Below are 55233 nucleotides of genomic sequence, written 5' to 3'. Positions count from 1 at the left end.
CGGTGTAGCCCATAAGGCGCACAAGCGCTGTGATAATAACGGCTTTTACCGTTAACAAACCCGCCAGCATGGCCAGAATGAGCCATGTCTGTGTGGCCAGTGCACCGAAATTTATCCCCATGCCGACCGCCATAAAAAAGAGGCCAAGCAACAGCCCGCGGAACGGCATGATATCCACTTCTACCTGATGACGGAATTCGCTTTCCGACATCAAAAGCCCGGCGATAAAGGCACCCATCGCCATCGACAGGCCGATGCTCTCCATGAACCAGCCAAAGCCAAGGACGAGAAGCAGGGCAAAGCCGGTAAAGACCTCAGGCGTTTTGTTGGCTGCTACCATGCGAAAAAGCGGGTTAATCGCCAGTCTTCCGGCAATAACGACGCCCGCGAGGATGGCCATTGTCTCAAGGATCGCGAGGCCGAGCGATGCCCCGACCGTGGCTTCCCCCTTTGCCAGCAAGGGGACCAGCGCCAGCAATGGGACGACGGCCAGATCCTGCAGCAACAGAATGGAGAAACCCGCGCGGCCCCATTGGCTGGAAAGCTGGTTTTTAGCTGCAAGCAACTGGATGCCGAATGCCGTGCTGGAAAGCGCAAGCCCCAAACCGACCAGCGCAGCGGTGGCGGGCTCAAGTGGCAGGGCGGCGTAAGCGATGAAAGAGAGCACAGCGCCGGTGAGCAGTAATTGTGCAGAGCCAAGGCCAAATACCTGTCGCCGCATCACCCACAGCCGGGCGGGTTTCAGTTCAATACCGATCAGGAACAGCAGGAACACCACACCAAATTCGCCAAGATGGGCGATCTGGGTCGGGTCGTGAATGAGGCCAAGCCCCCATGGGCCAATGAGCATGCCGCCCACCAGATAGCCAAGGATGGCGCCGAAGCCAAGGCGGGCAAAAATCGTTGCAGACAACACGGCGACGGCCATAAGGGCAAGGATTTCAATGAGCATGGCATCTTGGTGCATGGCGGTGAAAACCCTTTTTACCAGCGTGAGTTAGCAGGGTGACTTAGCGGATGGGTATAGTCTAGTGCCTGCCTGCTCGCAGGTAAACAGGGATGTTGTGGTTAGCTCACGCTATCTTTTGCTGTGCTTTGAGCTCACTTGGGTTTTGCCCGGTCCAGCGTTTGAACGCGCGGGAGAAGCTGCTGGCTTCAGAAAAACCCACAAGATAGGCGGTTTCGTTCACGGATACCTGCTCCCCGTTCAGATAATGTAGGGCCATGGTGTGGCGAAGCTCATCCAGAAGCGTCTCAAAGTTGATGCCTTCCGCACGCAGCTTGCGGTACAGCGTCTGGCGGCTCATGTTCAGCTGTACCGCAATGTCATCCATGCTCACTTCGCCGGTGTGAAGGAGCGGTAGCAGCGTATTTTCTACCCGGCCGCGCACGCTCGAAGCGCCTTCCAGCTTTTTCATCAGGGCGTCGGCCATATTGCTCAACACGCCAAACATATAGCGGTTGGTGGGCTGGATTTCGACACCGAGCCATGTGGGGTCAATGCGGATGGCGTTACGGTCAGCGCCAAAATGCACCGGCACGCGGTAAATGCGGTCATAGGCTTCTACATGGTCGGGGCGCGGGTGTGTGACATGAATTTCCTGCGCGAAGGGTGCATCACCAAAATGGCGGCGGTAATCACACACAAAGCGGGCGAAGGTGCTTTCGCTCAACTCCGGGAACTCATTGGGTTCAGGCCGGTTGTCCTCGATCCACACACCGCTTTCAAGCTGAGCGAGGTTGAAGCGTGCCTTGCCGCCGCTTTCCACATCAATCACCAGCCGGGCATAGCGGCTCATTTGCATGAACGCTTCGCCCATGGTTGCAGCAGAGTGGCATATCAGCCCAACAACAGAATGCCGCTCGATCGGCTCTGCGGCGCCGAACTCAAGCGCAAGCGCAGGGTCGCCGCACATGTGCTTCGCGGTGCGCATAAGGGTGCGGTAATTATCAAGTGGTACCCGGTTGTCAGGGTTGAGCAAGAGCGCAGGGGCTATATCTGCTGCCGCCAGAAGTGCATCTTTATCAGCCCCTTTTGAAATTGCGAAACTCAGGAGCGACTGCGCAAGCCCTGCAGAAACTGTCCCTATCATCTGTTTTCCCTCGCTATGCATATGCGCCTCTCTCGTGCGCTTGGACCGCTACCTTAGCCGTGCATGATACCAAAAGCCAAATTTTTGATCCTTGCAGTCATGGGCTGGGATGCATATCTCTGGTTATATCGAAAAGATATAATAAAGTGCCGGCGCAGACCGGCAAAGACGCGAGGAAACAACATGACAGATTACGCTTCCGCACAGCCTGTCGCGGCACCGCCAAAACGCGCCCGCAACTGGCTCTCCCTTTCCGCCAAAACATGGTTTGTGGTCACGGCCATCGGCCAGTGGCTGTTCGTATTATACATCATGGGCTTTTACGGCACCCGCTTTGTGAACGGCGGTGTGGCCGGTTTCGCCGATACCCACCTGCCCAATGGTTATGTTGAGGGAGATACGGTGGGCAATATTGCCATCGTGACCCATATTTTGGTGGCCGGGCTTATTATTGCCGCCGGGCAGCTACAGCTTATTCCCGCTATTCGCGCAAAAGCCCCGCGCCTGCACCGATGGGCGGGTCGGTTCTACATGGTGGCGTCCGTGGCAGTCAGCATTGCGGGGGCTTACCTCGTGTGGTCGCGCGAGCGGGTTATCGGCTCGTTTATTCAGGATGTCGCGCTCACGCTCGATGGTGTGTTGGTGGTGGTGTTCGCCTATCTCGCCTACAAGTATGCTCGTCAGCGCGATTTTGCCGCGCACCGGCGCTGGGCGCTCAGGCTTTTCATGGTGGTGAGTGCCGTGTGGTTCCTGCGGCTCATGATCTTCGGCTGGTTTGCCGCCACCGGCGGTATCGGGATCGACGCGGAGACCTTCTCCGGTCCGTTCCTCTATATCACCGCTTTTGCGCAGTATCTGCTGCCGCTTCTGGTGCTTGAGGTGTATTTCCGTGCCGAACGCCCCCAGAACAAAGCCATGCGGCCGCATGTGGCCGGGCTTGTCTTTGTGATGACCGGTTTGATGGCCTTTGGCATCGCTGTTGTCAGCGCGGGGTTATGGATACCGCGTATATTCTAGCGCTTATGACGCGGCGCGGCGGCTTGCGGCGGTGAGGATACCCGCACCAATCAAAAAGCTGCCGCCAACGCGGTCCACAGTCGCGCGGAAACCGGGTCTTTCAAACCGGGCCCGCAGGCTGCCCGCTGTCATGGCCCACATCACGGTATTCAGCCCGGCAAGGCCGATGAAGGTAGCCTCAAGCAGGGCAAACTGAGGCAGCAGCGCGGCGGTGGGGTCGATAAACTGTGGCAGGAAGGCAGTGAAAAACACCATCCCCTTGGGGTTTAGCGCGGTGACGATGTAGCAGCGCCAGAATACGTGCCGGTCCCGCCCAAGGGTTTTTGAAGCCTCCGGCAGCGCCTCACCCGCCTTGGCGCCACGCCACATCTTGAGACCAAGCCACACAAGGTATGCCGCCCCGATATATTTGATGAGCGTGAACAAGGTGGCGCTTGCGGCCAATATGGCACCAGCCCCCAGAAGCGACACGGTCATGGCGGTAAAGTCACCGGCCATCACGCCGGTGGTGGAGGCCGGAATGCTGCGTTTGCCCTGGCTTAGCGCAAAGCTCACCACCATCATTACTGTGGGGCCGGGGATCGCCACCAATATGGCGCTGGTGACAGCAAATGATAACCAAAGTTCAAATGACACGTCTGCCTCGCTTGTTTATTGCCTTCCTGCTGCCATCAGGCCATGTTTGTCTTTAAGGCGCAAGACTGAAAGCCTGAATTGGGGGAGGGTAAATTGGCAACTGACGCACCCATGAGCTGTAGTTGCGGCAAGGTCACCGGCATGATCCGTGGCCTGTCGCCTGCTTCCACAAACCACGTGCGCTGCCCGTGCGATGCCTGTCAGGCTTATGCGCATTATCTGGGCCGGGCAGATGACATGCTGGACGAGGGCGGATATTCCAACATCTTCCAGATGAACCCGCGTGATTTTGAGATACATCAGGGGCATGAGCATCTCGCAGCCGTGCGCATCACAGATACCGGCCCGGTCAGGTGGTATGCAGACTGCTGCAAAACCCCGCTTGGCAACACTTTCCCCCGTGGGGGCATGCCTTTCCTTGGGGTGCTGCCCATATGTATCGGGCACAAGGGCACCTCAAGTGCGGTGGTGGATCTGGTTGGCCCCGTGCGTGCGGTGGGATTTGAGAAACCGCCCATCCCGCTCGGCTCACGCCTGCGCACCATGGGCATGATCATGCGGCTGTTCACCAAAATGGCGATCTGGCGCATCCGCTTCGGGAAAAGCTGGAAACCGTTTTTTGACGAGCACACCCTGCGCCCGATCAGGAAACCCATCAAGCTGACCGACGCTGAACGCGAGGCCCTCGCAGCTAAGGTGATCTAATTCAATGGTCACTCCCGGCGAGCCGCGACAGCGGTGAGGGAAGGGAGTCCAGTCTGATGCTGTATGATCGCCAGATTACATGGATTCCCGCCTTCGCGGGAATGACCGGTTGTATATTTCGTTCATACCTCTCTCATGCTCACAGCCATGGCCTGGATTCCCGCCTTCGCGGGAATGACGCTGCGGGCGGCATTTTCTTGACATCTGCACGCCCTCACCGTACGCCCAAATCCATGTTCTGGAATAGTTCAAAAGATGTGGTGAAAACCGCTGATGCGGTGGAAGGCAGCTTTGTCTATCGGCAGGCGCCTGCGGCCATGCGGCCCTACCTGAAGCTGGCCCGGCTTGACCGGCCCGTGGGTGCGTGGCTTCTGTTGTGGCCGTGCTGGTGGTCGCTGGTGCTGGCGGCGGATGCGGGTTTCACGCTCATGCACGCCTATCTGCTTCTTTTGTTCGCCATTGGTGCGCTGGCCATGCGCGGCGCGGGCTGCACCTACAATGATATTGTAGACCGGGATTTTGACGGCGCTGTTGAACGCACCAAATCCCGGCCCATTCCTGCGGGCGAAGTAAGCCTGAAAGGCGCGTGGGTGTTTCTTGTGTTCCAGTGCCTTATCGGCCTTGCTGTTCTGCTGCAACTCGGACCTTTCGCCATTTTAGTGGGCCTTGGTTCCCTTGTCATGGTGGCCATTTACCCGTTTATGAAGCGTATCACAGGCTGGCCGCAGGCATGGCTTGGCCTGACCTTCAACTGGGGTGCGCTTATGGGGTGGGCTACGATCCGGGGCGAATTGTCGGCGGCGCCGCTGTTGCTATACTTTGGTGCGCTGTTCTGGACCTTGGGTTACGACACCATATATGCCCATCAGGACAAGGAAGATGATGCGCTTATCGGCGTTAAATCTTCAGCGCTCACGCTGGGGCGGAAAACCAAACCGGCGCTCGCTGTATTTTACAGTCTTTTTATAATTGGCCTGATTGTCGCGGGAAGCCTTGCCAATCTTGGATTTATCTATTACATCGGCATCGCGCTTGCGGGTATTCACCTCGGTGCACAGGTGGTGCGGGTCGATATTGATGATGCTGGCCTCTGTTTAAAAGTTTTCCGCTCGAACATCGCATTCGGCTGGATCGTCTTTGTGGCGCTCATTCTTGGGCAGCTCACAGCCTGACCCGGCGGGTGTGGTGCGACGGCATCTCCCCAACCATTAGGCCAAGGACCAACATCCATGGATATCAAGAAAATCTCCGTTGGCGAAAACGCTCCCTGGGACGTGAATGTCATCATCGAAGTACCCGCCGGTACCGAACCGGTGAAATATGAGCTGGATAAAGAATCGGGCGCGCTGTTTGTCGACCGTATCATGCACACCAGCATGCGCTACCCCTGTAACTATGGTTTTATCCCGCATACGCTTGCAGATGATGGCGACCCGGTCGACGTGCTGCTTGCCAACCGTACGCCGATTATGCCCGGGGCTGTTGTGCGCTGCCGTCCGCTTGGTGTTCTGATTATGGAAGACGAGGCAGGCATGGACGAGAAGCTTCTCATGGTACCCGTCGATAAGCTGCACCCGTTCTATAGTAACGTGAAAAGCTATGAGGAACTGCCCGAGATTTTCCTTCAGCAGATTTCCCACTTTTTCGAGCATTATAAAGATCTCGAAAAAGGCAAGTGGGTGAAGATCAAAGGCTGGGAAGGTCCGGAAGTGGCCGCCGACCTGATCCGTCAGGGTATTGAGGCCGAGAAAAACGCGTAAGGTGCTTTCCCGCAACAGAATTTGAAAAGCCCGGCCAATTCGGTCGGGCTTTTTGCGTTTTTGCTGAATATTCCTCGTTATTCATCTTGTATGCACGGCATGACTTGCCAAGACTTTACCTCTCAGGCGACAGGAGGAAGTTTTGAAAAGCATAAAAAAAATGATCACTGGTGCGGCCTTGATGAGCCTTTCGATAGGCGCTGGCGCGAGCGCATTGCCAGAGCAAACAGAAGCGCTGATTGAAGATCTGATGACCGAGCACTCGGTGCCTGGCCTTGCCCTAGCAATCATTGAAGACGGTGGCGTGCGTGTGCGCAAGACCTTTGGTTACGCCAAGGTGGAGGAAACGCAAGAACTGGATGAAGACACGGTGATGTATGCGGCGTCCCTTACCAAGCTGGTGTTCGCCGTTTATGTGCTTCAACTCGTGGACGAGGGTGTGCTGGACCTTGATCGTCCGATAAGTGAATATTTGTCGAAGCCCTTGCCTGAATACACTGGGGAATCAGTTCTTGAAGATTATTCCGACCTGCAGGGCGATCCGCGCTGGGAAAAGCTGACGCTTCGCATGTTGCTGTCACATACAACCGGCTTGCCGAATTACAGGTTTTTCACGCAGGAAGGGGAGTTTGACCGCGATGGGAAACTGCAGTTCTACTTCGAGCCTGATGAGCGCTACGGTTATTCGGGCGAAGGCTATTATATCGCGCAGCGGGTGGTGGAAGAGGCGACAGGCTTCGACACTGCAGCAGAACTCAGTGCAAGATTTTTTACCCCCCTTGGCATGACACGAACGAGTTTGATCTGGCGGAATGACTTCAAGCCCAATTTCGCCCATGGCTATAATGTGGAGGGCGACAATTTGCGGCATAATATGCAATCCAACGTGCGGGCGGCCGGGTCAATGGATACAACGTTGCATGATCTTTCAAGCTGGGTTGCGGCCCTGACAGGCGGCAAGCTACTTTCCAGAAACGTGTTTACTCAGTTGACCGGTGCTGGTTTCCCCATCGCGTCCCGCCATCAATTCCCGACGCTGGACCCGGCCCCTTATGCCGCGAACCGTGATATCAACCTTTCTGCCGGGGTTGGTACAGTTAATTGGGTTGGACCTCAAGGACGTGCTTTTGTTAAAGGTGGGCATAATGAAAAAACAGACAATCTGATCGTTTGCCTGATTGAGAAGGCGCACTGTGTTCTGTTGATGTCGAACACAGCAAAAGGCGATCTGATTTTCCCTCAAATCGTAGAAGCCGTGCTAGGGTCAACGGGGCTACCCTGGACATGGGAATATACTTCACTGGCCGGGGCAGAGTGATCCGGATGGAGGGGGCTGCAGCAGTCGTGGATCACACCGCTGAGGGATGCCTTCCTGCCTGCTATCGCCACAGCATCAAGGGCATCATGTCCCAGTACCAAAGCACCAGACAAAACTGAAAAACCGCGATCGCGGCTATCCCATGCAGGGTCTCAATGCGGCTGCGATTTTTGGTATGGATAATCTTTGTGTGTGCCGCCAGCATGGACACGGGCAAAGCAATACTGACTGCAGCCAGGGCCACGCTGGCGAGGGTCATGTCGCCAAGCGCTGTAAACGGTTGCAGGAAAAAAAACGGTATGGGAAGCAGCAGGCTGACGATACCTGTGAAGGCCATGCCTTCGGCGCGGATAAATGCCGCCGCTTTGTGCTGGATAAAAGCAACCGCGCCAAAACCGGCAAACCACAGAATTCCCACGCTACACAGCGCTGCACTGGCCCACAGGCCGAAGATAAGCGAGGGGTTGACCTTTTTATAAGTGCGGAAACCGTCGCTGATAAGTGGGTTGTCCTCTTCGTCCAACATCAGCACGTGTGAGGTGACGTTTCGGTTTCGGGCTGAAAGCAAGCGTTCGCCGACAGGGCGCAAGACACGGGGGTCACCGCTCCACGGGCGCATAAGCAGGTTGCCGGATCGCCACTCAAGTTTCTGGTAGGAAAACATCACATCAAGTAGGCGAAAACTGTCAAACCTGTTTGGTGCCAATATATAATGTCCGTTCCAGTCGCTGGCGTCCGCCGTTGGCAGGTCATCTGCAGGGGCTGCGGGAGCTTCAAGGTTGAGAGACGCGGCAATGCGGCCATAAACGCGCGCGTAATCTGCTGTCTCGCTGTCGGTGTTGATGCTCACAAAGAAAGCTTTCTGCTCTCTTGGGTATATACAGAGTATGCTGGCGTAGCCGATTATATTGCCTGAATGGCATTTACCAAGGGCACCAAAACGGTCGTATGTGCTCATGCCCAAGCCATAGCCTGCCATAAGGCCGTTCCAGCGTGCCTCGGTTGTGTGGGGCACGCCGCGCGCGGCCATAAGCTCAGGCGTGATGAACGTCTTGCTACCGAGTGTACCGTCAGACATAAGGAATTTTGCATAGGTTGCCATGTCGGCCGCCGTTGTGGAGAACTGGCCCGCCGGGCGCAGCATGACTGGCTGTGCTGCGACGGGTTTGCCGCCATCCGTGTGGCCCCATGCCAGCGCCATGTCGGCAGTGGCACCGAGCTGTGTGGTAAAATGGAAGGTGCTGGAATTCATGCCGAGCGGTTTCAGCAGCTTGTCATCCAGATAATTCTCATATCGCTCACCGGTTACCGTCTCAATCAGTAGACCAAGCAGCGCATATCCGCTGTTGGAATAGGAGAACCGCGTGCCGGGGCGGGTGTGGGCCTTCAATACCTCCGGGCTGCGTTCAAACGCGTATATAAGCGGCGTATCGGGTGATATGTCGTTGCTGAACATCTGCCAAAGCCGGGCGTCGTCAAACCCTGACGTGTGATCGAGAAGGTGGCGTACCGTCACCCGCGATTGTGGTGCCCACTGGTTTTGTATATTGAGGGCGGGCATATAGTGCGTCACTGGTCTATCAATATCCAGGTGGCCGGTGCTGGCGAGGTGCAAGATGCCCGTTGCAAGGAGACTTTTGGTCACCGAACCTACGTGGATGCGGGATTCGTCGTCCATGGGCGTATGGTCGGCCATGTTGGCGTAGCCGGCGGCTGAGGTCGTTACCTTGTCGTGCTCAAGGGTGGCCCACACCATGCCAGACAGTCCCTCGGCTTCCAACTCATGCGCGACATCAGCTTCGAGCCTTGCCGCATTGGTGGCTGAGGAGACAAAAACCAAAACGGATGTAATAGCTATAAAAAGCCACGACAGGGGTCCCTGTTGGCCACCAGATAATCTTGTCATTTCCTCGCCCTCAGTCCTGCACATTTTGTAGTGCACGCATTATATTTATATCGATTTGATATAGGGGCGAAGGTGAATATGCGCAAGGGGAAAACAAAAGGCACCTGCAAGGATGCCATTTGTTGCGAGTGTTCAGTCTGATGCAGACCTTAGCTTTGCGCAGTAATGAGGGTACCACTTCTGCATGCCGCGCATAACATAGTACTCCAGGTTGGGGAACTCATGCACAAGGGCATTTGCCCAGGTTTTGATGGGGGAAGCGCAAAGGTTTGCCAGCAATGCAAAGACGCAGGCGTCAATGTAGGTTGGACTGTCGCTGAAGAACCAATCTTCTTCACCGAGCATGATGGAAAGGGCCTCCAAGTCGGAATGGAGAAAAGCTTTTATCTCAGCCTCGCTGTGGCGGCTGAAGCCATTCAGATGCAAGGTTTGACGCACCTGGCTGCGCACTGTCTCTGCTACTTCGCTCGGAGCGTTGGCAAAGAAAATGGCGCGAGTCTGTGCCCAGCCTGCATCGGTGTGCCAGCGAAAATACAACAGCCCATAGCGGGTGCGTTCCTCAACCATACGGCACAGCGCGTGCCCCATTGCCTGTTCTGTCGTGCTAAGGGTACCGTTCAGATTTACACCGAACTTGTTTTCCAGATGTTGCCGGATCATTTCGCTGTCTTCAATGATCGTGCTGCTGTCTTCCAATACCGGGAGTTTGGCTTTTGAGAATTTTGTGAAATCTTCCGGTACGGCAGGCTCGTACTCCATATCGGCAATTTTGAACAGGATGTCGGCTTTACAACAAAATGGACTCATATTGAACATGCCGTCACCAGTTGGAAAGGCATGGAGTTTCAGTGTTGTCTTCATTGTTTTGTCCCTCACTAATCGTGACTGGTTTCAGTGGGGGAACTGTATTGGCTGTATCCTGCCAAATAATGTCAGTGTATTTGGTGCCTTTTAAAAAGGCCGGCCCTTGTGCTGCCCGGTAGCCGAAGTTGCTGGATGTTACCAATCGAAGCTATCGATTTCCGTACGGCGAAGAACCCGCCTGTAGGGCGCGGGAGCGGCGCGTGTGGCAGTGTGCATAACCCGGTCAAAAAGCCCACTGCGGCCGCGCGCGCTGCGCACAAGCCGGGCGACAGACGGGGTCGTGGGGATCAGGAACAGAAGGCCGATCACAAAAAATATCAATCCAAAGGGAATTGGCGTCAGCATGCCAATTATACCTATGAAGCAGAATGCACTGCCGACAAGGCGGCATAAAATGCGTATCATGCTTGGGTCTCCAATCGCTGTCTAAGGCGCTATAGCGCTCGTCTATTTATAACATAAAGATAATGTAGCTTAACAAAGGCATCAAGATGTCCCAGAAAGATATCGCGATATACTCACATTGTTGCAAATGAAACTATTTGGGGATATGTGACTCAGTTATGATTTTTCCGCTGTGTTCCCGGTGCTTTGGCCTTGTTGGTCGACGTCGGATATCAGGTTTTATGTTCGGGAGGTATACATGAAAAAAGTATATGAGACAGCCGGATCAGCGCTTGACGGGCTGCTGTTTGACGGAATGACGATGATGGCGGGGGGCTTCGGCCTTTGCGGTATTCCAGAGAATTTGATCTCAGCAGTCCATGCCGCAGGGGTAAAAGACCTGACTGTTATTTCCAATAACTGCGGCGTGGACGGCTTTGGTCTCGGTGTTCTCCTGGATGCCAAACAGATAAAAAAAATGATCTCGTCCTACGTAGGGGAGAACAAAGAATTTGAACGCCAGTATCTTGAAGGCGAGCTTGAGTTGGAATTTAACCCACAGGGCACTATGGCCGAGCGCATTCGCGCGGGCGGGGCAGGCATTCCGGGGTTTTATACCAAAACCGGTGTTGGTACGCTGATCGCCAAAGGCAAGGAGCATAAGGATTTTGCTGGCGAGACATATATTATGGAAACCGGCCTGACCGCAGATATTTCCTTAGTGAAGGCGTGGAAGGGCGACACAGAGGGTAATCTGGTATTCCGTAAAACGGCGCGCAACTTCAACCCGATGATGGCAACGGCCGGCAAGGTGACGGTAGCGGAAGTCGAAGAGTTGGTTGAGCCAGGTGAGCTGGATCCGGATAATATCCATACACCGGGTATCTTTGTGCAACGCATTGTCAAAGGCACCTTCGAGAAGCGTATTGAACAGCGCACAGTTCGTAGCCGGGGAGACGCATAATGACTGACGAAAACAAAGGCTGGAATCGCAACCAGATGGCCGCCCGCGCTGCCCGTGAGCTTGAGGATGGGTTTTATGTCAACCTGGGTATTGGTATCCCCACCCTTGTCGCGAATTATATCCCCGACGGAATGCAGGTGACGCTGCAAAGCGAAAACGGCATGCTTGGTATGGGGCCGTTCCCTTATGAAGATGAAGTGGACCCGGACCTTATCAATGCTGGCAAGCAGACTATTACTGAACTGCCGACCTCAAGCTATTTCTCAAGCGCGGACAGCTTCGGCATGATTCGGGGCGGTCATATTGACCTGTCAATCCTTGGGGCTATGGAAGTGGCGGAGAATGGTGATCTCGCCAACTGGATGATTCCTGGCAAGATGGTCAAGGGTATGGGTGGCGCGATGGATCTGGTCGCTGGCGTGAAGCGCGTGGTGGTGATAATGGATCACACCAATAAAGCTGGGGCATCAAAGCTGCTCAAGGCCTGCTCACTCCCTCTGACCGGCGCTGCGGTGGTTGACCGCATCATCACCGGGCTGGGTGTGTTTGATGTGGTTGAAGGTGGCCTCAAGGTCGTCGAACTTGCAGACGGTGTCACAATCGATGACGTGACGGCTGCAACCGAGGCTACTCTCCTGGCGTAGTTGCCCGTTTTTTTCTCCGGTCTGGAATTCAGGCCGGAGAGGCTTCAGTCGTTGGTGAGGCTGTTATCCACCAGCGGTCTATAAACAAACCCAAGCTTGCCCATCGCGTTGGAAAGTGCGTCAAGCGTGGTTTGTGGCAGATGGCGGCTGCAGGCAATATATATTGGCAGTGCGGGCAGTGCGGTGATGCTGTTGATAGGTACAAGCTTCTCAATATCAGGATTTTCGTTTTTCGCGAAATGCCATTGGTCTTCCGGGACAATGGTATAGTGCGCACGGCCTGCAAGCAGCATGTTTAATAATTGAAGGTCTGTCTTCCCCGTGCGCAGTATCCACGGCGAGGTCTGCGTGGCCAGTATGGCATCGACCTCGTCACCGTATACACCGCTCTCCAGTAGCGAACCAATAAGCGACTTATCCTGAACCAGATTGGCAAGTGAACCATGGGCCCGGATTTTAGTCGCCTCCTGAGGTACCGCTACTACGAGGTCACCGGGTACTATATCAAAAATATAGGGTAGGAAGCTCCACTGGGCAGCGCGATCCGGGGTGCGCAAGCGGCCTGTAGTACAGATCAGACGCCTACCATCGTTGAGCATGCGCGCCTCTTCGTCGATACTGGAGGGGTACCATGCAACCTTAAAGCCGGCGAGGCTGACGATCTTTTCTATCTGATCGGCATAGAGACCTGCAGGTTGGCCGTCAACGATGCGTAAGTGAGGAGGGTAGTTATAATAGGTCACGACAAGAGGTGCCCGCTCCTCGGCAAGGACGGGAGCGCTCAGCGTCAGAAGTAATCCAGCAATCCATAACAGAGATTTCATATATTATTTTCAACCGCCCCACACGGAAAAGAAGGCGAACACTTAATGATTTTTCCCACCGGATCAAGCATCAATTCAAAAACCTTGCAGGGTACCGTTCGTTGCATCATTGTTATACACTGTCTGAAAGTACGATAATCTAAATCGGTTAACATCTTATGAGTGTCGGTCAAAAAGATTTCCGTCCAAGCTTACCGGCATTCGCCCAGCAGAAGACGTTGATGGACTTTCTGCGCTCCTGGCATCGCTGGCGCGGCCAGAGCCTTGTGCCGAAGCGTTCCCAGATAAAACTCCATGATATGCCGGATCTGATGCGGGGTATGATGTTGCTCGATGCTCATGGGCCGGACACGTTTATTTTCCGTTATGCAGGGAGCATATTTCAGGAAGCATATGATTATGATTTCACCGGATTAAACTACCTTGATATAACCTCTCCGGGTGACAAAAGCATACGGGCGCGGCGGCTTTGGGCACAGGCATCGCATCCCGTCGCGTCGGTTTGGATGACGCCGTCCGTGCGCGATATCAATTTTATCGGCGTTAGTGTGCCTATATGGCCGGATGCGCCGGACACCTATACTAAAATAATGCAGGTGCTTATCCCCGTTCGGGACCCGCATCATCTGGCCTCTGAGCGGCGGCAACGTGGCCAGGGGAAGGTCGAACGCTCAACCTCTTTCCGATACCTCGATATTGGGGCGGGGATCCCGGAGGACGATTTGCAGGCTTAACTCGCTGTGCCGCCGACAGTTAGCCCATCCACCCGCAATGTTGGTTGCCCGACGCCCGCGGGGACGGTTTGTCCACCCTTACCACATGTACCAACGCCGCGATCCAGTTTCAGATCGTTGCCAATCATCGACACGCGCTTGAGCACATCCGGACCGTTGCCGATCAGGGTTGCGCCCTTGACCGGTTCCATAACCTTGCCACCCCGGACGCGGTAAGCTTCGGTGCAGGAAAAAACAAACTTTCCCGACGTAATGTCCACTTGGCCGCCACCAAAGTTCACCGCATATAAACCGTCATTGACACTTGCCAGAATTTCACCAGGGTCTTTGTCACCTGCAAGCATGAATGTATTGGTCATGCGCGGCATGGGTTGGTGCGCGAAGCTTTGGCGGCGGCCATTACCGGTGGGGGCCATGCCCATCAGGCGGGCGTTCAGGCGGTCCTGCATGTACCCTTTGAGGATGCCATCTTCGATCAGTACTGTACGTTCGGTTGGGGTGCCTTCGTCATCTACAGTCAGGCTGCCACGTTTGTCTTCAATCGTGCCGTCATCGACCACCGTAATGCCTTTTGCAGCAACCTGCTCGCCCATAAGGCCTGCGAATGCGGATGTTTTTTTACGGTTGAAATCGCCCTCAAGGCCGTGACCGATCGCTTCATGCAACAGCACGCCCGGCCAGCCAGGGCCCAGAACGACTGTCATTTCGCCTGCTGGCGCATCAACACTATCAAGGTTCACTCTAGCCTGGCGAATAGCTTCCTGCACCTGTGCCTGCCAGCGCGCTTCATCAAACAGGAAATCATAGGCCTGCCTGCCACCCAAGCCTTCATATCCCGTTTCCTGCCGCTCGCCGTCGCCCATGACGACCGAGACGTTCAGCCTTACAAGTGGGCGGATGTCGCGTACACGGTGGCCGTCGGCACGGATGATCTCAACCGCTTGCCAACTACCGAGGAGACTGGCGCTAACCTGCCGGACGCGCTCATCCTGCGCGCGGGTGTATGCGTCAATTTCCTCCAGTAGCTTGACTTTGCGCCCGAACTCGATCCCGCCTAGTGGATTGGCGTCAGAATATAGCTGCTTGTTGGTGCGGGTCGGGGCAAGGCTCATGGAGCCGCCATCGCCGGTCCTGATGGCGCGTACAGTTTCTCCGGCCCGTCGAATTGCTGCTTCCGAGAGTTCGTTCGAATGCGCATAACCGGTTGATTCGCCCAACACTGCACGCAGGCCGAAGCCCTGGCTTGAATCAAAACTGGCGGATTTCAGCCGACCGTCATCAAAAGTGAAGGACTCGGATTGTGTCGCTTCGAGGTAAAGTTCGCCATCCTCCATACCGGAAAGGGTTTCACCCACCAGCGTCTCCGTGCGCGATTCATCCAGATCGGACTCTTTGAAAAAGAAATTCAGCGACGCGGGGGCATCGGACATGGAGGTACTCCTCACTTGAGTTTTTGGCGGAATATTGCGTCGAATTGCCGCATTTTCTACCCTAAGATCAGGTTTAACATGATATCCTAGCCCGCAAAACGCAAGACGGCGGGGTGAAAAATTAACGATTTTCGGCAGAAAAATGGCTGTAAGGCATCTCTCGGGCTTGAGCCTGAGAAAACGTCTGGTATAACGTGCCCGCATTCAAGTCGACTGCTTTGATGCTCAGGAGGGTCAAAGCGCTGTCGAACCACCGGTCGGTTATTGCCATAACCAGCTGGTTGCCCGGGTAGGGTAGGAACAAAAGGAAAGCAGAACTATGAACGTCAAAAGGCTTACCGCCGGAGTTATGGCCGCTCTTGTGGCATTTTTCGGTTCTACGGTTGGCGCGATGGCTCAGGACCGTGTAGGGGCGCCCAAGGATAAGGGTTTGTGGCTTCAGGAAGCCGCCTCGGAACAGGCTGCCAAAATTGCCGATTTTAATGAGCTTCTTCTGTGGGTCATTACCGTCATCACAATCTTCGTATTCATTCTTATGTTTTACGTGATGTGGCGGTACCGTGAGAAGGCGAACCCTGAACCATCAAAGACCAGCCATAATACGCTGATCGAATTTATCTGGACGGTTGTGCCTATCGGCATTCTCGTGGTGATCGGCTTTGTTTCGATCCCGCTGCTGTATTATCAAGATGTGGTGCCAGAGACGGAGTTTGCGGTTAATGTGACCGGGAACCAGTGGAACTGGACCTATGCATACCCAGACCATGACGGTATTGAGTTTACTGCTTCTGTAGTGCCTGACGGTGATCACGTCGAAGGTTCGGCTGAGCGTGCTGCTGCTGAGCAGTTGCTGTCAACTTTCCTCGGTCGCCCGGCAAAGCTGAATGCACGCCTGCTCGATACGGATGTGCGCCTCGTTATACCTGTGGATACCAAGGTGAAAGTGCAGCTCACTGCATCTGATGTGATCCACTCGTGGACGGTTCCGTCTCTTGGTGTGAAGCTTGACGCTGTGCCCGGTCGTCTTAATGAGACATGGTTCGAAGCGAACGAGATTGGCACCTACTATGGCCAATGTTCCGAGCTTTGTGGTAAGGATCATGCCTTTATGCCGATAGCGGTAGAGGTGGTCTCCAAAGAAGAATTCGCCAAGTGGCTGGAGTACGCGAAAGCAGAATATGCTGACGCGGGCACTACAGCTTTTGGTCGCTAGTAGCGTAGGGAAAGGAAGAGCAATGGCTCACGAAAACCCGACTGGTTGGAAACGCTGGGTCTATTCGACCAACCATAAAGATATCGGCGTTATGTATCTCTGGTTCGCTTTCATCGCGGGCATGATCGGCTTTACCATGTCCGGTCTGATGCGCATGGAGCTTATGGAACCGGGCGTTAACTTCCTGCCAGACCTTCTCGGTATGACGGAAGATCAGGCGCGGCACATGTTTAACGTACTGACCACCGGCCACGGCCTTATCATGGTATTCTTCATGGTGATGCCTGCATTGATTGGTGGCTTTGGTAACTATTTTGTGCCGCTCATGATCGGTGCGCCTGATATGGCGTTCCCGCGCATGAACAATATCTCCTTTTGGCTGATGCCTCCTGCCTTCATCTTGCTCCTGCTGTCCACTTTTGTGGAAGGCACAAGCGGCATGGCCGGCTTCGGTGGCGGCTGGACAGCCTATGCACCGCTGTCGACATATGGCCACACGGGGCCGTCGATGGATTTGGCGATCCTGTCGCTTCACGTGGCAGGGGCTTCCTCGATCATGGGTGCAATCAACTACATCACCACTATCTTCAATATGCGTGCCCCGGGCATGACAATTCACAAGATGCCGCTTTTCGCTTGGTCGATCCTGATCACGGCGTTCCTTCTTGTGTTGTCGCTGCCGGTGCTCGCTGGTGCCATCACCATGCTGCTGACGGACCGGAACTTCGGTACCACCTTCTTTGACCCAGCTGGCGGTGGGGACCCTATCCTGTACCAGCACCTGTTCTGGTTCTTCGGTCACCCTGAAGTATACATCATGATTCTGCCGGCCTTCGGGATTGTCAGCCACATTGTGTCGACCTTCTCCAGAAAGCCGGTGTTCGGCTACCTCGGCATGGCATACGCGATGGCGGCGATTGGCTTTATCGGCTTTGTTGTGTGGGCTCACCATATGTATACGGTTGGTCTTGATGTTGACACGAAGGCTTACTTCGTTGCGGCAACCATGGTTATTGCGGTGCCGACCGGGGTGAAAATCTTCTCCTGGATCGCAACGATGTGGGGCGGTTCCATCCGTTTTGAAGTGCCGATGATGTATGCGATTGCTTTCATCCTTCTGTTCACTTTGGGTGGTGTTACGGGTGTTGTGCTTTCCAATGCTGGGGCTGACGTGCCGCTTCATGACACCTATTATGTGGTCGCACACTTCCATTATGTGCTGTCGCTTGGTGCCGTGTTTGGTATCTTTGCCGGTCTTTACTACTGGATCGGCAAGATGAGTGGTAAGCAGTATCCGAATGGCTTGGCGAAACTTCAGTTCTGGATCACCTTTATTGGTGTGAACATGATCTTCTTCCCGCAGCACTTCCTTGGCCTTCAAGGTATGCCGCGCCGCTATGTGGATTACCCGGACGCGTTCGCTTACTGGAACAAGATCTCCAGCTATGGCTATTTGCTGACATTGGTTGGCGTGCTTTTCTTCATCCTTGTGATGGCTATGACCATCTTCAAGAAGAAGAAAGACTGTCCGGACAATCAGTGGGGTGAAGGTGCAACCACTCTTGAGTGGACGCTAAGCTCACCTCCGCCGTTCCACCAGTTCAACGAACTGCCGCGCATCAAGTAAGATCGCAAGTTCAAGAAGGAACAATGTTTTGGCAGATAGCCTGACATCCTACAGTGACAGCTCTCAGCCTTCCGCAATGCGGGAGGCTGAGGCACGTGATTTCTTCGCGCTTCTCAAGCCGCGGGTGATGTCACTTGTTATTTTTACGGCCTTTGTGGGCCTTGTGGCGGCACCGGGTGAAATGAACCCCGTGCTGGCGTTTGCCGCGATCGTGCTGATTGCAGTGGGTGCCGGGGCCAGCGGTGCCCTTAATATGTGGTATGACGCCGACATCGATGCCATTATGTCGCGCACGGCCTCCCGGCCTATCCCGGCAGGCAAGGTAACGCCGGGCGATGCGCTGGGGTTTGGCACCACCCTTAGCATTGCAGCTGTGGTGCTGCTTGGGCTGATTGTGAATATCACATCGGCCGCGTTGTTGGCGCTGACGATTTTCTTTTATGTGGTGATATACTCCATGTGGCTCAAGCGCCGCACGCCGCAAAATATTGTCATTGGTGGTGCTGCAGGCGCCTTTCCGCCCATGATCGGCTGGGCTGCGGTGACGGACAGTGTCACGATTGAGAGCATGGTGCTGTTCGGCATCATCTTTCTATGGACACCACCGCATTTCTGGGCGTTGTCGCTTTTCATATCCAAGGATTATGAAAAAGTAGGTGTACCCATGCTGCCCGTAGTAGCTGGTGAAGCCGAAACACGGCGGCAGATATTGCTTTATAGCCTTCTTGTCGTGCCGTGCGGCATTGCGCCCTATTTTATGGGATTTGCGGGTCCAGTATACGGTATTGTATCAAGCCTTCTGGGCGCTTGGTTTCTTGTGCTTGCCTTCATGGTGTGGCGCGGAGCAGAGAAGGCTGACCGGAAGCTGTTTGCGTTTTCTATTCTGTATCTGTTTGCTGTGTTTGCCACGTTGGCGGCAGAGCGTCTTATCGCGGGAGTAATCGCATGAACGACCAGTCTGAAGTGCACGCTCGCATGAAAAAACGGAACCGCGTTCTGGGGCTTTCGCTCGCGGCTTTTGTCATCCTGATCGCGGTTATCAGCTTCTTTAAAATCAAGGCTTTGGCACCGTGACTGACGCGAGCAAAAAAAATAGCCGTATGGCGCTTGTGGTTGGCGGTGTCGCTGTCGGCATGGTGGGCATGGCATATGCCGCTGTGCCGCTTTATGACCTGTTCTGCAAGGTAACCGGTTATGGCGGGACCACGCAGCAAGTGGACATCGGCAGCGATGTGGTGCTGGACCGTCCAATGCGGGTGCGTTTCAACGCGGCTGTTCACCGGGATATGCCTTGGCAGTTCAAACCGGTGCAGATCAGCCAGAAAATGCATGTGGGCGAACAAAAGCTTGCCTATTTTGAGGCGTATAATCCAACCGATAAAACAATTGTAGGTACAGCGACCTATAATGTCACGCCGCACAAGGCGGGTGAATATTTTGCAAAGATTGAATGTTTCTGCTTTACAGAGCAGGAGTTGAAACCGGGCGAGCGGATGAGTATGCCGGTTGTCTATTTTATCGATCCTCTTATTGATGAGGATCCGAACTTGGAAGAAGTTAGCGAAGTCACTCTTTCTTACACCTTTTTCGTCAAAGAGATTGCAGACGATAAGGCGGAAAGTTCGGTGGGACGCTAGTGCTAGGGTCAGAAAAGGGGGCCGGCACCATGTCCGGCACTTGTTAGGAGAGAATTTATGGCTGGCGACGTGAAACACGATTACCACCTGGTGAACCCGAGCCCATGGCCGGCGGTGATGTCTTTTGCGGTTCTGCTGCTCACGATTGGTGCAGTGTTCACGATGAAACCGGATGCCGAGCTTTTTGGCATGACAGGCTTTGGCAAATACCTGTTCGCATTGGGCTTTATGGGCGTTATCTACACGATGTTTGCATGGTGGAAAGATGTCGTCAAAGAAGCAAACCAGGGCGACCATACGCCGGTGGTGCGGATCGGTCTGCGGTATGGCATGATCCTGTTTATCGCGTCTGAGGTGATGTTCTTTGTCGCGTGGTTCTGGGCGTTCTTCAACGCGTCGCTGTATCCGCACATGCCCATCGCCAACTTTGGTGATTTTTGGTCGGTGGTTGGCAACGAAGCACCTTGGCCACCAGAAGGTATTGAAACATTTGATCCGTGGCACTTGCCGCTAATGAATACGCTCATCCTTTTGCTGTCAGGCACCACGGTGACGTGGGCACACCATGCGATCCAGCACGGCGACCGCGACGGCCTTAAAAAAGGGCTGTGGATTACAGTTATTCTTGGCGCACTATTCTCATGCGTTCAGGCCTACGAATATGCGCATGCGGCATTTGAGTTCTCGGGTAACATCTACGGCGCAACTTTCTATATGGCGACGGGTTTCCACGGGTTCCACGTTCTTGTCGGCACTATCTTTCTGGCGGTGTGTTTGGGGCGTGCCTATAAAGGAGACTTCACACCAGACCACCACTTTGGCTTTGAAGCGGCTGCATGGTACTGGCACTTCGTCGATGTTGTGTGGATCTTCCTGTTTTTCTGCATCTACATCTGGGGTGGCGCATAAGCCATGGCCGGACAGGCAGATACCAACAATACTGAAACCGACCGGGGGCAATCCTTCCGGTCGGTTTCGCCTTATAAGGCCGGGTTGCACGCCCGATGCCCGAACTGTGGCGAGGGCAAGCTGTTTGTGAATGGGCTTGCTGTTCGCGATCAATGTGACATTTGTGGCTTTGACCTCTCAGGTGCGGACCCGGGTGATGGCGCGCAGGTTTTTGTGATTCTCATCATGGGCGCGCTTTCGGCGCTTCTGGGCTTTCTCGTCGTGGGTGCCTTTGGCTGGCCACTTTGGGCTGTCGCTATGACGCTGTTTATCTTCATCGTTGGCGGCAGTGTGTGGATGTTGCGTATTTTCAAAGCTTTGTTGATTGCACTGCAGTTTCATCATGACGCGCGTGAAGGTTCGTTGCGGGATGACACACGCGATGAATAAGCGTTTCAATCCGGGCCGCCCGTTGACCGCCACTGTTTTCATATGCCTGCTGATCTTGATTGGTCTTGGCACCTGGCAGGCACGGAAGGTTGGCCCAAAGACCGAGTTGTTGGCGCAAATAGAGTCAGGTTTGGACAAAGACCCCTTGCCGCTTCCGGTGCATCTGGATGACCCGACCTCGCTTGATTACCATCGTGTCAGCTTCAGAGGTGAACTAATGGCCGCGGAGCCCGTCCGGGTCTTTGCGACTTCGCTTGACGGTAAAGCAGGTTATCATATTTATATGCCGGTAAAGAAACAGTACGGCATGGCGGTATTGGTCAACTTTGGCTGGATACCTGTACAGATGCGTGTCAACCCCGGCCTGCCCGTTGGCGAAACGCTGGATGTCACGGGCGTACTGCGTACAAGTGCAGTCCCAGGTAGCATGACACCGGAGAATGATGCGCAAGCAGGCAACTGGTATACGGCGGATGTATATGAAATGGCGCAGGCTTTTGGGTTGCGCACCAAAGAGTTTTACCATTTCCGTATCTTTGCCGATGCGGATGTGCTGGCGGCGGATTGGCCTAAGGGTGGACAGGTGCGTGTGGATATCCCGAACAACCATTTCCAATATGCGCTGACATGGTACGGCCTCGCGCTCGCTCTTGTCGGAGTCTATCTTCTGTTTGGTTTTAAACGGGGCAGGGAAACAGGCAATGCGGGCGTTGCTTAGCCTTGCATCCGCGGCCTTCTGCGCCTAAGACTAGGCGCTCGTAATTTTCGTAAAGCTGAGTAAGATAACCGTGAAATATATTTCTACCCGTGGACATGCAGAAAGTCTTGATTTCGAAGGCGTAACCCTTACCGGCCTGGCTCGCGACGGCGGCCTTTATGTACCGGAAGAAATTCCTGTGTTCAGCGCAGGTGATATCAGGGCCATGCGCGGCAAAACCTATGCCGAGGTAGCCTTTGAGGTTATCAATCCATTTGTGGGGGGCTGCCTGACGGAGGGTGAACTCAAGCGGATGCTTGATGGCACCTATGACGAAAATTACGGGGGTCAGTTCAGGCACCCGGCTGTTGCGCCGCTGGTGCAAACCGGCAATAACGATTGGCTGCTTGAGCTCTTTCATGGCCCGACCTTAGCGTTCAAGGACTTTGCTTTGCAGCTTCTTGGTCGGTTCTTCGATCATTTCACCGCCAAGCGCGGCCAGAAGCTCACCATTCTTGGCGCAACATCGGGGGATACCGGCTCTGCTGCGATCGAAGGGTGCCGTGGACGCGATAATGTTTCCATTTTCATGCTGCATCCAAAAGGGCGTGTATCAGATGTGCAGCGCCGCCAGATGACCAGCGTGATTGAGCCGAACGTCGTGAACATCGCCGTTGACGGTAACTTTGACGACTGTCAGGCGCTGGTGAAAGCGTGCTTTAATGACCTTGCTTTTCGGGATGAAGTTGGCCTGACGGCGGTAAATTCGATCAACTGGGCGCGGGTGATGGCCCAGATTGTTTATTATTTTACATCTGCCGTGGCGCTTGGCGCACCGGATCGCAGGGTTTCATACAGCGTGCCCACAGGCAATTTTGGGGATATTTTCGCCGGGTATATTGCCAAGAAAATGGGCCTGCCTATCGAGAAGCTGGTGATTGCCACCAACTCAAACGATATCCTTGCCCGCACGCTTGAGACGGGCCGCTACGAACGGGGTGATGTTTATTCCACCCTGTCTCCCAGCATGGATATTCAGATATCTTCCAACTTTGAACGTATGCTGTTTGAGATCGCTGGCCGTGACGCTGACGTGATTCGCCGCTATATGGATGACCTTTCCAGCACAGGTGGTTTCACCCTGGACAAACCTCACCATGATGCCCTCACGGCGTTGTTCGCCGCAGAGCGGGTGGATGACGACACCACAAAGTCTGTGATGCAGGAACTCTATGCGTCGTCTGGCTATATTGCTGACCCACATACTGCAGTGGGCATTGAGGCTGCGAATATATGTCTGCCAGATGACGGCGCACCGCGCGTAACCCTTTCGACGGCACATCCGGCTAAATTCGGTGATGCAGTACAGCAGGCAACTGGTGTCGAACCAGTATTGCCTCCCCACATGGCGGACCTTATGGGCCGGGATGAGCGAATGATCGACCTTGCAAATGACGCATCTTTACTTCAGGCCCGTGTACGCGAAGGGGGCTGGTCTTGAGTGTCGAGATCACCCGGCTGTCAAACGGCTTGCGGATCGTCAGTGAAAGTCGGAAATCTATCCAGACTATTGCGGTGGGTGTATGGGTTGATATTGGTGCGCGGCACGAACCTGCTGCATTGAACGGTATTACCCACTGCCTTGAACATATGTTGTTCAAAGGGACAAACCGGAGGTCTGCACGCGATATCGCTTTCGAGATTGAAGCTGTCGGTGGCCATATGAACGCCTATACTTCACGCGATAACACCACCTATTATGCACGCGTCATGAAAGGGGATATGGAACTCGCGCTCGACCTGTTGTCAGATATTGTTCTCAACAGTACTTGTGCCGAGCTCGAATTAAAGCGCGAAAAAGAAGTTATACTGCAGGAGATCGGGCAAGCGGTCGATACACCGGACGATATTGTCTTTGACCACCTGCAGATTGCAGCGTACCGAGACCAGTCTATTGGGCGCGCCATCCTTGGCGAGCCAGAAACAGTACAGGCGCTAACAAGCGTGGACCTGCAGTCCTATCTTGCCGAAAACTATACTGCCTCGAACATTGTTATTTCAGCTGTTGGCAACCTTGAGCATGATGAACTGGTCCGGTTGGTTGAAGAAAAATTTGGTGGGTTGAAAGCAGGGTCGCCAACCAGAACGCAGAAAGCTCGGTACACCGGTGGTCGTATCGCAGAGAAGCGCGACCTTGAACAGGTGCATATTGCCGCTGCATGGCCGGGTTGCTCCTTCACCCACCCTAACTATTATGCACTTCAGGTGTATTCGACCATTCTCGGGGGCGGGATGTCTTCCCGTCTGTTTCAGGAGGTGCGGGAAGAGCGCGGGCTCGCCTATTCCGTCTACAGTTTTACCAGTAGTCACAAAGATACCGGTATCTTCGGGATATATGCTGGTACCGGCCCAGATATGGCCACCGAAATGATGCCCGTCATCAAGAGCGAAATGGAAGCATTGGCGAGGGGCCCTTCGGATGAGGAATTCACCATCGCCCGTGCGCAACTGAAATCCGGTCTGATGATGGCACTTGAAGCTACGACGTCCAGGATGGAGCAGTTGGGAAGACAATTGTTGGTCTTTGACCGCGTATTGCCGACCGAGGAGATGGTCTCGAAAGTTGAGACCGTGAGCAAAGGTGATGTGGCAACAATTGCGGCCAGTGTAGTTTCATCAAATTCGTCAAGTATGGCGATCATCGGCGGCGGAAATTTAGACGCCATTACTTTTTAAATACCTATCGGATACTCAAACGATCAACTGAATTGCTTCAGCTTCTAAGCGCGTAAGTATTGAGGAATACTTTGTTAGGTGGTATTATCCCGTTCGCAAATTTGCGGGGGGATTTTTGTTGTTAAGTGCTGAAGTATGCCAATTGCTTGGCTATTGGACCTCTCTTGGAGGTGGCCTGACCGTTCCGGCTCGGCCCTCCCTTGATTTGCGTCAGCTGACGAGTCTTATGCCGTGGATGTTCATTCTGGAGATGAGCGCCGACGGCAGTCTGCGATATCGTCTTGCGGGCTCGTCGCTGGAAGAGGCGGTGGGTCGCGGCATGGCAGGCCGAACGTACTGCGACATTTTCTCAGACCGCGAACAGGCCGCTATCATGGAGGAGCTTTATGCCGTCGCGCTTGTGCAGGCATGCGGTATTTTGCGTACCGGAGGGCTTTCCTTTGAGGATAATCAACGCTTCGATATGGAGGTTCTGGCGCTGCCTTTTGTCGAAGCGCGCGCGATGGGCGGGATCATCCTTGTGGGCGTCGTACGTCCGTTTGATACTGCGAATATGGGGTTTGTCGATCGTTGGGGCGGGTTCAGGCAGGATATTTCCGAGATACTGGTTGTACCTTCGCCGAGGGTGATGGGACTGGCGCAACTTTCGCCGCGCGTGACTGCAGCACTTGAGTTGCTCAATATCAAGGTCAAGGCACTTGATGTGGGGCGATTGCTTGAAATTGAGAAGAATGGAGGCGTTCCAGGTCTTCTTGGGCTACCGTCTTTTGACCTTGAAACCCTGAGCGGCGAACAGGTGCAGGGTCTGAACTAGCGGGAACGCATCAGGCATGGCCTGCATCAGACGAAAGCATCGACACATTAACACCAAGCATTGCCATGGCGCGTGGCCATTTCTGTTCGAGCTCCGTGTTGAAGATTATTTCGTCGTCTGCATCCGATGTTAACCAGGCATTATTTTGAATTTCCTGTTCCAGTTGCCCAGCGCCCCAGCCGGCATAACCAAGTGCCATAAGGTGGTGACGCGGACCTTTGCCAGCAGCAAGCGCCTGAAGGATATCAACGGTCGCTGTAAGCGCCAGTGTTTCTGACACAACGAGGGTACTCTCTTGCACAAAATCGGCGCTGTGCAGAACAAAACCGCGACCAGGTTCAACCGGTCCTCCGGCGTGAATGGGAAGGTCCGGCACATCGTCTTCTACATCGATATCCAGTTGATCAAGCAGGCTCTCAAATGTCAGTCCGCTAAATGCCTGATTGATGACGAGCCCCATCGCCCCCGACTCATCATGAGAGCAAAGATATATCACGCTACGCTCAAAACGCGGGTCGGTCATGCTGGGCATGGCCAGCAGCAGTTTACTGTCTAAAAAAGTCGACGTCGTCATATGTCTCCCTTTGTCTTTTGCAATCTTAACGCGGATGAGGCGTATACGCAATTGGCAGTGGCCGCAACGGTGCATAATGAAGCATGCGTTCAATGCGTATTAACAGCAATGTGAAGAAAGGCTACTGGTGCCGTCCGGGGCTTGTTGTTAAATAGACCGGGAAGCAAGCAAGGAGCCCGATATGCGATTGTTCGCATTTGCATTGAGTATTTTGACGGTGTTTGCCAGCGCACCAGCAACCCTGCATGCGGGGGAGAGCGCATGGCAGGACCATCAGGGTATGCTTGAAACGCGTATTGTTTCAGCGTCTGCCGACATGGGAGGCGCCGACGGCAGCCTTTTTGCCTGGGAGGCCAGACTGGCGCCTGGATGGAAAACATATTGGCGTTCACCTGGCGAGGCGGGCCTTCCCGTTCGGGTGCAACTGGAGGGACAGCCGATCGAGCTTGAGTTTCCGTTCCCGGACAGGTTTGAACTGTTTGGCCTTGAGACATACGGTTATGCCAACAAGGTTTTACTGCCATTTTATGCAGAAGTAGAGCGCGGCCAGCCGCTAACCGTTACGTCCGACTTCATGGTCTGCAAGGATATATGTGTCCCTTTCGTCGCGCGCTATAAACTGGAGCCAGCGGATATAGCACCTGAACGCTCCGTCCACGATTTCCGCATTGAAACCTGGCTCGGGCAGGTGCCTGACCGCAAGGGGGAGGCGGATGTCGGCCTCAGGATCATTTCAGCGCAGGTGATGGGCACGCCGGGTCATCAGCGCGTTATTGTTGAAGCAGTAGCCGACACAGACCTGTCAAACGCGGATATGCTGGCTGAGGCGGGAGAGATGTTCCATTTTGCGGCACCTCAGATGCGGCTGCTTGAAAACGGAGAAAAAGCACGCTTTGTCCTGTTGGGCATGACAGGGAAAAAGCCGGAAGACTTGCGCGGTAAAACCGTGAGATTGACTTTTACTGATGGCCATGGGCATGCCATCGACAGAAAAGTTAAGCTGGAGCCATAAGTAGGCTTTTCAGGTGGGGCGCTATCCCTATATGGTACAGCGACAACACGGTACCCTCAGGAGCACATGATGACAATTAAAGTTGGTGATAAAATTCCCTCTGCCACGCTGACAAAGATGACAGCCGATGGCCCTGGGCCGATTTCTACAGATGAGTATTTTGCTGGCCGCAAGGTGGCGCTGTTCTCAGTACCGGGCGCTTTCACGCCGACATGTTCGGCAAAACACCTGCCGGGTTTTGTTGAAAATGCCGACGATATCCGCGGCAAGGGTGTAGACGAGATAGCCTGCGTCGCAGTCAATGACGTGTTTGTCATGGATGCTTGGGGTAAAAGTGCAGGCGTTGATGGCAAGGTGACCATGCTTGCAGATGGCAACGCAGCATTTGCGCAGGCAATGGGCCTTGAAATGGATGCAACAGGCTTCGGTATGGGCAAGCGTTCCAAGCGTTTTTCGATGATCGTCGATAACGGTACCGTTGCCGAACTGAACATTGAAGAGCCGGGTGCCTTTCAGGTGTCAAGTGCGGAGCATATGTTGTCACAGCTCTGATAATCAGGTCTCAGGATCGACTTTGGAAAAGGGTGGCTGCGGCCACCCTTTTTTGCTGAGTATAATATACCTATATATGTTTCACACACATGCGTGTGTGAACTGGACATCGATTGGTAGGGGAGGCTTTGGCCATGCTTGAAATGTCGTCAATTGTAGTGGGTTTGGTTGTTCTGTTCGTGATTGTGCTTATTTTCTCAGGCGTCGTCATGGTCAAGCAGGGGTATGAATATACTATCGAACGCTTTGGGCGTTATACGAATACTTTGTCTCCAGGCCTTCATCTTATCATGCCGCTTGTGGACCGGGTGGGTCATAGAATGCTGATGATGGAACAGGTGCTGGACATCCCGACACAGGAAGTTATCACGCGCGACAATGCGATGGTCGCGGCAGATGGCGTCGTGTTCTATCAAGTACTAGATGCGTCGAAGGGCAGTTATGAGGTCAATAACCTCCAGCTTGCGATCCTGAACCTCACTATGACAAACCTGCGTACTGTCATGGGGTCTATGGACCTTGATGAGTTGCTTTCCAAACGGGATGATATCAATGCAAGATTGATGAGCGTTGTTGATGAGGCGACACAGCCTTGGGGGGTCAAGATAACGCGGATCGAAATCAAGGATATCGAGCCGCCAAGAGATATTGTCGATGCCATGGCGCGACAAATGAAAGCGGAGCGGGAAAAGCGCGCAGCGATTCTTGAGGCAGAGGGACAGCGGGAGTCCGAGATCAAGCGCGCCGAAGGCCAGAAAAGGGCGGCCATTTTGCAGGCCGAAGGTCGGCGGGAGGCCGCGTATAAAGACGCCGAAGCGCGTGAACGAGAGGCCGAAGCCGAAGCCAAGGCTACGGAGATGGTTTCCAAGGCTATCGGTGAAGGCAACGCTCAGGCGATCAATTATTTTGTCGCCCAGAAATATGTGGAAGCCTTGCAGGGCTTTGCTCGTTCACCCAATGAAAAACTTATTTTCATGCCGATGGAATCCACCGGTATCATAAGTTCGCTGGGTGGTATTTCCGAGTTGTTCAAGGAATTGAACAAAGACGGAACGCCTCGTCGGTCGGTTGGTAGCGTGCCGAGAACGGAGTAGATACATGGAAGAGCTGTTTATCTGGGGGGCGGAGAATGCCCATTGGCTCTGGTGGGCGCTTGGCCTCCTGTTGCTTGCGGGTGAAATGGTGATCCCCGGCGTTTATCTTTTGTGGATCGGGGTGGCGGGCCTGGCAACCGGCCTTGTCGCCTTCTTTATGCCTGGCATGGGCTTCGACGGGCACGGCCTTGTCTTTGCTGTTTTTGGCGCAGCGTCCATCTACATTGGGAACAGATATTTCTATACGCGGTTTAAAGAAGCGGGGGAGCCGACTGTCAATACCCGCGGCGGTTATCATGTGGGCAGGGTCTACTCGGTCTGTACTGCGATAGTGAACGGGCGTGGCCATGTAACAGTTGGTGACAGCCGCTGGCTTGCGGAAGGCCCTGATATGCCCGAAGGTGCAAAGGTAAGGGTGATTGCGGTACAAGGTACAGTGTTGATGGTTGAGCCTCTGCGAGATTGACAGGACCGTCTTTTTCGCCCATCAGCATTCAATGACATTGGCCAGCACGATGAAATCTTATGCGGCCGCTTGGTTGACGAGCGGTACGCAGCTTCAGTTCAGGCGTTCCGCCTTTGAGCTTATGCGACGCATCGAGCATAAACCGCATGAATTGATTTATTTCCACCGGTCAGACGACCCCTACAGCCAGTTGATGGTTCAGGTGCTTCCCGACCTGGCGGCCCGTTTTGATGTGGTTATTCGACCGCTGGTCGTCGAACGTTTGCCAGCCGCTATGTATCCGGACCCACAGCGCTTTGAGGCATACAGCATCCTTGATGCGACACGCCTGGCACGATTATACGGATTGGGCTTTCCGTCCAGTGCGACTGTGCCGGACCGACTCGCGGTGGGAATGGCGAACAGGCATCTGACCAAACTGCAGAATGATCCAAATTTTTTCGCGGTAGCGGAGGAAGTCGGCGCCGCACTTTGGCGGCAAGATATCAAGGCCGTTCGTTCCTTATGCGTGGCGGCTGATATTGACGAAAAAACGCTTGAAAATAATGAGCGGCTTTTGCGCAGTCTTGGGCACTATGCCTCTGGGAACATATTTTACGGCGGAGAGTTTTATCCGGGCCTCGACCGGCTCGACCATCTGGAGCGCCGGTTGAACCGCCTTTCCCTTGGTGACAACGAAGTGCACTTTGAACTTACGAGGCTATGGCGGTATGGCCTGGAATCCATGGACCGCAGTGTCTCGGGGCGTACGCTGGAGCTGTATTTTTCCGTTCGTAGCCCGTATAGCTACCTTGGCCTGTACCATGGGGCCGAACTGGCAGCAAAGACCGGACTAAGGCTGAAACTGAAGCCGGTTATGCCTATGGTCATGCGAGGGCTCAAGGTGCCTCCGACCAAAGCACGTTATATTTTGCACGACACCGCCCGAGAAGCCCGGATGGAGAATATTCCGTTTGGCCGGGCTGTTGATCCCCTTGGTCTCGCCACAGAACGGGCAATGGCCTTGGGGTTCCGGCTTGCGGAGGACGGAGAAGATCTCGCCTTTTTCAAAGCTTTTACCAGAGCAGTATTTGCGGAAGGAATTGATGGCGCGACAGATCAAGGCCTGAGCCGAGTGCTTGCCCGTGCGGGGATATCTTCGTCGAAGCTGTCGGGCGCGCTGTCGCCTGATGTGTGGAAACCACGGGCTGAAAAAAATAGGCAGATGATGCTGATGAGCGGCAGTTGGGGGGTGCCAACTTTCAGGATTGGTAACGAAACTCTTTGGGGGCAGGACCGCATGTGGGCCATTGTGGAGGCACTCAAACAGCATTGATCTCATCCAACGCTCGGTTGAACGCTCTGGTGCTGTGCTAAGATTGACTATTCTTCCCGCCCATTTATCTTCAGTGAGTTATAGAAGGGGTGCCTCGGGCTGGGGCTCTCGGCACACTGTGCATGGGGATGTACAGGAACAGATTTGGGAAATAGACACGTGAACATAACCACAAAATTACGCATGAGCTTTTCTGCACTTGCGCTTGTTACACTCGCCGCCTGCACTGGTGCGCAGGTCGACAACGCGGCATCAGATAGCAGCACACCAGATTTTAGCGCCAACCGTATTGAGGCAGACATTACTTTTCTCGCCGATGATCTTCTGCGTGGCCGCGACACCGGCAGTGAGGGCTACCGTATCGCCGCCAATTATGTGGCCGCAGAATATGCCCGGCTTGGCTTAAAGCCGGCAGGTGACGATGGTTCTTATCTTCAGGAAGTCCCGTTTCAGAAAGCCAAGCTTGATCAGGAAGCGGCTGCGATGTCTCTGGTCATCGACGGTGAGGAAAAAGTGCTGGCTTTCCCTGACGATTTTTATGTGGGCAGTGACGTGCGCGCACCCGGCGGTGACGAGACGGGCGATATTGTTTTTGCGGGTTACGGCATTTATGCTCCTGAGTTGGGCCATGACGATCTGTCAGGACTTGATCTGGACGGCAAAATTGTGCTGGTGATTTCCGGCGCACCGACAAGCTTTCAAACCGAAATTCGAGCGCATCACGGTTCGTCTACTACCAAGAGAGCCGAGCTTGCAGCGCGCGGTGCCAAAGGTTTCCTGACCGTCAATTCATTATCTAATGAAAAGCGCCGACCATTTTCCCGCCTGAAGAAATATGTTGATTACGAGGCGTTCGATTGGGTCATGCCTGAGGGGGAAGGCAACGAACAGCGTATGATTTCCGCGTCGGCAACTATCAGCCATGATGTTGCGAAAACCATCTTTGCCGCCGCAGGGAAATCGTTCGATGAGGTCATGAACGAGGCTGAGACCGGCGCACCGGAAGGTTTTGCCACGGGGGTTGTTACCCACATCAAACGCGAAAGTGTCTTGTCTGATGTTTTCAATAGCCCAAACGTGCTTGGTGTCATTGAAGGCTCTGACCCTGTGCTTAAGAATGAGTATGTGATTCTTTCCGCGCACCTGGATCATATCGGCATAAGCCTTCACCCCAAAGGGGATGACAAGATCAATAACGGGGCAATTGACAACGCGACGGGTGTTGCGGTGATGATGGAGGTTGCACGCGCTTATGCTCAAAGTGACGTCAAGCCACGCCGTTCCATTCTCTTTGCCGCAGTAGTGGCGGAAGAAAAAGGCCTGTTAGGCGCAGAGTATTTTGCACATTTCCCGACGGTCGAAAAAGCCAGCATGGTGGCCAACGTCAATCTGGACATGCCGATCCTGCTTTATGACTTCAGTGATGTGGTTGCTTTTGGTGCCGAGCGGAGCAGTCTTGGTCCGGTAACAGATGAAGCTCTTGCTGAAATTGGCCTGAGCCTGAGCCCGGACCCGATGCCGGAAGAAGGCATTTTTACCCGTAGCGACCACTATCGTTTTGTACAGCAGGGTATTCCATCAGTGTTTCTGGTGACCGGTTGGGGAAAAACCGAACTTGGCGAAGATGGCGGCGCCATTTTCCGCGAGTTTCTCGGGAAAACCTATCACTCACCCCATGATGATCTCACGCAGGCCATCAATTATGAGGCCGGTGCCAAATTTGCCAAAGTCAACTGGTTGATCGTGAATGCCGTTGCCAACGCTGATGAGCGGCCAACATGGAATGACGGGGACTTCTTTGGGAAGACCTTCTCAAAATAGATTACGCGCATTCATTACCAAAGGCGCTGCCTGCAGGCGGCGCCTTCTTTATTTTCAATGTTCATTCACTGCCATGGCCAGCGTATAAAGACCTGTACGAAGTAAGGCTGAGAAAGCATCCCCGTGATTTGCCATCAGCGCAATCGCGATGTCGTGTTCGGGGTCAACAAGAAGTAGCGCAACCCCGCCCATTGACCCTCCTGAGTGCCAAACCAGATGCTCGTGTACAACTGGCGTATAATTCGTCAGTCCTTCACGAATCAGGCGTGCATGCATGTTGCTTGCGGTCATCCATCCAATACCAAACCCGCTGGGTTGTCCGGCTTGTGTAAATTGCTCGGTGAACAGAAGGTCCAGCGTTTGCGGCTGGAGAAACCCGGGCTTTGTGTGAGCCAACCCAAAGCGAGCGACATCAGCAGCAGTAGCGATAAATCCACCTCCCGCCCATTTGTAGCTATTATCCACAAAGGGGGCGATGACGGGGTGGTCGTTCTCTGTAACGTGAAACCCGGAAAGCGCAGGAAAATTAAGGGTTATATCTTCTGCTGCCGTGTCGCGCATCTCCAGCGGGGAGAAAACCTTATCCTGCATGATCGTCAGGAAAGAGCTGTCGGCGGCGCCTTCGAGAGCAGCGCTGATCAGGTTCCATGCATGGCTTGAATAAGCGACCCTTGTGCCCGGTTCGTAAATCAATGGGTCAGCAGCAACCATCTGGATGCCACTTGTTACGGTATCGAAATGATGTGTGTTCAGGAACTCATCGCCTTTATAGTGACGGATGCCGCCCATATGTGCAGCAGCCTGACGAATGCTGACGGGCCAACGTTTTTTTGTGAAGCTGGGCACGTAGGAGTTGATCGGTGCGTCGAGATCAAGTTTACCTGCCTCATACAGCTTGCCAATAACGGCGGCCGTGAAAACTTTTGAAATACTGCCTACCCGCATCTGTGTGTCGGCACTGACGCCATCGCCACTTTCCACGTTTGCGGTGCCGAAGCCAGCGGCATAAACAATTTTTCCGCTTTTGCCCACGGCGACTGTCATGCCCGTGACAGTCGGGCTGCTCAGTTCTTGCTCAATGGCGACAGGCAGGTTGGAATCAAGCGTGGACCCCAGGTCAGCCGTGACCGGTGCCGTTGTAAAAAGAGCCATGGCAACAAAAATGCTGCGCTGGAATGTATGCATATTTTCCCCCGAAAATTCCCCATCCAAGCGGAGTATATCGGCCGGTATCAGCAATTACCAGAGGTAGCAACAAGCTTTGATAATGTGATCTACAGCCTAAGGTTTGTAGGGCGCCATGCCCTGGTTGGCGAGAGCGTCCGCCCGCTCATTGCCAGGGTCTCCGGCGTGGCCTTTAACCCAGATCCAGTCGATGTCATGGCGGGTAACGGCGCTGTCAAGCGCCTGCCAAAGGTCTGCGTTCTTGACCGGTTTTTTTGCAGCTGTCCGCCAGCCTTTTGCTTTCCACCCGTGGATCCATTTGGTGATGCCATCGCGGACATAGGTGCTGTCCGTGTGCAACATGACATGACAGGGACGTGACAAGGCATTCAAGGCTTCAATGGCGGCAGTCAGTTCCATGCGGTTGTTGGTGGTGGCCATCTCGCCGCCCGTCAATTCTTTTTCATGGTCACCATAGAGGAGCAGGGCGCCCCAGCCTCCGGGCCCCGGATTGCCGGAACAGGCGCCATCGGTATATATCTCAACCGGCCTTTTTTTAGACAACATAGTCGGCCGCATCCCGTACTTGCTGGTGAAACTTTAGCCGGCGGACATAGTCCATCGGGTCGTGTGGCTTTACCACTGCGTCCTTGACCGGGTTCAGCCAGTCGTAAAGCCGAGTAAGCAGGAACCTTAAAGCTGCCCCGCGGCACAATACGGGCAACGCGGTAACCTCAGCCCCGGACAGGCGTCGGTGAATGTCATAAAGCTCCGTCAGGCGTTTGGCACGCGCGGCATCAAAACGCTGAGCATCGTCAAAACACCATGCATTGATGCAGATGGCGATGTCGTAAGCAAAATAATCGGTGCAGCCAAAATAGAAGTCGATCACCCCTGTGATTTGATCGCCGGTAAACAGTACATTGTCGGGAAAAAGGTCAGCGTGGATGGTGCCACGCGGCAGGTCCGAGGGCCAGGCCGCGTCAAGGTATGCCAGTTCATTGTCAATCATGGCGCTCAAGCCGGGCAATACCTCATCCGCGCGCTCGCGGATGGTGTCCGCCAGCTTGTGCCAGCCACCGAGTGACAGGTCATTTTCGCGCACCTCGTCAAAGCCGTCGGCCGCTGTGTGCATTTGTGCCAACATGGCGCCGAGAGCGGCGCATTGATCCGGACTTGGTTGGTTGACGCTGACGCCTGAGAGGAAGCTGATCAGGCACGCTGGCCGGCCGGCAAGCGTCTTGAGCGCATCGCCTGCGTTGTCGCGGATTGGCAGCGGGGAAGGGACGCCTTGGCTCGCCAGATGTTCCATCATGTTGAGGAAGTAGGGCAGGTCTTCAGGGTCCGCGCGCTTTTCATAAAGCGTTAGGATGAAACGCGCCTTAGTGGTCTCAAGCAGGTAGTTTGAGTTTTCAACACCTTCGGCAATGCCCTTGAAACTGATAGCTTCCCCCACGTCATACTGGGCGAGAAACTCAGCGAGTGTGCGGTCATCCACTTGGGTATAAACCGCCATCAGGCAACGTCCTTCAAAATCGGCGGCACCTTGAAAGTGACATCTTCTTCCGCCGTGGTGATGAGTTCGACCCGTGCGTCATACCGTTCCTTAAGTGCGTCGATGACTTCTTCCACCAGTATTTCAGGTGCGCTGGCGCCAGCGGAAATGCCAACCGACTTCGCGCCCGCGATCCAGTCCCAGTCAAGATCGGCGGCGCGCAGCACAAGGCGTGCAGGGCAGCCCGCTTTTTCCGATACTTCCACCAGACGGCGACTGTTTGAGGAGTTGCGGGAGCCGATCACAATCACACGGTCAGCCTGTTTGGCCACTTCCTTCACCGCGACTTGCCTGTTGGTGGTCGCGTAGCAGATGTCTTCCTTCTTCGGCTTGGTCAGCCCGGGGAAGCGGCGTTCAAGGGCCGAGACAATTTCGGCCGTGTCGTCCACCGACAAGGTCGTCTGGGTCACGAAGGAAAGCTGGTTGGCGTCAGCCAATTCTATGCGTTCAACATCTTCCACTGTCTCAATTAGTGTCATGGACCCATCGGGTACCTGCCCCATGGTCCCAATGACTTCCGGGTGCCCGGCGTGTCCAATCATCAGGATGTGACGGCCACGGGACTGGTGGCGTTCCACCTCACGGTGCACCTTGCTTACCAGAGGGCAGGTGGCATCCACATATATCATCTTGCGGGCCTCGGCCTCGGCGGGGACCGCCTTGGGCACGCCGTGGGCGGAGAAGACAACCGGCACGTCATCCGGTACTTCAGACAACTCATCCACAAAGACCGCCCCTTGCGCTTCAAGGGCTTCCACAACATAGCGGTTATGGACAATTTCGTGTCGCACATAAACGGGCGCACCAAATTTCTTGATTGCGAGCTCCACAATCTTGATTGCACGGTCAACGCCCGCGCAGAAACCGCGCGGGTTGGCCAGCAGTATGGTCAGTGGAGCGGTGTTCGTCGATGCCATGTGCATCTTCTCCTCGGGAATAATTCCCCCTTTAGCTACCTTTCATGAAAGCGCGGGTCAAGGCGCAGCGTGTTTCCTGCGGCGCTTTTAATCATGCTTTTCCAGCCCCATTTTTGCCACCCTTCGTTTTTAGAGTCGACATGCCGGGTAAACGCGGGCATGGGGTGTCTCTGAGAAGAAAATCGTGGTGACCAGATGCCTGCTTGCGCTTGGGCCATGTTCTTTTTATGATCGCCGCCAAATCCCGCGCGGTCAGGTGATGATTTTTAGCTAAGTCGCTGCGGCAGAAGTGATTTATTGAAAGGGTTTTTGATGTCGGTTCGTTTTGCGCTTTTGGCGGTGGTGGCTTTCACATTGGCCGCCTGTAACAGAAGTCCGCTTGAGGTTGTTGTCTCGCGCTGCCCTGCCGTTGCGGTTGTGGGCGATATGAATACCCTGACGAAGTTTAAGGGCGAAGGACGCTCCACCGATGATGTAATGTACACAGCCTCTATTATGGACGTGATTTCATCGTGTACCGAAGAAGAAGCAGTCGATTCCCGCGTAGAATTTTCCGTTGGCGCGACGGCTGGCCCGGCGTTTTCGGGGCGCGAGATCACCCTGCCATATTTCGTGGCGATCCTGAAAGATAACAGCCAGATCGTCTCCAAGGAAGTATTTGAGGTTACCCTGCGCTTTGACAGCAAGGGCTTCGCCCGCTCGAAGGAAGTGGTAACGCAACATATCCCAACCATTGCCCAGGCCCGGCGCTATAATTATGAAGTGCTGCTCGGCTTCCAGATGGATGCACAGGACGTTGTGTTTAACATGGAGCGGTAGGACCCATGCCATTTGTGAGGCGGGTTTGAGGAAGGGGCCACAGGGCCCCTTTTTAATTGCTTGTAGTGTTCCTTCGCGATTGACTCCGGGCCCTGTCTCCTGCATATGATCGCGGCACATCAGGTCACGCATCAGCCCCTTAGGGGTTTGCTGCATCGCCTGTGCGGGAGAGATTGGCTGCGGGGTAACCCGAAAGTCAGCGCCGAAGGAGCAACCGCCCCGGAAACTCTCAGGCAAAAGGACCGCACGGCTACGTGACCCTCTGGAAAGCAGCACCGCCTCGTGCGTTGCTCACCGACGGGGTAAGCCGGGTTGCATTTGTAGCTCTGGTCAAATCTCTCAGGTACCGTGACAGAGGGGGCTTGACGCCGGTCTTGACTGGCAGATTGCTTATGCGGAGGCCGCCCTGATGACTGACGACACACTTCTCAAGACCCCCCTTTATGATTTACACGTCGCCCAAGGTGGCAAGATGGTGCCGTTCGCTGGTTATTCCATGCCAGTGCAGTATCCGCTGGGCATCATGAAAGAACATGAATTCACGCGCGAGAAGGCTGGGCTTTTTGATGTGTCGCACATGGGGCAATGTTTCATTCACTCAAAAGACGGGTCTGACCCTGCGGCAGCCATTGAAAAGCTGATGCCTGGTGCCCTGCAGGTGCTTAAGCCCGGCAAGATGCGTTATACGTTGCTGCTCAATGAAGACGGCGGCATTGAAGATGACCTGATGGTTACCCGCACCCATGACGCGGACGGCAAGCTGTATGTGGTGGTTAACGCCGCCTGCAAAGACAAAGACTATGACATTCTTGAAGAGAAACTTGGCCACCTGATCACGGTTGAGCCACTTGAAGACCGTGGGCTTATCGCGCTGCAGGGCCCTAAGGCAGTTGCCGTGCTGGCAGAGCTGGCGCCCGAAGTGGCTGACCTCGGCTTCATGGAAGCAACCGCTGTCACGCTTGAAGGCGTGGTGTGCTGGGTGTCGCGCTCAGGCTACACAGGCGAAGACGGCTACGAAATTTCTGTGCCCGAAAGCGAAGCCAAAGCACTGGCCGAACGTCTTTTGCGCTCGGACGATGTTGAGCTTATTGGCCTTGGTGCACGTGACAGCCTGCGGCTTGAGGCAGGCCTGTGCCTTTCTGGCCATGATTTTGACGCAACCATCAGCCCGGTAGAAGCTGGTGTTACATTCGCGCTGGGTAAAAAGCGCCGCGAGGATGGTGATTTCGCCGGTGCGGCGCGCATCCTGAAGGAACTCAGTGAAGGCCCATCCAAGGTTCGGGTTGGCCTCAAGCCATCCGGGCGTGCGCCAGCGCGTGAAGGTACCCCGATCGCAGACGCGGACGGCAACGAGATCGGGACTGTTACATCGGGCGGTTTTGGCCCCACGGTTGGTGGCCCGGTAGCGATGGGTTTTGTTCCCAAGGCATTTGCCGATGAGGGAACAGAAGTGCAGTTGATGATCCGCGGCAAGGCGCATGCCGCCGTAGTCGCAAAAACACCGTTTATTGAGCAGCGCTACGTGCGCAAAAAAGCATCTTAAGCCTGGATTTATGGAGGATAGGCCCATGATTAAGTTCACTGAAGAGCATGAATGGCTGGAAGTGGAAGGCGATGTCGCCACCGTTGGTATTACCGACTATGCACAAAACGCATTGGGCGATGTTGTGTTTGTCGAATTGCCTGAAGTGGGCGCGACCTACGACAAGGGCGACGAAGTTGCCGTTGTAGAATCTGTCAAAGCTGCCAGCGAAGTGTATGCACCACTTGCGGGTGACATCGTTGAGGTCAACGAGGCACTTGAGGGGGAACCTGCACTTGTGAACACAGCGGCGCTTGACGCTGGCTGGTTCTTTAAAATGAAGCTCGCTGACGTTGGCGACCTTGACGACCTGATGGACGAGACGGCCTATAACGAGTTCGTCGAAGGCCTCGAGTAAAGACTGTTTGGCGCTGGCCGGGAAGAACCCGCGCCAGCGTTTTCTCTATGGCGGCCCATTACACGCAACCGGGGCCGCTTGACTTAAGGAGTTGGGTGCATGCGCTATCTGCCGCTGACGGCCGCTGACCGGCAATCCATGCTGGAAAAAATCGGCGTCCGCCATATTGATGATCTTTTCAAGGACGTGCCAAACGCCGTCCTGAACCCGGAAATTGACCTGCCGCGCCATAAGGCAGAGATGGAGGTCGAGCGCCACCTCTCACGCATGGCTGGCAAAAACACGGCCGCAGGCAGTGTGCCCTTTTTTGTGGGGGCTGGCGCCTATAAGCACCATGTGCCAGCAAGCGTTGACCACCTGATCCAGCGCGGTGAATTTCTGACGGCTTATACGCCCTATCAGCCCGAAATCGCCCAAGGCACCCTTCAGTATATCTTTGAATTCCAGACCCAGGTCGCGCAACTGACCGGCATGGATGTGGCGAATGCATCGATGTATGACGGCTCCACGGCCTGTGCCGAGGCTGTGCTGATGGCACGCCGCGTGACACGGCGAAAAAAGGCCATCATGGCTGGCAGCTTGCACGCGCACTACCGTGCGGTGGTGGAAACGACCACGCAATACACCGAAGACGTAATCGTGGCGCAGAAACCCAACCCCGCAGACCCCGAAGCCGAGTTGAAGGCCGTTATCGACGCGATCGACGACGAGACAAGCTGTGTTGTGGTGCAGAACCCGGGTGTGTTTGGTCATGTGCTTGATCTGCGGCCGGTGGCCGAAGCAGCGCACGCCAAAAAGGCGCTGCTGATCGTTGTCGTGACTGAGGTAATGAGCCTTGGTCTGATCCAGAGTCCGGGTGAGATGGGCGCAGACATTGTGGTTGGCGAAGGCCAAAGCATCGGTAACGGCCTGAACTTCGGCGGACCGTATGTTGGCCTGTTTGCTACCAATCAGAAATATGTGCGGCAGATGCCGGGCCGCCTTTGTGGCCAGACAGTGGACGCAGACGGCAAGCGCGGTTTTGTGCTGACACTCTCGACCCGCGAGCAGCATATCCGCCGCGAGAAAGCGACGTCGAACATTTGTACCAACGCTGGCCTTTGCGCGCTGGCCTTCACCATTCACATGACGCTACTGGGCGAAAAAGGCCTGCGCGGGGTGGCGAAAGTAAACCACCGTAACGCCATAGCGCTGCGCGGCGCGGTGCAAAGCGTGAGCGGTGTTGAGGTGCTGACACATGCCTTTTTCAACGAGATCGCGGTCAAGCTACCGAAGGCCGCAGCAAGCGTTGTTGATGCATTGGCCGAGCGGGGCGTGCTGGCGGGCGTGCCTGCGTCACGCCTCTATGCGGGTGACGGGCTTGACGATGTGCTGATCATGGCGGCAACCGAGACCGTAACAGCGGACGATATTGACGTGCTCAAGGGCGCGCTTGGGGAGGTGCTCTAATGGCGATGAATAGTCAGGGCCGTCCAACGGCTGCAACAGGCGGCAGTGATGGCACGCAGTTTGAAAGTTTTTCAGGGCATGTAGGGCTGCGCCTTGCCGAGCCACTCATTTTTGAACTGGGCACGACCGAGACCACAGGCGTGGATTTTGAAGATACGAGCGATCTTGAGCTTTCCTGCGGTGGACTTGAACGCAAAAGCGAGATCGGTTGCCCAGGCCTCGCGGAACCGGACACAGTACGCCATTACACGCGCCTGAGCCGCCGTAACTATGGCATTGATATGGGTGTGTTCCCGCTTGGGTCATGCACCATGAAGCATAACCCGCGCCTTAACGAGAAAATGGCGCGTCTGCCGGGCTTTGGTGATATCCACCCACTGGCTCCTAAAGGTACGGTGCAGGGCGCATATCAGTTGATGGATGAGCTAAGCCACTGGCTGATGACATTGACCGGCATGCCCGCCGTAGCCCTCAGCCCCAAGGCCGGGGCGCATGGTGAGTTGTGTGGCGTGATGGCCATCCGCGCGGCGCTTGAAGCCCGCGGTGATGCGCGAGAGGTAGTCCTGTGCCCCGAATCGGCGCATGGCACTAACCCGGCAACGGCAGCATTCTGCGGTTACAAGGTGAAGTCGATCCCGGCGAAGGATAATGGCCGTGTTGACCTCGAGGCGCTCAAGGCTGCGCTTGATGACACCGTTGCGGCGGTGATGATCACCAACCCGAATACCTGTGGCTTGTTTGAAAATGAAGTGCGTGAAATCGCGGATGAGATTCACAAAGCCGGCGCCTTCTTCTATTGCGATGGCGCCAACTTTAACGCTATCGTTGGCAAGGCGCGCCCAGGTGATCTCGGTGTGGATGCCATGCACATCAACCTGCACAAAACCTTCTCAACCCCCCATGGCGGTGGTGGGCCGGGCTCTGGGCCGGTGGTCTTCTCCGACGCGCTCAAGGACTTTGTTCCAGTGCCATATGTCGTAAAAACGGACGGCGGCTTTGACATTGTGGAAGATCAGACAGGCAAATCCTTTGGCCGACTGACAGCTTTTCAGGGACAGATGGGCATGTATGTGCGCGCTCTTTCCTATATGCTGAGCCATGGTTCGGACGGTCTAAAGCAGGCGTCTGAGGATGCGGTGCTGAACGCCAACTATGTGCTGGCTTCGCTGAAGGACGTGATGAGCGCTTCTTATGAGGGGCCGTGCATGCACGAAGCCTTGTTTGACGATCGCTTCCTTAAGGATACTGGCGTGACCACACTCGATTTCGCCAAAGCCATGATCGACGAAGGCTATCATCCGATGACCATGTACTTCCCGCTGGTGGTGCACGGTGCCATGCTGATTGAGCCGACGGAAAGTGAAAGCAAGACCAACATGGACCAGTTTATCCGCTCCATGCGCGGTCTCGCGGAAGCGGCGAAAGCAGGTGAGGTTGAGCGTTTTGAGGGTGCACCTTATCACGCACCGTGGAGCCGCCTTGACGAAACACAAGCTGCGCGCCAGCCGATCCTGCGCTTCGCAGCAGAATAATTCGGGCGTAAGCCTTTGAGAGAATTGCAGAACCACTCGCAAATGTCGCGGGTGGTTTTGTACTTTCAGGCCAGTTTCCTTCTTGGTCCGTTAACCCTTTGGTGATAGCGTATGGCCGCGATGAGGGAGGAGTATCTGTGAGCAAGCGTATTCTCGTTGTTGATGACTCGGCAACCATGCGGGATTTGCTGATCCGTTACCTGCAGGGTAGCGATAATATGGTCGCGGGCGCTGACAGCGGCGCACAGGCGCTGGATCTGCTTAAAACTGAGCGCTATGATGTGATTGTCACAGACCTCGCCATGCCAGAGCTGGATGGCTTTGGCCTTATCCGCGTAATTTCAGAGCTGGAGTGGGACCCGTCGGTTATCTTGCTTACCGGGCATGATGCCCGCACACTTCAGGCCGCCAAGGAACTGGCGCTGGCCTACAGCATCAACCTTTTGGGTACACTCACGAAACCGGTCGACAAGGATATGTTGCTGCATATGTTGAGCGATGTCGCCGACACCCGTACACAGGGCCGCACGGGAACTGAAACTGTGTTGGCAGAGAGCGAATTTATGCGCGGGCTTATGACCGACGGCCTGTCGCCGGTTTTTCAGCCAAAAATTGATCTCAGGACAGGCAAGCTTGCAGGGGCTGAGGTTTTTGCGCGTTGGCGCGCGCCAAATGGCGGTTATCTTGGCGCGGGTGCTGTGATCAAGGCGGCGCAAGAAAAGGGCCATATGGATGTGCTGACCTACCGTATGCTGGAACTGGCGATGCAGCAGCAGGGCAGGTGGCGGAAGCAGGGGCTTGAGGTCGCGCTGTCTATCAATGTCGCGAGCGACAATATTCGCAAGCCGGATTTTGCCGATGTCGTGACGGGCCTTGCTGAACAGTTTGAAGTTGATCCCGGCATGGTGCGCCTTGAGGTGACCGAGGCCGACCTCGACGTAGATGTACGCGTACCACTTGAAGTGCTGTCAAGGTTGAACTTGCGCGGTTTTGGCCTGTCGCTGGATGATTTCGGCACCGGTTTTGCCTCGCTCATGCGGCTTAAAACTATCCCGTTTGATGAGATCGTGGTCGACCGCATGTTTATCAGTCGGGCCGGGGAAGATGAGACCGCGCGTATTATTCTCCAGTCTGCGATCGAGCTTTCTCACAAGCTTGAATTGCGTTGCACCTGTGAAGGTGTTGAGACGGAAGAACAGCTTAAAATTGTCCGTGCGCTGGGGGCCGATTATGCACAAGGTTATCTTCTGGCCAAGCCGATGACAGCGGATGAATTCCTTATCTGGTTTGAGGATTACAGGGACGGGGTGATCACAATCCCGGGCCTTGATAGCTAGTCAGCCTCTGGCACCTTTGAAAAACAGCCGCACCGCATCGTCGCGGAACTGACGCATCTGCTCATCACCAAAGGGGCTATCGCTCAGGATGCCACTAAGCGGTGCCACCACAAACGGATAAACCAACATTCCCATGATAAGCACTGTGTGGCGCAGGTCATCTGCGTCTGCGCGCATGCGCCCGCCAGCCTTCTCATGGGCAAATAAGCTCAGCCATTTGGCGAGTATGCGCGGCGCAAAAGCAGCGACAAAATGATCCCGCAGGTGGCCGCTTTCCATAATCACCTCGCGGATTAGCAGGTGCGGTATCCAGCGCCGTCCCAACAGGTGATCATGGAAGGTGATGACCCATTCTTCCAGCGTGGAGGGCTGATCCAACTTTTCAATAAGGGGCGTGAAGGCCGCGTCAAACACAGCCTGCAGCAGCCCGTCCTTCCCACCGAAATAATAGTGTACCATCGCAGGTGTCACATCAGCGGCTTTCGCCAGTTCAGGAATTTTGGCGGCGACGTAGCCGCGCTGCGAAAAAATCGGTCCGGCCGCTTCGATCAGGCGTTTGCGGCGGTCTTCGCTATTATCTTTCGGGCGGCCTGCGCGGCGACGTTTGGGTTCGTATGTGCTCATGGATTTTAAATTAATTGACTAATTAATTAATATCAAGCATATAATGCATGACCCGAGTCCTTCAGCGAGGAAAATCGGCACGTCGTCACAAGCACCGCAAAGGTGCGGAAACCAGAAGGGGTAAAAGTGCCGCATATAAAGCTGCGCCATCTTTCTGTTCCCTATAAGAAAGGCCGGTAATGAGGGTTGTCCGTTTTCTGATTGTGCTTTTCATCGCAAGCTCCGTTGCCGCAGCCGCATGGTATATGAAGAGGCTGGAGACGGACGGTGCGATATATCCAGGTTATGTCGAAGGCGAGTATATCGAGCTGTCTGCGCCGGTTTCCGGGGCACTTGCTTCCTTAAATGTTGCGCGAGGCCAACGGGTCGAGGCTGGGGCAAATGTGTTCTCCCTTGATAGAACCACCGCGCTGGCGGATATCGCACAGGCAGAAGCCAGCGCCGAGCGCGCTCGGGCTGAACTCGCTGACCGCCGCAAAGGCGCTCGGACAGAAGAGCTCGAGGTGAGACTTGCCGAGATACGCGAGGCAGAGGCAGCGTTTTTGAACGCGGGGCAAGACCTCAAACGCCAACAGGAACTAACTGGTAGTGCAGCATTTGTGCAGGCGGGGTTTGATGACGCGCAAGCGGCTTATGATCAGGCCAGTGCAAGACTTGCGGCGCTCCGACAGTCGTTTGAAGTGGCGAATCTGCCAGCACGGCAGGACCAGCTAAACGCTGCACAGCAAGCTGTAAAGGAGGCTGAAGCCATTGTGGCCAAGGCAAACAGACGGCTGCTGGAACTCTCCCCCGTTGCGCCGGTGCAGGCGCTTGTGCTGGATACATACTTTCTGCCGGGCGCATGGGTGCCGGCCAATAAGTCGGTTGTTACTTTGTTGCCTGACGATAAGCGCAAGTTACGCTTTTTTGTGCCGGAGGCGGATATCTCCAAAATCAGTATCGGGCAGTCCATGGCCTTCATATGCGATGGCTGCGAGGCAGGCTTGCGCGCCAGTGTGAGCTATATTGCGCCTGAAGCTGAATATACCCCTCCGGTGATTTATTCAGCGGATAGCCGGGAGAAGCTTGTTTTCCTCATTGAAGCGCAACCTGAAAGTGGTGTGATATTACCTGTGGGCATTCCCATTGAAGTGGAGCGGGTAAAATGAACGCGGGGCCAGAACTCGCGATTGATGTTTCAGGCCTTGTAAAAACGTTTGCAGGACGCCGGGTTGTCGACGGATTTTCCCTAAAGATCCCCAAGGGCAGGATTTTTGGCTTTTTAGGCCCCAATGGCAGCGGCAAGACAACAACGCTGCGTATGCTCTGTGGCTTGCTGACACCGGACGAGGGTAGCGGCACCTGCCTCGGGCTTGATCTCAGGGGCGAGGCGCCGCTGATCAAGCGTCAGACAGGCTACATGACCCAAAAGTTCAGCCTGTATGAAGACCTGACTATCCGCGAAAATCTTGATTTTGTTGCCCGCCTGTACGAGATGGACAACCTTACAAGCCGTGTGGATACGGCGCTTAAGGACCTCGGCCTTTGGGCGCGCCGCAACCAGTTGACCGGCACGCTTTCCGGTGGCTGGAAACAGCGGCTGGCGCTCAGTGCCTGCATCATACACGAGCCACGGCTTCTGCTTCTCGATGAACCTACTGCCGGGGTTGACCCCAAGGCGCGACGTGAATTCTGGGATGAAATTCACACCCTTGCAGGCGAGGGCATCACTGTCCTTGTGTCCACCCACTATATGGATGAGGCCGAGCGCTGCCATGAGATTGTCTATATAGCCTACGGCAAGCTTCTTGCGTCGGGCACGGCGGAAGAAATTATAAAGGACACCGAGCTTTATACATGGCGTGCCTATGGGCGCGAGGCTGACAAGCTTGCAGGGCGGCTACGGGGGCAGGACGGTGTGGCGTCCGCAGTTGCTTTTGGCGCCAAACTACACGTGAGCGGTACAGATGAGGCCGCGCTTGAAAAAGCGATCGCGCCATACAGGAATGGGCCTGACATTACGTGGGAACGTACAAGCCCCACCCTCGAAGATGTATTCATTCACCTGACAACAGGCTCGAAGGATAACTTCGAATGAGACGGCTTCTTTCCTTCACGCGCCTTGGTGCCATGCTGATGAAAGAGTTCAACCACATGCGGCGTGACCGCACGACGCTCGGCATGATGATTGGTGTACCGCTTATCCAGCTTATTTTGTTTGGGTATGCCATTAACACAGATCCAAAAGCGCTACCAACCGCGATCTATTCTGCGGAAAGTACGATATACACCCGGTCATTTACGGCGGCTCTTGTCAATACGGGCTATTTCGAGATTGTCACACAGGCGGACGGCGCCGCCGTCGACCGTATGCTCAGGCGGGGGCAGGTGCAGTTTGCGGTGACGATACCGCCAAACTTTTCGCGTGATCTTGTGCTTGGCAAGCGACCTGCTATTCTTGTGGAGGCAGACGCAACAGATCCGGTGGCTACTGGCAGCGCGATCAGTGCCTTGCAGCAGATCACGGCAAGAGCGCTCACACGTGACCTGAAAGGGGTGAGTGGTAGCCCGCACGAACCCGAGCCCTCTTTTGAGGTGATTGTGCATCGGCGCTATAACCCGGAGAATATCACGCAGTATAATATCGTGCCGGGCCTTATGGGCGTGGTGCTCACCATGACCCTTGTCATGATCACCGGCCTTGCTGTCACGCGGGAGCGTGAACGCGGCACGATGGAGAACCTGTTGTCGATGCCTGTTCGTCCGGCGGAGGTAATGCTGGGCAAGATCACGCCCTATGTCATTGTCGGCTACGTGCAGGCGGCAATAATTCTGGTGGCGGCGGCATTTCTGTTCGGCGTGCCGGTGGAGGGCAGTGTTGGTTTGCTCTCGCTTGCGACGATCTTTTTCATGATCGCGAACCTGGCGGTAGGGTTTACTTTTTCCACTATCGCCCAAAACCAGTTGCAGGCGGTGCAGATGACCTTTTTCTTCTTCCTGCCATCGCTCTTGCTGTCCGGTTTCATGTTCCCGTTTCGTGGCATGCCCCTGTGGGCACAGGTCCTGGGGGAGGCTTTACCGCTTACGCATTTCCTGCGTATTGCGCGCGGTATCCTGCTGAAGGGGAGTGGGTTTGCCGATATCGGAGCTGACATGCTGGGCATTCTGGCATTCCTGATTATCGCAGTGGCTATTGCTATGACACGGTACCGTCAAACTCTCGACTAGTTATTGCATATGCAATAATATTTATATATGAATCTAGCTATATCAGTGCTTTAGGGAGTGATGTATGCAGCCTCATGATAACATCCCGTTGCCGGACTACCGCGAATATGCGCCCGATGAAATGCGTGTGCGAGCCGCCGATTTTCTCGCGGATATTCGCCGCCGACATTCTGTGCGGGAGTTTTCCGACCGAGCAGTACCGCGCGAGGTCATCGAGGATTGTATCAGGGCAGCAGGCACGGCACCGAGTGGGGCCAACCACCAACCCTGGCATTTTGCGTTGATTGGTAACCCGGACATTAAGGCAAAAGTGCGCCTTCGTGCGGAACAGGAAGAGCGCGGTTTTTATGACGGGGGTAAAGCCGGTGATGAATGGCTTGATGCCCTTGCGCCGCTCGGTACTGATGCCAGCAAACCATATCTTGAACAGGCGCCGTGGCTTATTGCAATCTTTGCGCAGCGGCGGGGCGGGATAGAGACAGGCATGACGCGCAAGAACTATTATGTCGCGGAATCTGTGGGCATTGCGACCGGCTTTCTTATTACCGCGCTCCATAACGCCGGGCTCGCCACCCTCACGCATACACCCAAGCCGATGAATTTCCTCAACGAGATATGTGCAAGGCCTGAGCATGAACGCGCCTATATTCTGCTGGTGGCAGGTTATCCGGCGGCAGGTGCAACCATTCCGGTGCATTCTACGATTAAAAAACCATTTGAGGATATTGTCACAATCCTTTGATGGCGGCTATCGGTTGCCTTTCCTGTACCAGCGGATCAGCTCTTTCTGGTCTGCGGGCAGTTCAACGCCTTGCCGCTGCTGGTCCAGCGCATATTGTGCCATGAGTTGTTCGGCTTTGCTTTCGATCCGCGCCAGCATGTCACAAAGCAGGGCTTTCTCGTCCTGGCTCAATACGTCGTCCAGAAGGTTGGCGCGGTTCTCAATCACACTGACGATCTTGCCATAGACGACTTCACCTTCGGCCGTGAGCACGAGGTTTTTTGCCTTTTTGCTTGTGGGTGCTGGCTCAAAGTCAACCAGCTCCGCTTTCCGGAGTGCTGTTACCGCACGGCTGACTGTATAGCTGTCCATGCGGCTTTGGTATGCGATGTCAGCGGATTTGATCGGCATATAGGAGCCGATATTGATCAATACCCGCATTTCCCGCACGTCAAGATCGACATATTGCCGGACACTCAGGTCCCTGTTCAGCGCGAGAAGGTTGCTTGCGGTCGCGATGCGGAATGGCACATGCGACATCAGGTCCAGCGGGTCCTGAAGTCGTTCCGTCAGCGTAAAATAACGCTTCCGTGCAGGCGGTAAATCAAATTTTTTCATGGATCTTTTGTATCAGCGCTTTTTCGCTTTTCAAAGCGATGTTTTCGCAAGTCAATATTGGTATCTCACTGTAATTATTGATTTTCTATTGGTCTGCGCAAGGGTTGACGTCGCGCTATCATTGATATTGTTCTCTTTTTGTTCTTGTGGTATAATGGACATATGGAAACAGGTAGAAGACATATCAGTTCGGAGGGGCGAGACGCGGCGATGAGCCAGCCATCGCCGTGGTTGGCACGGGGGCGTGGCGCTGTGTCAAATGCAAGCGGGCGGTTTGAGAAGCTTTCGCGGGAGCGGGTGGATGACGGTTGGTTATCAGACATCCCGGAGACGTCGATAAAAACCGAGGTACAGGAAGAACATGCCAAACACATCCTCGCGCGCAACAAGTCGCCGGATATCCCGTTCGACCGCTCGGTCAATCCTTACCGGGGTTGTGAACATGGTTGCGTATATTGTTTTGCGCGCCCAACCCATGCCTTTATGGGGCTGTCAGCAGGGCTGGATTTTGAAACAAAATTGTTCGCTAAACCCAATGCGGCTGAACTTCTCAAGCAGGAAATCGGCAAAAAGGGCTATCAGGTGAAACCCATTGCCATGGGCACTAATACCGACCCTTATCAGCCGATAGAAAAAGACCATCGTATCACACGGGAAGTCTTGAAGGTGCTGTATGAACACCGGCACCCGGTAACCATCCTTACAAAATCCCGTCTGGTGGTACGCGACATGGATATCCTCGTGCCGATGGCGGAGATGGGGCTTGTGCGCGTGGCGCTTTCGGTTACCACGCTTGACCGAAAGCTGGCCCGAGCACTTGAGCCGCGTGCAAGCGCACCCGTGAGGCGTCTGGATGCCATCAAGCTGTTATCTGATGCGGGAGTGCCGACAGGTATGATGTTTGCGCCGGTGATCCCCGCGCTTAATGACCATGAGATGGAGGAGGTATTAGCGGCTTCCGCGCATGCGGGCGCGCGCTATGCCAATTATATCCTCTTGCGCCTGCCGCTTGAGCTTGGTGGCTTGTTTGAGGAATGGCTTGAGGAGCATTACCCGGACCGGAAGACGCGTGTGCTGGGCAGGTTGCGTAACATGCGGGACGGCAAGGTCAATGACGCGCGCTTCCGCCACCGGATGAAGGGTAAAGGTCTTGAAGCCGAACTGATGGACCAGCGTTTTCGCAATCTGTGTCGCCGCCTGAAACTGAACCCGGATCGGGAAGCGCTGGACGTAAGCCAGTTCCGTGCTCCGGTGCTCCGTGGTGGCCAGTTCAATCTGTTTGACAAAACTTCAGCCCACTAAAAAGGCCGGGTTGTTCCCGGCCTTTTCTTTTTTGCTTACGGCGTCTCGCGTCAGCCGTTTTCATCCATGCTGAACAGTTCCGCATTGCCGCCAACGGCTGCGGTATTGATGGTCAGGGAATGTTCGGCCGCAAAACGGAAAAGATAGTGTGGCCCGCCAGCCTTGGGTCCCGTGCCTGAAAGGCCTTCGCCCCCAAAGGGCTGAACACCTACAACAGCACCAACCATGTTGCGGTTGATGTAGGTGTTGCCGATGCGGGTTTTCTCAAACAGTTCCTGCCAGCGGCTTTCAAGGCGCGAATGCAATCCGAACGTGAGGCCGTATCCCGTTCGGCGGATTTGCGCCAGCACGTCATCAATTGCCCCTGACTTGAAGCGGATCACATGCAGGACAGGGCCAAACTGCTCGTCCTCAAGTTGGCTGAGGCTTTCGAGCTCAAAGATGCGCGGTGCGAGGAAGGTGCCGTCTTTGGTGTCTTCGCCCAGCTCTGCTGAGGCGATCAACTTGGCTTCTTTTTCCATACGTTCGCAGTGCTCGGCCAGCCTGTCGCGGGCCTCTTCGTCAATAATCGGGCCGACGTCTGTAGTGAGAAGTGCCGGGTTGCCCACAACACGCTCCTTCAGCGCCCCCTTCAGCATCGCAATCACCCTGTCTGCCACACTGTCCTGCACAAACAGGACACGAAGCGCGGAACAGCGCTGTCCGGCAGAACCGAAGGCAGACTGGATGACATCATCTGCAACCTGCTCAGGCAAGGCGGTGCTGTCGACAATCATGGCGTTCTGACCGCCGGTTTCCGCGATGAGCGGAACGATGGCCCCGTCCCGGTCTGCGAGCGCGCGATTGATGATTTTAGCTGTTGCGGTGGAGCCGGTAAAAGCCACGCCCGCAATGCGATCATCCGCCACAAGCGGTGCAGCAACCTTTGATCCTTCACCCAGGATAAGATGCAATACGTCCACCGGCACGCCCGCCTCATGAAAGATTTTCACCACATGGTAAGCAACCAGCGGGGTTTGTTCTGCGGGCTTGGCGACCACGGCGTTACCGGCGGCCAGCGCCGCAGCAACCTGACCTGCAAAAATAGCCATCGGGAAGTTCCAAGGGGCAATACACAGGAAAGTACCACGCCCACCCAGAAACAGACGGTTACGTTCGCCCGTTGGCCCGGGCAACACCACGGGCCCTGCAAAATGCTGCTCCGCGCGGGCGGCATAATAGCGGCAGAAATCGACGGCTTCGCGAACTTCCGCAATGACATCGCTGAGGGTCTTGCCGGCTTCACGTACAAGAAGGTCGGTGAAAAGATCGCGGTTTTCCTCAAGCTTGTCACCGACTGCCCTGAGGATTTCGCCGCGCTTTGCACCGCCGAGGCGGTTCCAGTCCCACTGTGCGGCTTCGGACTTGGTGATCGCGGCTTCAAGGTCTTCTTCACGAGCGTCGCGTACGGTGCCCACCACTTGCTTGGTGTTTGCCGGGTTGATCACTTTATTCTGCTCTCCGCCAACATCCTTGCCGCCGATGATACAGGCGGCTTTATATACGGTACCAGCCTGGCGGGCGAGCGCGTCGGCAAGCGGCGCGGATTGCGAGCGGTCATATAGATTGCAGCCACGAGAGTTTTTGCGCTCATCGCCATATATGTCCTCGGGCTTGGCAATAAGTGTGTGCCTTAGCGCTGGCGCCATTTTGATTGAGCTGATCGGGTCACCAGCGACCTCTTCCACTGGCACATCTGCATCCATGAACCGGTTCACGAAGCTGGAGTTTGCGCCGTTTTCAAGCAGGCGACGTACCAGATAGGGCAGCAGGTCTTCATGTAAGCCCACGGGTGCATAGGTGCGCGTGCGGATAGGCTTGCCGGCCACGCGGCCCGCCGCTTTGTACAGGAGCGACCCCATGCCATGCAACTTCTGGAACTCATACCGTTTGTCACCTGCCATCTCTGCGATAGCCGCGATTGTGTGTGCGTTGTGGGTGGCAAACTGAGGGTAGATCGCATCCTGTGCTTCAAGCATGCGGGCTGCGCAATAGATATAGCTGATATCCGTTGCCTGCTTGCGAGTGAATACCGGGTAGTCCTCAAGCCCCAACTCCTGCGCGTGCTTGATTTCGGTGTCCCAATAGGCGCCTTTGACCAGACGTACAGCAAACTTGCGACCACTTTCGCGGGCGAGGTGCACAAGCCAGTCGATTACATAAGGCGCGCGTTTCTGATAGGCCTGCACGGCAAGGCCAAGGCCCTCCCACCCATTGAGCGCGCTGTCTTGTGCAAGTTTTTCGATAATACGCAGGGAAATTTCCAGCCGGTCAGCTTCTTCCGCATCGATGGTCAACTGAATGTCGTAGGACTTGGCCTGTGCTGCCAACTCTTTTACGCGCGGTAGCAGTTCGTCCATCACGCGCTCTTCGTTTACCTCATCATAGCGGGGGTGCAGGGCAGACAGCTTGATGGAAATACTCGAGCGGTCGTGCGGGTCTTTGCCGTCTTCCTTCGTCGCTTTGCCAACTGCATCAATGGCATCTTTGTACAGCTCGAAATAGCGGTCGGCTGTTTCCATGGTGCGCGCACCTTCGCCGAGCATATCGAAGCTCATCATCTTGCTTTCGGCGGGCTGTTTGCTCTGGCGCGTCAGGCCTTCCTTGATGGTCCGGCCAAAGACAAATTGTTTGCCCATGATCTTCATTGCCTGCATCACGGCCTTGCGGATGACGGGCTCGCCGGTACGGGAGACAAGCGATGTCATCCATTTTCCGGGATTTTTGGTGATGGCGCGGTCAAGGCGTACCACTTCACCTGTCAGCATCAATGCCCATGTGGATGCATTGACAAACAGGCTGTCTGAATGGCCCTTGTGCGACGCCCAGTTGCCAGATTTTATTTTTTCGGCAATCAGTTTGTCCTGTGTCTCTACATCTGGAATGCGCAGCAGAGCTTCGGCGAGGCACATAAGCGCAACGCCCTCCTGGTTGGAAAGGCCAAATTCGGCAAGAAATGCGTCGAGGGAGCCTTGTGCTTCCTTCATCGCCCGCGACTGCGCAACGATAGCGGAGGCTTTGACCACGATCTCTTCACGGGCTTCCGTGTTTAAGGGAAAGTTTTCGATGAGCGACTGTACAGCGGCTGTCTCATCTGCGAGGAATGCGTTATTAATAGCAGCCAGTGCCGTCACACGGTTATGTGCAGGCGCGGGGCTTATGCGAAGCTTGGCCATATTTGGCTCCTTCTACCACACTTCGATTATAGATTACTTCTCAATCCACGCTTGGATCTAAATCCCCCTTAACGACAAAAAAATGCGCGGAGAAGCATAATTTATGTTGCGCTGCAACAAAGGCTGAAAACCACAGTTTAGCAAATGCCGGGTTCACCATCGGCAAGTGTGGCCTGTGCCGATTTTACAATGATTCTCTTTAGAACATACAAAAGGGGCCACACGTTGGCAGCCCCTTGACGATTTGATGTAATGTTTGGTGTTTACGCTAAATTGGTCAGCATGTCCTTGGTATAGGGCAGTATGTTATCATGCTGTTCTTCCGCTACCTTTTTGACCCAGTCAGGGTTGGCAATCAGGGCGCGCCCCACAGCGACAAGGTCAAATTCATTGTTGGCCATACGGGATACGAGTTGCTCCAGGCTTGCGGGCTGGGCTTCGGCGAAGCCTGCGGTGCCTTCCTCGGTAAAGGCGGCATCCAAGCCGACGCTGCCAACTGTGATCGTTGGTTTGCCTGTCAGTTTCTTGGTCCAACCGGCCAGATTGAGGTCACTGCCTGAGAACTCGGGTTCCCAGAAACGACGCGTGGAGCAATGGAAAATATCCACACCCGCATCGACCAGCGGTTCAAGGAATTGCTCTAACTCAAGCGGGTTGCCCGCAAGTTTGGCGTTATAGTCCTGCATTTTCCACTGAGACCAGCGTAATATGATAGGAAAGTCTGCACCCACACGGGCACGGATCGCTTTGACAATTTCTGTCGCGAACCGGGTGCGTTCAACTGCGTTACCGCCCCACTTGTCGCTCCGTTCGTTAAGGTCACCCCAGAAAAACTGATCGATCAGATAACCGTGAGCGCCGTGAATCTCGACACCGTCCATGCCAACGGCTTTGGCATCTTCGGCTGCCTGCGCGAAAGCGTCAATGACGTCTGCGATATCTTGTTCTGTCATCTCGTGGCATTTTTTCTTGCCTTTGGCGACCATGCCCGATGGCCCGTAGCCGGGTACATCCGGGTCAGGCTCAACGCCTGGGCGGCGTACGGCGCCCACATGCCAAAGTTGCGGCATGATTTTGCCACCTTCTGCATGGACAGCCTCAGCCACCTTTCTCCAGCCCTCAAGCGCTTCTTTACCATAGAAAAAGGGCACATTCGGATAGCCGCTGGCCGCTTTGTGGCCTACGCAGGTTCCCTCGGTAATGATAAGGCCAACGTCGCCCGCCGCGCGCTTGCGGTAATATTCAACATTCAGATCGTTCGGTATATTGCCCGGAGAGAAGGTGCGCGTCATCGGCGCCATTACAACACGGTTTTCAAGGTGCAGGCTCTTGAAGTCAAATGGTTTGAAAAGCGGTGCAGCACTAGCTGTCATCAATACATCCTTCGCTTTGCCGGACACGCCGGCGGTAATATGGCTCGTGCAAGAGTTAGGGCCTGATGATCTGCTTTCAAGTCCTTTGCGTACGGAAGGAGCGTTCACGCTTGCGTCAGGCCCTTTTGTTTATGTGTCGCGCGGGATATATGTGGGGTAATCAATTTGTTTAGGAGGAGGCGCTAATGCAATTTAAATCACTTCTGGCCGCCGCGGCCATATTTTTGGCGGGAGCCCCTGCCAGCGCAGACGGCGAGCAATCCCTGCATGATTTTACCGTTACATCAATTGAGTATACGGACATGCCTCTTTCCCAGTATCAGGGAAAGGCTGTGTTGCTCGTGAACACAGCGTCCTATTGCGGCTACACTCCTCAATATAAAGGGCTGCAGGCACTTTGGGAACAATACCGCGATGAAGGCCTTGTCGTCGTTGGCGTGCCAGCCAATGACTTTGGCGATCAGGAGCCGGGCAATGAGAAGAATATCAAAAACTTCTGCAAGGTGAATTTTCAGGTAGATTTTCCCATGACCAAAAAAATGGTCGTTAAGGGCGGGCCTGAAAACGCGCCGGTTTACGAATGGCTTGCGCAGGAAATGGGTGACGAAAGCCGCCCAAAATGGAACTTCCATAAGTATCTGATCGATAAAAACGGCCATCCGGTCGCGTATTTCTCCAGCAAGGTAAAGCCGGGGTCAGATGAGCTGAAAGCCGCCGTGGAAAGAGCTCTAAGCGCTTCAGGCCGGTGACTGCGCGTCAAGTTAAGTGGTAAAGAGATGGGTAGCCTGAATGGGCTGCCCTTTCGAAATGATGTGCTCTCCTGCACCTGGGCCGAACATCAGATCCTTCATTTCGGCCATTGCGGTGATAAGGGTTTCTTCAAAATCGCCCGGCGCACCGAGCAGGATCAGGCCTGACCCTTTCATACCGTGACCGGCGATATCTTCAGGCGCCATAAGCTGTGACTCAAATGCCGAAGTGCCACCAAGCGCCAGCAGGGAACGCACCATCTGTTTATGCCGCCCGTCAGCGAGGATTGGATACCACACGAGGTAGGTCGCTGATGACCAGTTGTTGAGCGCCCGCATTATAGTGCGGGTCACGTCGTGGTATTCTGTTTTGAGTTCATAAGGTGGGTCGACCAGCACAACACCGCGCAGGTGGTGTGGTTTTGTCAGCCTGGCAATAAATTCCAGCCCGTCGGTTTTGCGCATTTCAATGGATTTGAAATGGCTTAGATTATCAAGCAGATGCTGAAATTCGCCGGGGTGTAGCTCAGTCAGGA

Annotated in this window: 55 protein-coding genes and 1 riboswitch; of the genes, 37 read left to right on the top strand and 18 right to left on the bottom strand. The window is 54.8% G+C overall.

Annotation, left to right across the window (positions count from 1 at the left end):
• The coding region (locus ACN0VM_RS13375) for a monovalent cation:proton antiporter-2 (CPA2) family protein (protein ID WP_417451391.1) at positions 1–967 on the bottom strand (967 nt) is incomplete at its 3' end.
• A 106-nt stretch (positions 968–1073) separates the two neighbouring features.
• The gene (locus tag ACN0VM_RS13370) at positions 1074–2093 is read right to left on the bottom strand and encodes an AraC family transcriptional regulator (protein ID WP_417451390.1); all 1020 of its coding nucleotides are present in this window, start codon (positions 2091–2093) and stop codon (positions 1074–1076) included.
• Between the two features lie 183 nt (positions 2094–2276).
• On the opposite strand from ACN0VM_RS13370, the gene ACN0VM_RS13365 reads away from it, so the two are divergent.
• The gene (locus ACN0VM_RS13365; protein WP_417451389.1) at positions 2277–3110 is read left to right on the top strand and encodes a DUF2306 domain-containing protein; all 834 of its coding nucleotides are present in this window, start codon (positions 2277–2279) and stop codon (positions 3108–3110) included.
• Between the two features lie 3 nt (positions 3111–3113).
• Here ACN0VM_RS13365 and ACN0VM_RS13360 read toward each other — a convergent pair whose 3' ends face one another.
• Entirely contained in the window at positions 3114–3746 is a 633-nt protein-coding gene (locus tag ACN0VM_RS13360; protein WP_417451388.1) for a LysE family translocator, read from the bottom strand.
• Positions 3747–3839: 93 nt separating this feature from the next.
• Between ACN0VM_RS13360 and ACN0VM_RS13355 the strand changes: the two genes are divergently transcribed.
• The 4 genes from ACN0VM_RS13355 (at position 3840) to ACN0VM_RS13340 (ending at position 7529) form a co-directional block, all read left to right on the top strand.
• Positions 3840–4451: a DUF6151 family protein gene (locus ACN0VM_RS13355; protein WP_417451387.1), complete on the top strand. Its 612-nt coding sequence runs from the start codon at positions 3840–3842 to the stop codon at positions 4449–4451.
• A gap of 233 nt (positions 4452–4684) precedes the next feature.
• Positions 4685–5623, top strand: a complete 939-nt coding sequence (ubiA, locus tag ACN0VM_RS13350) for a 4-hydroxybenzoate octaprenyltransferase (protein WP_417451393.1) — start codon at positions 4685–4687, stop codon at positions 5621–5623.
• A gap of 57 nt (positions 5624–5680) precedes the next feature.
• Positions 5681–6211 carry an inorganic diphosphatase gene (ppa, locus tag ACN0VM_RS13345; protein ID WP_417451386.1) on the top strand — a complete coding sequence of 177 codons (531 nt, stop codon included), beginning with the start codon at positions 5681–5683 and terminating at the stop codon, positions 6209–6211.
• A 142-nt stretch (positions 6212–6353) separates the two neighbouring features.
• Complete coding sequence (locus tag ACN0VM_RS13340; protein ID WP_417451385.1) at positions 6354–7529, top strand: serine hydrolase domain-containing protein; 1176 nt, start codon at positions 6354–6356, stop codon at positions 7527–7529.
• Positions 7530–7590: 61 nt separating this feature from the next.
• Here ACN0VM_RS13340 and ACN0VM_RS13335 read toward each other — a convergent pair whose 3' ends face one another.
• The 3 genes from ACN0VM_RS13335 to ACN0VM_RS13325 all read right to left on the bottom strand — a co-directional run bounded on the left by ACN0VM_RS13335 (position 7591) and on the right by ACN0VM_RS13325 (position 10704).
• Positions 7591–9435, bottom strand: coding sequence for a serine hydrolase domain-containing protein (locus ACN0VM_RS13335; protein WP_417451384.1), 1845 nt, complete (start codon positions 9433–9435; stop codon positions 7591–7593).
• 132 nt (positions 9436–9567) lie between these two features.
• Positions 9568–10296: a glutathione S-transferase family protein gene (locus ACN0VM_RS13330; protein WP_417451383.1), complete on the bottom strand. Its 729-nt coding sequence runs from the start codon at positions 10294–10296 to the stop codon at positions 9568–9570.
• A 138-nt stretch (positions 10297–10434) separates the two neighbouring features.
• Positions 10435–10704, bottom strand: a complete 270-nt coding sequence (locus ACN0VM_RS13325) for a hypothetical protein (protein ID WP_417451382.1) — start codon at positions 10702–10704, stop codon at positions 10435–10437.
• 238 nt (positions 10705–10942) lie between these two features.
• Between ACN0VM_RS13325 and ACN0VM_RS13320 the strand changes: the two genes are divergently transcribed.
• A complete protein-coding gene (locus ACN0VM_RS13320; RefSeq protein ID WP_417451381.1) occupies positions 10943–11647 on the top strand; it encodes a CoA transferase subunit A in 705 nt (234 codons plus the stop codon).
• A complete protein-coding gene (locus ACN0VM_RS13315; protein WP_417451380.1) occupies positions 11647–12291 on the top strand; it encodes a CoA transferase subunit B in 645 nt (214 codons plus the stop codon). The genes ACN0VM_RS13320 and ACN0VM_RS13315 overlap by 1 nt, the downstream gene beginning before the upstream one ends.
• Positions 12292–12335: 44 nt before the next feature.
• Here the strand turns inward: ACN0VM_RS13315 and ACN0VM_RS13310 are convergent, their stop codons facing one another.
• Positions 12336–13115 carry a substrate-binding periplasmic protein gene (locus tag ACN0VM_RS13310; protein ID WP_417451379.1) on the bottom strand — a complete coding sequence of 260 codons (780 nt, stop codon included), beginning with the start codon at positions 13113–13115 and terminating at the stop codon, positions 12336–12338.
• 221 nt (positions 13116–13336) lie between these two features.
• On the opposite strand from ACN0VM_RS13310, the gene ACN0VM_RS13305 reads away from it, so the two are divergent.
• Positions 13337–13849: a PAS domain-containing protein gene (locus ACN0VM_RS13305; protein WP_417451378.1), complete on the top strand. Its 513-nt coding sequence runs from the start codon at positions 13337–13339 to the stop codon at positions 13847–13849.
• Here the strand turns inward: ACN0VM_RS13305 and tldD are convergent.
• On the bottom strand, positions 13846–15279 hold the full coding sequence (gene tldD / locus ACN0VM_RS13300; protein WP_417451377.1) for a metalloprotease TldD: 1434 nt from the start codon (positions 15277–15279) through the stop codon (positions 13846–13848). The two genes, ACN0VM_RS13305 and tldD, sit on opposite strands and share 4 nt — an antisense overlap.
• Positions 15280–15598: 319 nt before the next feature.
• On the opposite strand from tldD, the gene coxB reads away from it, so the two are divergent.
• The 11 genes from coxB to ACN0VM_RS13245 all read left to right on the top strand — a co-directional run bounded on the left by coxB (position 15599) and on the right by ACN0VM_RS13245 (position 25341).
• Positions 15599–16492: a cytochrome c oxidase subunit II gene (gene coxB, locus ACN0VM_RS13295; protein WP_417451376.1), complete on the top strand. Its 894-nt coding sequence runs from the start codon at positions 15599–15601 to the stop codon at positions 16490–16492.
• Positions 16493–16514: 22 nt separating this feature from the next.
• Complete coding sequence (gene ctaD / locus ACN0VM_RS13290; RefSeq protein WP_417451375.1) at positions 16515–18119, top strand: cytochrome c oxidase subunit I; 1605 nt, start codon at positions 16515–16517, stop codon at positions 18117–18119.
• 76 nt (positions 18120–18195) lie between these two features.
• Positions 18196–19068 carry a heme o synthase gene (locus tag ACN0VM_RS13285; RefSeq protein ID WP_417451392.1) on the top strand — a complete coding sequence of 291 codons (873 nt, stop codon included), beginning with the start codon at positions 18196–18198 and terminating at the stop codon, positions 19066–19068.
• On the top strand, positions 19065–19193 hold the full coding sequence (locus ACN0VM_RS13280; RefSeq protein ID WP_417451374.1) for a hypothetical protein: 129 nt from the start codon (positions 19065–19067) through the stop codon (positions 19191–19193). Before ACN0VM_RS13285 ends, ACN0VM_RS13280 begins: the two co-directional genes overlap by 4 nt.
• Positions 19190–19756, top strand: a complete 567-nt coding sequence (locus ACN0VM_RS13275) for a cytochrome c oxidase assembly protein (protein WP_417451373.1) — start codon at positions 19190–19192, stop codon at positions 19754–19756. Before ACN0VM_RS13280 ends, ACN0VM_RS13275 begins: the two co-directional genes overlap by 4 nt.
• 57 nt (positions 19757–19813) lie before the next feature.
• On the top strand, positions 19814–20665 hold the full coding sequence (locus ACN0VM_RS13270; RefSeq protein WP_417451372.1) for a cytochrome c oxidase subunit 3: 852 nt from the start codon (positions 19814–19816) through the stop codon (positions 20663–20665).
• Positions 20666–20668: 3 nt separating this feature from the next.
• Entirely contained in the window at positions 20669–21094 is a 426-nt protein-coding gene (locus tag ACN0VM_RS13265) for a DUF983 domain-containing protein (RefSeq protein WP_417451371.1), read from the top strand.
• Positions 21087–21812: an SURF1 family protein gene (locus ACN0VM_RS13260; protein ID WP_417451370.1), complete on the top strand. Its 726-nt coding sequence runs from the start codon at positions 21087–21089 to the stop codon at positions 21810–21812. The genes ACN0VM_RS13265 and ACN0VM_RS13260 overlap by 8 nt, the downstream gene beginning before the upstream one ends.
• Before the next feature lie 70 nt (positions 21813–21882).
• Positions 21883–23292 (top strand): threonine synthase, encoded by a 1410-nt coding sequence (thrC, locus tag ACN0VM_RS13255; protein ID WP_417451369.1) that lies wholly within the window; start codon positions 21883–21885, stop codon positions 23290–23292.
• A complete protein-coding gene (locus tag ACN0VM_RS13250) occupies positions 23289–24527 on the top strand; it encodes a M16 family metallopeptidase (RefSeq protein WP_417451368.1) in 1239 nt (412 codons plus the stop codon). Before thrC ends, ACN0VM_RS13250 begins: the two co-directional genes overlap by 4 nt.
• Positions 24528–24642: 115 nt before the next feature.
• Positions 24643–25341 carry a PAS domain-containing protein gene (locus ACN0VM_RS13245; RefSeq protein WP_417451367.1) on the top strand — a complete coding sequence of 233 codons (699 nt, stop codon included), beginning with the start codon at positions 24643–24645 and terminating at the stop codon, positions 25339–25341.
• A 10-nt stretch (positions 25342–25351) separates the two neighbouring features.
• Here ACN0VM_RS13245 and ACN0VM_RS13240 read toward each other — a convergent pair whose 3' ends face one another.
• Positions 25352–25915 carry a YqgE/AlgH family protein gene (locus tag ACN0VM_RS13240; protein ID WP_417451366.1) on the bottom strand — a complete coding sequence of 188 codons (564 nt, stop codon included), beginning with the start codon at positions 25913–25915 and terminating at the stop codon, positions 25352–25354.
• Between the two features lie 181 nt (positions 25916–26096).
• Here ACN0VM_RS13240 and ACN0VM_RS13235 point away from each other — a divergent pair, with 181 nt between their 5' ends.
• The 6 genes from ACN0VM_RS13235 to ACN0VM_RS13210 all read left to right on the top strand — a co-directional run bounded on the left by ACN0VM_RS13235 (position 26097) and on the right by ACN0VM_RS13210 (position 32175).
• Entirely contained in the window at positions 26097–26927 is an 831-nt protein-coding gene (locus ACN0VM_RS13235) for a protein-disulfide reductase DsbD domain-containing protein (protein WP_417451365.1), read from the top strand.
• A gap of 69 nt (positions 26928–26996) precedes the next feature.
• Positions 26997–27479, top strand: coding sequence for a peroxiredoxin (locus ACN0VM_RS13230; protein WP_417451364.1), 483 nt, complete (start codon positions 26997–26999; stop codon positions 27477–27479).
• A 134-nt stretch (positions 27480–27613) separates the two neighbouring features.
• Complete coding sequence (locus tag ACN0VM_RS13225; protein WP_417451363.1) at positions 27614–28573, top strand: SPFH domain-containing protein; 960 nt, start codon at positions 27614–27616, stop codon at positions 28571–28573.
• A 4-nt stretch (positions 28574–28577) separates the two neighbouring features.
• A complete protein-coding gene (locus ACN0VM_RS13220) occupies positions 28578–29039 on the top strand; it encodes an NfeD family protein (RefSeq protein WP_417451362.1) in 462 nt (153 codons plus the stop codon).
• Positions 29040–29088: 49 nt separating this feature from the next.
• Positions 29089–30354: a DsbA family protein gene (locus ACN0VM_RS13215; protein ID WP_417451361.1), complete on the top strand. Its 1266-nt coding sequence runs from the start codon at positions 29089–29091 to the stop codon at positions 30352–30354.
• Between the two features lie 159 nt (positions 30355–30513).
• Positions 30514–32175: a M28 family metallopeptidase gene (locus ACN0VM_RS13210; protein WP_417451360.1), complete on the top strand. Its 1662-nt coding sequence runs from the start codon at positions 30514–30516 to the stop codon at positions 32173–32175.
• Positions 32176–32229: 54 nt separating this feature from the next.
• On the opposite strand, the gene ACN0VM_RS13205 is transcribed toward ACN0VM_RS13210, so the two are convergent.
• From ACN0VM_RS13205 to ispH, 4 genes are all read right to left on the bottom strand, one after another.
• Complete coding sequence (locus tag ACN0VM_RS13205; RefSeq protein ID WP_417451359.1) at positions 32230–33360, bottom strand: serine hydrolase domain-containing protein; 1131 nt, start codon at positions 33358–33360, stop codon at positions 32230–32232.
• 96 nt (positions 33361–33456) lie between these two features.
• Entirely contained in the window at positions 33457–33906 is a 450-nt protein-coding gene (rnhA, locus tag ACN0VM_RS13200; RefSeq protein WP_417451358.1) for a ribonuclease HI, read from the bottom strand.
• Positions 33896–34855: a homoserine kinase gene (thrB, locus tag ACN0VM_RS13195; protein WP_417451357.1), complete on the bottom strand. Its 960-nt coding sequence runs from the start codon at positions 34853–34855 to the stop codon at positions 33896–33898. The genes rnhA and thrB overlap by 11 nt, the downstream gene beginning before the upstream one ends.
• Positions 34855–35811 carry a 4-hydroxy-3-methylbut-2-enyl diphosphate reductase gene (ispH, locus tag ACN0VM_RS13190; RefSeq protein ID WP_417451356.1) on the bottom strand — a complete coding sequence of 319 codons (957 nt, stop codon included), beginning with the start codon at positions 35809–35811 and terminating at the stop codon, positions 34855–34857. The genes thrB and ispH overlap by 1 nt, the downstream gene beginning before the upstream one ends.
• 312 nt (positions 35812–36123) lie before the next feature.
• Between ispH and ACN0VM_RS13185 the strand changes: the two genes are divergently transcribed.
• The 6 genes from ACN0VM_RS13185 to ACN0VM_RS13160 all read left to right on the top strand — a co-directional run bounded on the left by ACN0VM_RS13185 (position 36124) and on the right by ACN0VM_RS13160 (position 42888).
• Positions 36124–36630, top strand: coding sequence for a hypothetical protein (locus tag ACN0VM_RS13185; RefSeq protein WP_417451355.1), 507 nt, complete (start codon positions 36124–36126; stop codon positions 36628–36630).
• A gap of 154 nt (positions 36631–36784) precedes the next feature.
• Positions 36785–36885, top strand: a riboswitch (glycine riboswitch).
• A gap of 154 nt (positions 36886–37039) precedes the next feature.
• Positions 37040–38173, top strand: coding sequence for a glycine cleavage system aminomethyltransferase GcvT (gene gcvT, locus ACN0VM_RS13180; protein ID WP_417451354.1), 1134 nt, complete (start codon positions 37040–37042; stop codon positions 38171–38173).
• A gap of 25 nt (positions 38174–38198) precedes the next feature.
• Entirely contained in the window at positions 38199–38570 is a 372-nt protein-coding gene (gcvH, locus tag ACN0VM_RS13175) for a glycine cleavage system protein GcvH (RefSeq protein ID WP_417451353.1), read from the top strand.
• A gap of 99 nt (positions 38571–38669) precedes the next feature.
• Complete coding sequence (gene gcvPA / locus ACN0VM_RS13170) at positions 38670–40019, top strand: aminomethyl-transferring glycine dehydrogenase subunit GcvPA (protein WP_417451352.1); 1350 nt, start codon at positions 38670–38672, stop codon at positions 40017–40019.
• On the top strand, positions 40019–41551 hold the full coding sequence (gene gcvPB / locus ACN0VM_RS13165; protein ID WP_417451351.1) for an aminomethyl-transferring glycine dehydrogenase subunit GcvPB: 1533 nt from the start codon (positions 40019–40021) through the stop codon (positions 41549–41551). Before gcvPA ends, gcvPB begins: the two co-directional genes overlap by 1 nt.
• A gap of 137 nt (positions 41552–41688) precedes the next feature.
• On the top strand, positions 41689–42888 hold the full coding sequence (locus ACN0VM_RS13160) for an EAL domain-containing protein (protein ID WP_417451350.1): 1200 nt from the start codon (positions 41689–41691) through the stop codon (positions 42886–42888).
• Here ACN0VM_RS13160 and ACN0VM_RS13155 read toward each other — a convergent pair whose 3' ends face one another.
• The gene (locus tag ACN0VM_RS13155; RefSeq protein WP_417451349.1) at positions 42889–43512 is read right to left on the bottom strand and encodes a TetR/AcrR family transcriptional regulator; all 624 of its coding nucleotides are present in this window, start codon (positions 43510–43512) and stop codon (positions 42889–42891) included.
• A gap of 179 nt (positions 43513–43691) precedes the next feature.
• On the opposite strand from ACN0VM_RS13155, the gene ACN0VM_RS13150 reads away from it, so the two are divergent.
• From ACN0VM_RS13150 to ACN0VM_RS13135, 4 genes are all read left to right on the top strand, one after another.
• The gene (locus tag ACN0VM_RS13150; RefSeq protein ID WP_417451348.1) at positions 43692–44660 is read left to right on the top strand and encodes an HlyD family secretion protein; all 969 of its coding nucleotides are present in this window, start codon (positions 43692–43694) and stop codon (positions 44658–44660) included.
• Entirely contained in the window at positions 44657–45589 is a 933-nt protein-coding gene (locus ACN0VM_RS13145) for an ABC transporter ATP-binding protein (protein ID WP_417451347.1), read from the top strand. Before ACN0VM_RS13150 ends, ACN0VM_RS13145 begins: the two co-directional genes overlap by 4 nt.
• Complete coding sequence (locus ACN0VM_RS13140) at positions 45586–46719, top strand: ABC transporter permease (protein ID WP_417451346.1); 1134 nt, start codon at positions 45586–45588, stop codon at positions 46717–46719. Before ACN0VM_RS13145 ends, ACN0VM_RS13140 begins: the two co-directional genes overlap by 4 nt.
• 64 nt (positions 46720–46783) lie before the next feature.
• Positions 46784–47461: a nitroreductase family protein gene (locus tag ACN0VM_RS13135; RefSeq protein WP_417451345.1), complete on the top strand. Its 678-nt coding sequence runs from the start codon at positions 46784–46786 to the stop codon at positions 47459–47461.
• A gap of 6 nt (positions 47462–47467) precedes the next feature.
• Here the strand turns inward: ACN0VM_RS13135 and ACN0VM_RS13130 are convergent, their stop codons facing one another.
• A complete protein-coding gene (locus ACN0VM_RS13130) occupies positions 47468–48058 on the bottom strand; it encodes a MarR family winged helix-turn-helix transcriptional regulator (protein ID WP_417451344.1) in 591 nt (196 codons plus the stop codon).
• 210 nt (positions 48059–48268) lie between these two features.
• Between ACN0VM_RS13130 and ACN0VM_RS13125 the strand changes: the two genes are divergently transcribed.
• A complete protein-coding gene (locus tag ACN0VM_RS13125) occupies positions 48269–49360 on the top strand; it encodes a PA0069 family radical SAM protein (protein WP_417451343.1) in 1092 nt (363 codons plus the stop codon).
• Positions 49361–49410: 50 nt separating this feature from the next.
• Here ACN0VM_RS13125 and putA read toward each other — a convergent pair whose 3' ends face one another.
• Positions 49411–52575: a bifunctional proline dehydrogenase/L-glutamate gamma-semialdehyde dehydrogenase PutA gene (gene putA / locus ACN0VM_RS13120; protein WP_417451342.1), complete on the bottom strand. Its 3165-nt coding sequence runs from the start codon at positions 52573–52575 to the stop codon at positions 49411–49413.
• 263 nt (positions 52576–52838) lie between these two features.
• Positions 52839–53948: an NADH:flavin oxidoreductase gene (locus ACN0VM_RS13115; RefSeq protein WP_417451341.1), complete on the bottom strand. Its 1110-nt coding sequence runs from the start codon at positions 53946–53948 to the stop codon at positions 52839–52841.
• A 185-nt stretch (positions 53949–54133) separates the two neighbouring features.
• On the opposite strand from ACN0VM_RS13115, the gene ACN0VM_RS13110 reads away from it, so the two are divergent.
• On the top strand, positions 54134–54697 hold the full coding sequence (locus ACN0VM_RS13110) for a glutathione peroxidase (RefSeq protein WP_417451340.1): 564 nt from the start codon (positions 54134–54136) through the stop codon (positions 54695–54697).
• Between the two features lie 12 nt (positions 54698–54709).
• Here ACN0VM_RS13110 and rlmJ read toward each other — a convergent pair.
• Positions 54710–55233 (bottom strand): 23S rRNA (adenine(2030)-N(6))-methyltransferase RlmJ (rlmJ, locus tag ACN0VM_RS13105; RefSeq protein ID WP_417451339.1); only part of this gene is annotated, 524 nt, incomplete at its 5' end.

The organism is Kordiimonas sp. (assembly GCF_048260245.1).
Taxonomy (GTDB): Bacteria; Pseudomonadota; Alphaproteobacteria; order Sphingomonadales; family Kordiimonadaceae; genus Kordiimonas.
Note: the sequence above shows the minus strand (reverse complement) of the source record. Positions and strands in the feature narration are given on the sequence as shown.

Bases quoted from the DNA above. Each gene is read 5' to 3' on its own strand.
- ACN0VM_RS13150 (WP_417451348.1), top strand. From the start codon at position 43,692: ATGAGGGTTGTCCGTTTTCTGATTGTGCTTTTCATCGCAAGCTCCGTT.
- ACN0VM_RS13370 (WP_417451390.1), bottom strand. From the start codon at position 2,093: ATGATAGGGACAGTTTCTGCAGGGCTTGCGCAGTCGCTCCTGAGTTTC.
- ppa (WP_417451386.1), top strand. From the start codon at position 5,681: ATGGATATCAAGAAAATCTCCGTTGGCGAAAACGCTCCCTGGGACGTG.
- thrB (WP_417451357.1), bottom strand. From the start codon at position 34,855: ATGGCGGTTTATACCCAAGTGGATGACCGCACACTCGCTGAGTTTCTC.
- ACN0VM_RS13130 (WP_417451344.1), bottom strand. From the start codon at position 48,058: ATGAAAAAATTTGATTTACCGCCTGCACGGAAGCGTTATTTTACGCTG.
- putA (WP_417451342.1), bottom strand. From the start codon at position 52,575: ATGGCCAAGCTTCGCATAAGCCCCGCGCCTGCACATAACCGTGTGACG.
- ACN0VM_RS13110 (WP_417451340.1), top strand. From the start codon at position 54,134: ATGCAATTTAAATCACTTCTGGCCGCCGCGGCCATATTTTTGGCGGGA.
- ispH (WP_417451356.1), bottom strand. From the start codon at position 35,811: ATGGCATCGACGAACACCGCTCCACTGACCATACTGCTGGCCAACCCG.
- gcvPB (WP_417451351.1), top strand. From the start codon at position 40,019: ATGGCGATGAATAGTCAGGGCCGTCCAACGGCTGCAACAGGCGGCAGT.
- ACN0VM_RS13365 (WP_417451389.1), top strand. From the start codon at position 2,277: ATGACAGATTACGCTTCCGCACAGCCTGTCGCGGCACCGCCAAAACGC.
- ACN0VM_RS13270 (WP_417451372.1), top strand. From the start codon at position 19,814: ATGGCTGGCGACGTGAAACACGATTACCACCTGGTGAACCCGAGCCCA.
- ACN0VM_RS13240 (WP_417451366.1), bottom strand. From the start codon at position 25,915: ATGACGACGTCGACTTTTTTAGACAGTAAACTGCTGCTGGCCATGCCC.
- ACN0VM_RS13310 (WP_417451379.1), bottom strand. From the start codon at position 13,115: ATGAAATCTCTGTTATGGATTGCTGGATTACTTCTGACGCTGAGCGCT.
- tldD (WP_417451377.1), bottom strand. From the start codon at position 15,279: ATGTCCGATGCCCCCGCGTCGCTGAATTTCTTTTTCAAAGAGTCCGAT.
- ACN0VM_RS13305 (WP_417451378.1), top strand. From the start codon at position 13,337: ATGGACTTTCTGCGCTCCTGGCATCGCTGGCGCGGCCAGAGCCTTGTG.
- ACN0VM_RS13185 (WP_417451355.1), top strand. From the start codon at position 36,124: ATGTCGGTTCGTTTTGCGCTTTTGGCGGTGGTGGCTTTCACATTGGCC.
- ACN0VM_RS13235 (WP_417451365.1), top strand. From the start codon at position 26,097: ATGCGATTGTTCGCATTTGCATTGAGTATTTTGACGGTGTTTGCCAGC.
- ACN0VM_RS13220 (WP_417451362.1), top strand. From the start codon at position 28,578: ATGGAAGAGCTGTTTATCTGGGGGGCGGAGAATGCCCATTGGCTCTGG.
- ACN0VM_RS13115 (WP_417451341.1), bottom strand. From the start codon at position 53,948: ATGACAGCTAGTGCTGCACCGCTTTTCAAACCATTTGACTTCAAGAGC.
- ACN0VM_RS13320 (WP_417451381.1), top strand. From the start codon at position 10,943: ATGAAAAAAGTATATGAGACAGCCGGATCAGCGCTTGACGGGCTGCTG.
- rnhA (WP_417451358.1), bottom strand. From the start codon at position 33,906: ATGTTGTCTAAAAAAAGGCCGGTTGAGATATATACCGATGGCGCCTGT.
- ACN0VM_RS13155 (WP_417451349.1), bottom strand. From the start codon at position 43,512: ATGAGCACATACGAACCCAAACGTCGCCGCGCAGGCCGCCCGAAAGAT.
- ACN0VM_RS13205 (WP_417451359.1), bottom strand. From the start codon at position 33,360: ATGCATACATTCCAGCGCAGCATTTTTGTTGCCATGGCTCTTTTTACA.
- ubiA (WP_417451393.1), top strand. From the start codon at position 4,685: ATGTTCTGGAATAGTTCAAAAGATGTGGTGAAAACCGCTGATGCGGTG.
- gcvH (WP_417451353.1), top strand. From the start codon at position 38,199: ATGATTAAGTTCACTGAAGAGCATGAATGGCTGGAAGTGGAAGGCGAT.
- ACN0VM_RS13260 (WP_417451370.1), top strand. From the start codon at position 21,087: ATGAATAAGCGTTTCAATCCGGGCCGCCCGTTGACCGCCACTGTTTTC.
- ACN0VM_RS13145 (WP_417451347.1), top strand. From the start codon at position 44,657: ATGAACGCGGGGCCAGAACTCGCGATTGATGTTTCAGGCCTTGTAAAA.
- ACN0VM_RS13315 (WP_417451380.1), top strand. From the start codon at position 11,647: ATGACTGACGAAAACAAAGGCTGGAATCGCAACCAGATGGCCGCCCGC.
- ACN0VM_RS13135 (WP_417451345.1), top strand. From the start codon at position 46,784: ATGCAGCCTCATGATAACATCCCGTTGCCGGACTACCGCGAATATGCG.
- ACN0VM_RS13125 (WP_417451343.1), top strand. From the start codon at position 48,269: ATGAGCCAGCCATCGCCGTGGTTGGCACGGGGGCGTGGCGCTGTGTCA.
- ACN0VM_RS13285 (WP_417451392.1), top strand. From the start codon at position 18,196: ATGCGGGAGGCTGAGGCACGTGATTTCTTCGCGCTTCTCAAGCCGCGG.
- ACN0VM_RS13280 (WP_417451374.1), top strand. From the start codon at position 19,065: ATGAACGACCAGTCTGAAGTGCACGCTCGCATGAAAAAACGGAACCGC.
- coxB (WP_417451376.1), top strand. From the start codon at position 15,599: ATGAACGTCAAAAGGCTTACCGCCGGAGTTATGGCCGCTCTTGTGGCA.
- ACN0VM_RS13330 (WP_417451383.1), bottom strand. From the start codon at position 10,296: ATGAAGACAACACTGAAACTCCATGCCTTTCCAACTGGTGACGGCATG.
- ACN0VM_RS13215 (WP_417451361.1), top strand. From the start codon at position 29,089: ATGAAATCTTATGCGGCCGCTTGGTTGACGAGCGGTACGCAGCTTCAG.
- gcvPA (WP_417451352.1), top strand. From the start codon at position 38,670: ATGCGCTATCTGCCGCTGACGGCCGCTGACCGGCAATCCATGCTGGAA.
- ACN0VM_RS13225 (WP_417451363.1), top strand. From the start codon at position 27,614: ATGCTTGAAATGTCGTCAATTGTAGTGGGTTTGGTTGTTCTGTTCGTG.
- ACN0VM_RS13140 (WP_417451346.1), top strand. From the start codon at position 45,586: ATGAGACGGCTTCTTTCCTTCACGCGCCTTGGTGCCATGCTGATGAAA.
- ACN0VM_RS13265 (WP_417451371.1), top strand. From the start codon at position 20,669: ATGGCCGGACAGGCAGATACCAACAATACTGAAACCGACCGGGGGCAA.
- ACN0VM_RS13230 (WP_417451364.1), top strand. From the start codon at position 26,997: ATGACAATTAAAGTTGGTGATAAAATTCCCTCTGCCACGCTGACAAAG.
- ACN0VM_RS13335 (WP_417451384.1), bottom strand. From the start codon at position 9,435: ATGACAAGATTATCTGGTGGCCAACAGGGACCCCTGTCGTGGCTTTTT.
- ctaD (WP_417451375.1), top strand. From the start codon at position 16,515: ATGGCTCACGAAAACCCGACTGGTTGGAAACGCTGGGTCTATTCGACC.
- gcvT (WP_417451354.1), top strand. From the start codon at position 37,040: ATGACTGACGACACACTTCTCAAGACCCCCCTTTATGATTTACACGTC.
- ACN0VM_RS13325 (WP_417451382.1), bottom strand. From the start codon at position 10,704: ATGATACGCATTTTATGCCGCCTTGTCGGCAGTGCATTCTGCTTCATA.